Here is a 53,778-nt window from a genome sequence, read left to right on the forward strand (position 1 = left end):
ACGTTCTGCACGAATACCGAGCGTTTCCCGGGCACGGGCGGCACGCTGTATCTCTTTTGCCGCCTTTTTCGTGCTGTTAACGCTTTCCTGCTCGGTACGCTTCTGCTCTGCGCCTGCCTTCCGTGTCGCCTTTGTTACACCTTCGGTGGCTTTGATAACCTGTTTTTGTCCCTTTTCCAGAACCTGCGAGGCTTCGTCCTTCGCAGTCAGGGTCATGCCAACTTTGAAATTACCGGCCATTTTTCTGCTTACCTTTTCTGCGTTTCTTTCTGAGGGATTTAAATGACTGGCGGGTGGTCTGTGAGGTGTCCTTCCTTCCTGAGCCGCCGTTCAGCCTGTCAACGGCGGCAAGCCAGCCGTCCAGCTCGGGACGGCTCATGGTCATGATTTGCTCTTCGGTTATTCCGTAGCGCCCGAGGATGAGGACTGCGAGCCGGAGTCCGGCGAGCCGGGATTCCCGCCGTTCCGCTTTACCTTCAGGACGTTGCGTGATGCCAGCAGAATATTAAAATCGTCCGGCGTCATGTTGTCGTGTAACAGCTCCGCCGTCAGTTCTTCCTGCGGAATATCCCCCAGACGGACCAGCGTTGCCGCCATCACCGCACAGCGGAAGTAATAATCCGCCGCGAAGCCATCCACCGTCTGAAAGCGTTCTTCAGTTTCTTCCAGTGCCTGCCCGTTATCACGCATGACCGGCAGACGCAGCTCAAAGTTTTTATGAACGGTGCCGTTAAACACCACGCCATCAGACAGTTCGCCAGTCTGTGTATTAATCAAAGTCATCCTGTCACCTTCCTGAGTGCAGCCAGTTTGATATCAATTTTCGCTTCATTATCGACGGTGTATTTCTCACCCACTTCGGTTGTGAAGCAGTCCAGATAGGAGGTGCGTTTGCCGCTTTTACTGAGCGGATACAACGAGATTTTCACACCTTCAAGGTTTTCCCAGTCCGGCTCGTTGGTATCAGGGATCACCGCCGAAACGGACAGTTCGTAGGTGCCAATGCCCCGGGCAAAGCCTTTGGCCCTGCCGGTTTTGTTCATGGTCTTGACCAGTTTTCGCCCGGTGTTGATCTGAACATCAAGGTCGGTGATCTCGATTTCCTGGCTGTCCACCTCCAGCACAATCGAGCCAATGTATTCATGCAGAGACATTTACCGCGCTCCTTACAAAATCATGTCGATGCGACCGGCAAACACATGCAGGCCGTTAACCACATCCGCCGGAACCACGCAGTCGAGACGGTTTGCATCTTTCCCGTTTCGCTGAACGCGCAGCTTTGCCTTGTTCGCTTCCACGTTCTCCAGAATCTCCGCTTCCTCCAGCTTGATCAGCACGTCATACAGTTCGCTTTCCACTTTGGCGATAGTGCGGGTGCTGAGTTTTTCGCGCGGGAAGCGAAGGCTGATGCGTTCGCGGCACGCCTTGCGGGTGTAGTCCAGCGTTCTGATGGACGTGATATCCAGTAACGAGACGTCAGTCACGCCCTGTGCGTTAACCGTGTACGTACTGACCGCACGCACAATCTGCACCGTGTTACCCGGGCCAACCTCAACCGGCGTCAGGCCGTTATGCAGGGCGTTTTCCTGCTCGTTACGGCTTTCACGCTGTGACATGGCGACCACATCCAGCCCGGGCAGCGCCAGCGAGTTCAGCGGACGCGCCGGGTCTTCCTCGCCCGCCATCACAGCGCCGTAGATAGCGGCCAGCACCGCTGGCAGCTTCACGGAGCCGCGATACCAGGGGACGGACACGCGCCCGCTGTTCACACCGGCTGCCAGGGTGATCCCGTTTCCGAGACTGCCCGTCCAGCCCGCACAGCCAATCGCGCCGCGCTGTTCCATCGCGTTCCCGGTTTTCTCCAGATGCTGCTTCAGGGCCGCAAGGGCTGGCGCGGTACTGAACGGACAAATCAGAATGTTGTGACCGGCAGCAAAGACCGCATCCAGTGCAGGCTGAATATCCGGGTCCATTTCGCCGTTCGCCATCGGCGTGGTGCTCACGGTCAGACCGCCTGCCGTGGTGGACGCTGACAGGGTGATATCATTCCCCCAGGCCCCTTTGGTCCGGGTGGTCACCGTCAGCTGAGAGGCTTCCGATTTGTATTCCCCCGTGACCAGAAGCGATGGCGTCTGCGTCATTGCTTCCACCAGTGCCGGAATGATTTTCGACGGTTCATCACCGGTTTCCACATCCACCGTGACCTGCTCACCGGCAACCCATACCGACAGCGTGCCGCTGCTGGTTGCCGTGCCACTGACGGTAACTGCGCCGGTTGCCGCCTTTCCTGCGCCACTGTCTGCAATACCGATAACATCCAGTTGCAGATAGCTGTTGGCATTAATGGCCGCGCGCGCCATTGCAGCGGCCAGCGAACCGGCCCCGAAATACAAATCCGCTTCGTCTTCGGAATACACGGAGACGGCATTCAGGGGCGTGGCGGTGCCGCCTGACAGCATCGGACCAATCACCAGAACACGCTGTTCATTACCCGGCAGCGTGTTAACGGCCAGTCGGGTATTAAACTCAAAATGCACACCGGGCTTACGGATGCCGCCCGAAATGGTGTCAAACTGAATTTCACTCATCGGAATCCACCTGTTTCTCTCTCTTCGCCTTCGCTTTTACCTGCACGGCGTCCTGTTCAGCCGTCACGGTGGTTTCAGGCTCATCCTTCACCAGAATCAGGTCACCGTCCTGAACGGCGCGCCGGTAATAAGCGGTGTTCTCAACGGTCACCGCTTCCGTGGTGATGTATTTCCGGGCGTTATCCTCCATCGGGAACTTCATCCCGGGAGCCGCCTTAACCTTCATTTTGTTCATGCTGTTGCTCTCTTAATTCATCCAGACCACAGATATCTGCGCCGTATTGCGTACCAATTCGCAGTAAATCCGGGTCAGGGTCTGACAGCCTGCCGTGGTAGCGGTTGAAGAGACGGTCCGCTTCTGCGCCGCGCTCCGGCCATTTGCCGTTCTCCAGCGCGTGCTCCACCCAGCGGGTATCGAACTCACAGGCAAACACGGACATTGCCCGCTCTGCCACGCCGGTGTTAAACAGCGTCCTGACCCGCCCGGGTTCGAAATAATCAATCTCCAGCCCCAAATCCTGACCGGTCAGCAGGCGACGGACGGATTCAACCAGCAGGTTTGTACCGACCTCATCCCGGACGGTGCCTCCCTGTCTGGCGCTCTGTTCGCTGCGGGTGTTGTAATCACCCACCACAACCACAAAGCGTCCGGTGGCAATGTATTTCCGGCGTGACGTGGAATAACGTTCGGTTTTCACGATGCCGCCGAACGTCACCCAGGCTGCCGGAAGGCTGCGAACAATCCGGCCCGGATCTTCATCCAGTTCACCGGCATAGGTGCGGACTTCCCGCACCATTTCACCCAGACCACAACGCAGACGCTCAACCAGCGCCCGTTCAATTTCAGTAATCAGAATGCACCTCCCCGCGTGGACTCACGCCCGAACTGACGGGACCCGGAGCGGATACGCACCTGTGACGATGACTGGATCACACTGCCGGACGTATCCCGTCCAAGGTTGATTAGTCCTGCTGCGACTTTCTCCAGAAAGCGGATGGCGTCCCGGTAGCGCATCTGAATTTCTTCTGAGCTGATACGGTAATCGGTCGCCAGGTGATAGCGGGAGATATCGCAGCAGTAACCCACCAGAATCCCCGGGCTGTCAGGCCACGGGGTCCGGTAACGCCCCACCAGATAGCCATCAATCTGGGCACTGGCGCGCGCAAGCGCGGAGACCAGCTTTTCTTCGTCGATGAATCCCGTCATGTCTTCATCCGTCAGTGTGCGCGCCTCGCGTTCACTGAACGCCCTGATGAACTGTTCCGGTGTGGCGTAAGACATGGGTTACTTCTCCTTTTTGTCCGCTTTTTGTGTTTTCTGTGCGGCGTTCAGCTGTGCAGTCAGCTCACTGACTTTCTGGCGTTCTTCTTCCAGTTGCGCCGTCAGTTCGCTGACTTTCTGACGCTCGGCATCCAGCTGTGCGGCCAGTTCATCCCCCCGGGCCGCGTCGTTCTGGCCGGATGCTTTATCGCGCTCCACCACAATCAGCATGGGGTCAGCCTTCAGCACCGCCAGCTGTTCCGGGGTGAACGCATCCGCAGGCCATTCCTTCGTGGTTGCGCTGTGTGCCACACCGCAGCGGCGAAAACCCTCACGGCGGGCGGTAATTTCAATCACCTTTTCCATGCATTACTCCGTCGTACCATCAGAACCAAATGCCATCTGCCAGAAGCCGTAACCGCCGTTACAGCGCGCTTCGGCACCAAACCGAAACTTCTTACGCATGAATACGTTGTCGCTGTTGTAGTCCGTCTGCTCCACAAAAACCGGTTTCTTACGCTGCTGGAAGATCAGCGGCTTGACCGAGCGGGAGGTGTCGAACAGGAACCACGCAGAATCCGATGTCAGCTCCGGCATCACCAGTACTTCGGCGGTATTGCGGTACGGGTTCGGTGTGCCGTCCGGGAACTTCTCGGCGGTCATCAGGTAGTTCGCGTCATCCTCCAGCGCCGGTGGCACAACCAGCAGATTCGGGCGGATTCTGAGAGACGCGCCTTCGTCATCTTTCAGACTGCGCATGGCCGTACGGGCAGCACCGTAGGAGGCTTTCGCTTCAGCAAGCGACCCCACTTTGAGTTTTTTAGTGCCTTTGTTGGACACCGATTTACCGGCGACCAGGTGGTCGGTATCAAAGAACATCTGGCCGTCGTAACAGGGACTGGTAAAACCGTTATTGATAAGGGACGCCACAATATCTGCCGGGAGTTCTGCCGCTGACTGGCCCGCGTCTCTGGCCTGAAGGGCATAGCCCATAATCTGGTCGTCCTCGATGTCGTTACGATCGACTTCAACCGTGGCTTCCCAGTCCTTGTTGCGGATGGTGTAGTTGAAGGCTTCCAGAGATTTAACGTTTTTATCACCGACCCACTCGCGCATTTTCGGGAAACGACTCAACCAGCTGTAGTCGTTCTCCTTGCTGCCTGATGGCACTTCCATTGCCACTTTTTGCCAGTCAGTGGGGGTCTGGTCGAAGGCTTTCTGATAGGTGGTCTTCAGATTGATAAAAATCTGGTTGAGGTTTTTAGCGTTAACTAACACGTTTCGCTCCTTAACTGAAATGAACCCAGACGCCATCGTCACCGATGCCGATTACTTTCCCGGCGACAGGGCGGGCGCTGCTGTTGTCGGTTTTTGCCACGGTCACGCTGTCTTCCACGTAGCACAGCTTGCCGACCTGCGATTGCGTGACCGGATCTGAGGTGCTGTTCGCCATCAGAAAGGCTTTGCCGCAACGCACCAGAACGGTGGCGTCGCCATCGCTGCCCTTGCTGTTATCCACCCAGCCATCAGACACGCCCAGCGTAATCTGTGAGGCCGTGGCACTGGCCGGAACGGCATAACCGGAGGCGTTAACGGCCACCATATGACCGCCAAAAATTTCGGTCGCAGCGGCAACCGGCACCGGGTTCAGTTCGCCGTCACGGTAGGGGGTATTGCGATCCATTTACTTGTCTCCTGCGTAACGGGCGACATCCTCTGGATCAACGCCCATCATTGAACAAATGGCGATATCGACATCGACGTCATCGCCGGTTTTAATCTGCGCCGGGGCCGGTGACGGCGTTTTGGGTGGTTTGCCGCCGGTCTGGGTGCTGCTGAGTGCGGCAAGCGGGGTGGTTTTATCCAGCCAGGTTTTAAAACCGTTGATATCGCGACGGGCGTAATCTTTCGCCCAGTCTTCCAGCGTCGGAAGCAGTCGCCCGTCAGACAGCGCCGCCTGAATCAGTGCCCCGGCTTCGGCTTCACCGGACTGTTGCGCCAGTACGGCATAACGTCCCTGAAGTTCTTCATATGCCGTCAGAGGGATATGCTTCGTCGGGTCATAGGCATTTGCTGACAGGCTGGCGATTTGCTCGTCTTTCTGATTCAGCAGGGCCAGCAGGCTGACGGATGCCGCCGCCGTTCCCTGACCGTTCGAAATCATGTCAACGACCTTTTGCAGCTCGTTTTTGATATCTTCCGCCGTTGAGGTAACCGGGAGGTTAAGCATCCAGCGCAGGTCGGAAAGCAAATTGTTTAACAGTTCTTCATCCACCGTTGTGGTCTCCGTTTCAGTTGACAGACTCGCCAGACGACTGGCCGCAGCCAGCATGACCGCGTCCATACCGTCCAGCGCCGGGGTATTGGTCAGCGCAGCATGTAACAGCTCCAGCACTTCGCCGCGCTTGTTGTAGGCAAAAACAGGGGAAATAAATTTGTACTCACCGGCGGCAATCATGGCCGCCGCGTTCTCCGTCCACTCCACACCGGTGGCATACAGGCCCACACCTTCACGCCATTCCACCTGGCTGAACCAGCCCGCCGCCGGGGCGGGCTTGCCGTTGTTTACGGCGCGCAGCGTCTGATGTTCGTAATCAATGACAAAAGGCGTGGTACGGGCTGCCACCTGTGCGACAAGCTGCGCGGCCAGTTCGGCAGTCAGCACCCATTTACCGCTTTCGACTTCATCGGTATGTGGGCGACCATCCACCGCACTGAACTCGCCTGCCGGAAACAGCTGGATTTCGCTGTGGGTTGCTTTGGTGATTTCGAGGCTTAATGCCGCAATGTTCATCTTCATACGCGGCATGATGACGGAAGGGGAGCACGGGGTACTGTGGAGGGTGTTCAGCACCCTGCCATAACGCGAAAGGATAAAAGGGGAAATAAAACCGTTTTTAAAACCCTTTTAAAAACGATTCTGACAGCATTTACGGGGTGCAGTGCTGTAATGCCTCATCCGTGAGGCGTTTATGTTGTCACAGGCGATTACAGCGCGTTTGTGGCCATTCAGTCAATCACCCGCGCAAAATAGCGGTTTGCGGTGTTCTCCAGCTCGTCGATGTCGTCCTGCACAAGCTGAAGGAAGGGACGCGCGGGCATGTTGACTGTATACGCTCCGACCGTTGCGCTCTGCACAAAATTACTGTTGCGCTTTTTCACAAAACGGCTGCTGACGCTGCCGTTTTTGTACTGTTTAAAATACAGGTTCTGCGTCCGTGCCTGATGGCGTATTTCGCCGCCTTCGTTGTGGATACGGGCATAACGAACGTTTGTCCCGACCGTGGCCTCGTTATTGTTAACCGCAGAGCGGATACTGGCAGCCAGTCGCCCGGACTTCTGAAGGATTTGCCCGGGGCCGCGTCGCTTCGCATAAGCCGGACTCCAGCCCATCCATTTCGGGCGCCCCTGTTGTTCAAAGTTAGTTTCAACCGCATCCAGCATGGAACCCGCAAGCGCCGTCATCAGGTCGCGCCGGTCCTTCACGGAACGAATCAGGTTACCCAGCGTGGTGTTATACGCGCTTAAATCAATCTTAATATCCAGTTTACCGTTGCTCATGATGCCTCCGGGGTGTCCTGCATAACCCAGTCTGTCAGCGCGTCATCCTCAACCGTCGCCACTGACCAGCGGTCGCCCGACTGTAACGCATACCGCCACGCGTTGCCGTCCTGCGTGACATGCTCCGCCCGTTCGATGGTCTGCTGCATCAGCACATAGTCGGCGGCGGTCGGGGGCGTGTCTGCTGCACTGAGGCGCTTCATGACGTCAGCCGTAAGGTTTACCGTCTGCCGTGCAGCGCCCGTGGCAGCGACCTGTTCCGGTGACCGGATGGCCAGCGGATATCGCTGGCGTGCATCCAGTTCGCTGACGTTTGCCAGTCCCCGGGCAAAATCCGGCCCGGTCAGAGTGCCGGTGACATACTGGCGGGCACTGCGGTAATCATATTTTTCCAGTTCCGGCTGCCATGCCACCCGACCGGGATTAAATCCGAAGCCCGGGTCGGCGGTATACACGGAACCGTCCGGCATCTTCAGCCCCATTGTTCTGATGGTCTGGCCCGGCTGGCCATATTCCTGCTCAACCTCAGCCAGTCGCCCCTCGCTGCTCTGTACCGTCAGGCCATATTTCTCCACATCCGACGCCGAACGCGCCCGGATACGGCAGCGGCATCCGTATCCGTCCGGCGCGTAGAAATACTCCCAGACCGGATCATCCGCCCGGGCGGTAAAACCGTTCAGGGCGGCGTGTTTCGGGCGTGTGTGAAGGTCCATCACCGCCACGCGCTCAAAATAAGGCCGGTCAGCCACGTTCGCCATCTGCTGCTGATAACGTCCGGCGTTGTATGACGACTGAATATTGGTATCAAATATCGTGCGCAACCGGCGCGGCGTCAGCTGTCTGCCGTGCAGTTCGCCGGTATCCTCGTCCACAATCAGTTTTTTACCCAGCCAGCCTTTTGATTCCAGCAGTGGTTCCAGTTGTGCAGCAAACTCCCGGAACGTCCCGCCGTCAGCCAGTGCAGCCGTCAGGCCATCACGGACATCCTTCAGAACATCCAGTTTCAGCACGCCCGCCACCGTGAACGCCCGGGCGTTGGCGATGTCCTTCACATCGTGCCAGCGGAAGCCAATAACGTACCCCTTGCTTTCGAAATACTTAATCGCTTCTTCCGGTTTCAGGGTGTACGCATAACCCAGGTCAACATCGTCAGTTGTCGGCATTCAGTCGCCCCCAGATATCCGCCACAAAGAATGCCTGTGTCAGCAACTGCCGCAGCGTGTCATCCGGCAGCTCCGGCCATGCTTCCGCCAGTACGTTCATGGCCTCGTCTGCATCCCGGCCTTCCTGTATGGCCTGCACCAGTGGGGCCACCAGTTCGTTCATCCCCTGCGCGATGGCCTCTGCCGGAAGTTCTGCACGGTCGATGGCGCGCTGTGCCGGGTCGTCCTCCCCGTTGTCTTGCTGACTGAGCGCGGCAACATTCAGCCGCTCACGCAGCTGGCTGAGGCCCGCCTGCACAGGGAGACGCTGTGCCACCGGCACCAGTACCTCTTCGCCGTCTTTCGGGGTGGGGATGCCGGTTTTTTTGCGCACCCACGACGCCGGGATATCCTTCATTCCCACACTGTTGAGCAACACGTTGACGGCTTCTGCCACACCCTTAATGTCGGCTTCCTGCTGCACATCAAACACCAGTCGCGGAAGACGGCGTGGCGGGACATCCTGCCAGCCGTTCAGGCTGGCCATCATCTGTATCAGGCTGCTGAACATGCCGGACAGCTGGCGCGCATCGGCAGCCAGAATGTCGTGCCGGACCTCGTTATGCACATTGCCCAGCGCGTTGGTGGAGGTTTTACCGTCGGCCTGGCTGGTCAGCGTACTGCCCAGAATCACTTTTGAGGTGGTACGCTCTGCCCATTCCACCATCGACATGAACGCCTCCGGCCCGCCGGACGCGGCCTCCTTGAATTCAATCTCGTTACCCTGCGGCAGGGCTGCCACCGCTTCATGGCCCAGATTGACCAGGGCGTCAAGAATCCTGTCACGGTCCGCGTCACTGGTGCCCTGTGCATAGTAGGCAATGCGCGCCGGAAGGCCGTAAATCTCCAGAAACTCCGCCATATCACGCAGCGCAAAGTTTTTGAACAGATACGGCCAGACCAGTACGCGGAACAGACCGGATGACCCCAGGAACCCCGACCGGGCGTTGTAACGGTGAACCAGCCAGCCGAACGGCCACAGCGCGGAACCGTCTTTACCATCTTCCCCACGATTGCCGTCATCCAGCCGGAGTTCGTCATTGTGTTCCGGCAGGGTAATGAACCAGTTATGCGGACGCAGCGTCACCGCATCCGGTAGCCACGTTTTATCCACGAACGCCCAGCTGATTTCCTGACAGCTGAAGCCGTAACCGACACTGCTCATCCCGTTGAGGATGATGTCCTCCATGTCCGGGATACCGTGCAGCCATTCATCCACGGCGGCGGCCAGCTCCTTTTCTGCCTTCGAGGCATTGCGGGGCGGCTCCACCGACCAGTCCAGCGTCAGCAACGCTTTTTTGCGCTTTTCCATCTCGGCGAACAGATGGCCATCACGTTCTTCCATATCCGCAAACAGCATCGCCTGCGCCGGAAGATAACCGCGTTCGGCAGCTTCCAGAATGCGCGGCAGTTTTCTGATGTTCAGACCACGGGACGGGTGGTCGGGATAAATGCGCAGCCGTTCCGCCACTCTGACCGACTGCGTGGTTTTGAGTGCCTCACGTTTCAGCGGGCGTCCGTAAATATCAACAAGCTGTGCCATTAATTACCATCCTCCTGAACCAAAACGCCCGCCACGGTCACGCCCGCTGCTGCGTGGGGTGTGAATCTGAAATTTTGCGCTGCGCGATACCGCCAGCGTCCACAGCATGTGCAGACAGTCCGGGCCATCATCGTGGTCGGCTTTGGGGTAGTGGCGCAGCTGGTCAATCAGCGTCTGATGTGCCGGACTGATGCGGATCAGGCCGTTGGCCATATGCGGCTGAAGGGACTCAATACGCAGCGCCTTATCCTCCAGCGGGATGACCGGCAGCGCCGGAACCGGCACGCCCAGCGCCGCCGAACGCTCAACCAGCACGGTACGCAGAAACTCCTGAAACTGGACGGACTCAAACGACCAGCACAGGCAGTGGTATTCCCGCTGATACTTAATCACGTCTTCGATAAGTTTATTTGGCAGACGTCGGCGGATATCGGCTTCAACCACATCCAGAATGCCGGTAAAACGGTTAAAGCCCCCCACGAGAATGGCCGACGGGTCGCGGTTTTTATTCTTCTTCCCGAGGCTGGGGTCAACAGCGCCGTAGAACACCCATTCATCAAGACGGTTAACCCAGAACTTAATGCAGCCCGCAAACAGCGCGTCTTCACCGCTGACCGGGTCGTTCTGGTATTCAGAATCAAAGGTGTCGTGACCGTCACGGACACGGATTTTCATCAGCGCCAGCAGGGGACGCGCCGCCCATGACACCACCGACCCGGCGAGCATGTCGGCTTCGTTCTGTCGGTAAAGTGCCTCCGCCGCTTCCGGCTGTTTGTTGCGGATGAGTTCTTCCCACTCGTCCCACAGTTTCATATTGGCAGGCCACTGAATGACGGCCTTAAAGCGGGCCGTTTTCCACATCGGGTTATTGAGCGTGCGCGAGAGTACGGAGTCGTAATGCAGGATGGTCCCGATATAAATAATATCGGTTTTACCGCCAGCCTCGCCCAGCGGCATCACGGTTTTGGTGAGCCAGTCGTGCAGCTTGTCGCGCTGCTCCGGGTTACGCACCATCTCGTCGTTCTCGATGTCGTCGAGGATGACCAGGTCAGGACGGTACGGACCGTGGCGCAGACCACGCAGTTTTTTACCACTACCGGCAACGGTCACCTTGATATTGTTGGCCGTGACGATGGTCCCCATACGCCAGACGCGCCCCTGTCCGCACACCTCCGGGAAATCGTTTTTTAAACGGGGGTTAAATTCCAGTTCAGCCTTGATGGCTTCCAGCATCGGATAAGCCTGGTCGATACTGTCCATAATGATGACCGGATAATGCTTAATACCCCGGATAATGGTCCACAGGGTAAACAGCTGAGTCACCAGCGTGGATTTTGCTTCACCACGGGGCGCGGCGATGGCGTCGTTCTCCGGGTCCGGGCTTGCCACAACCTGTGGCAGACGGCTGAACAGGTATTTATGCAGCTCACTTTTTGCCGGGTTGCGGACGTAGTGCGGGAAATAGTTTTCGACAAAATAATCGTAGCCCGTCACCGGGTCGCAGACTGCCGCCCGGCGGGCCTGTGTGGCCTGCGGGTTAACATCGAACCCCAGACATTCAGCCTCAATGGTCTGGCGGAGGTTGGCGATGTACTCCTGTAAGCTTTTCTGAAACTCTTTAATGGAAAGTTTACGTTTTGCCACGTCACACCTGGTATACAAATATCAGACGGCCCGGAAAACCGGGCCGCTGTGGTTAACTGAAATTATCCTCAAGCTCTTTAGCGAAGCCTTCGAGCACCTCAAGAAACGGGGCATACTGTGCCGGGTGACGCTCCTTGATGAACGCGCCGAGCCGCTGCACCACTTCCAGTGCCGTGGCGAGCCGGTCGGTTTCCGGCAGGATTTTTTTACTGCTGGCCACCGCCTTACTGAGACTGTCAGACAGACTCGCCAGCAGTTCGACGGACTCCTGCGGCGGGATGTCCGGGTTCTGGTTCAGCCGTTCAAGCGTCGTCTGACACTTCACCACCAGACTGATAAGCACGGTGCGGGCGACACTTTCCAGCCCGTCACCGGCGAGCGCGTGCGCGGCCCGCAGCTTGTCCCAGTCGTCGCCGTTCTTCATCGCCTGCGTTTTCCAGCGCCGCGCTGTGTCGTGCGGCACGGCGTACTTCATGGCGACGATATCCAGCGGAAGCTGGTCAAAGATGTACCCGTTACGGACTTTGTCCCTGATATCCTGTGACCACGCCATTAAGTGTCCTTCTGAGCCTGTTCAATCAGGCATTTAACTTCGTCGGGATTTTCAAGAACATACACGTTTTTCCCGGTATCCAGCTCAATGATCGTGCCACCATATGCACCACACTGACGGTAAAAATGGGTGATGCGTTCAGCGACTACCATGACAGCGCTGGTGCTCCCTGAGCCTGCGCATTCTGTAAATCTGATAATGCTCACTGTGTCAGACCTTCAAAAAATCAGTTCTGTGATGAACACTGCCGGATGCCGTCAATAATCCGGCAGACCTGTGCCGCCGCGTCAAACAGCTGGCCCGCTCTGTTAATGTCCGTGCATCCCACCGGAAGCAACATCACCAGAAACAGGGCCAGAACACAGCGCGCGGCTTTACGTGGCGTTCTGTGTGTCCAGTGCTGACGCGTCATACCGCCACGCGCTCCTTCAGCCAGCCATAAACAAACGATTCGTTAGCCTCGCGTTTCTCTGCCAGTTCCAGATAGCGGTCACCCTGCGTGCAGTTCAGGGCTGTCAGCATCACCCGTTCACCGTCCTGACCGCGATTATTCAGGAAGGCACGCAATGCACTGATGGTACGAGGCCCGATGCGTCCGTCTGCGTCCATATCCGGGTACAGCCTGCCGCGCAGATTGAACACATTCAGCCAGCGCTGAAGCATTCTGGACGCCACGGTTGGCCCCATATTCACACCGGTATCACACAACTCTGCGGCAATATCAGGGGATAATGCGGCGACCTGGTCAAATCGCGGGCCATACCAGTAATCGGCTTCAAGGATGTCCAGCGCCTGTTCGCGGGTTAAATCGCGCATATCGCCACGGTATCCGTGGGCACGGGCGACTTTTTCCGTAATGCCCCATTTGGTCGGACCACCCTTATCATCCGGGTGATTGACGTAACCGCCTTCTTTGCCCAGGACTTCATCAAAAATTTTATCTTTTGATTTCATGTGGATGCCTCAGTAACGAAAGGATTTTTGACAAATTCCCGTGCGCCCACACGATAAGCGCACAGAAAACCAGATTCAGCGCCACAACCAGCCAGCTGGAGTGCGTGTATGTACCGGACAGCCAGCGGAACGGGATGATGATGTAACCGAGCATCAGCCAGTACGCCAGCCAGGTAATCATCGGTTTATGCGCCGCACCGTGGCGGCGATACACAAACAACCCCAGCACAATGGCGAGGCACAGCCAGACGTTCACGATACCGGCAAGGCTACTTTCCATTTCCACCCCCTCCGCCGCGCAGTCTGGAAAACAGGCCGAACAGCGATGAAATTTCCTGTTGATAAAGAAAGGTCAGTATCTTGATGGATAACGCCGAGACACCGACCGCACACAATGCATCGAGCGGCTTGTCGTTGTAGTGGGTCAACCACTGCATCAGTGACGCAGCCACGCCAGCCCCCAGAACGCCAACCACAAACGCGACGAGCAGGTGAATAGCCATTCGCCATACCGGGATTTCTTTCTGCTGCGTGACAACAAAAAGCGCCCCGGCAAACGCGCCCACCACGACCCCGAAATCGGTATTGGTGAGAAGGCCAAACACACTGGCACCACCGATGGTGACTGCCACAGCTCCGCCGCCTGATAAGGGTTCAGACATGAGTTTCTCCTGTAAATCTGAGCCACTGACGGCCCGTAAATAACACCCTGTCAAAGGCACAAAAGCCTTTTGCAGGGCGCTATCCCTTAAGGTGCCTTGTGGTCTGAGTGGACAGGGTAAACGGTCTGGTGTGGTGGGTACTGCTGGGGGTGTTCAGCACCCCCAGCAGGTTGATTAGCTGGATGGGTTAAAGGGAAGCGAGTTTTAATGGTGGCTTATAACACGCCTGCGCAAGCAGGTTAGCTCTTTCCACGGCTTTACGCATTTCCCGTTCTGCGTCCAGCATCCTGTTTACGGCTGACAGCACTTCATTATGATTCGTTTCTGACTCCGGGCTTTGGGCCTGTCTCGCCAGATAACTGGATAAATTACACATCTCAGCATGTCGGCGACGGGCTGCATCCCGGGCCTTGTCTGAAAATGCGGTATATTCACCGAGTGCTGCGTAGTCGATATTGGTGTCAGAACTCATCATTTCGTGTCTCCTTTTTTCTGAGTCTCATTAATCAAAAAGCCCCACCTGGGTGGGGCTTTTCAGCGAAGTCTGTTTTTGTCGTCGGTGTATCAGCTGCCATGCGTACCGGTCTGAAATGCCGTAACGGGGACAGAGCAGTGCCAGCGCCTGCCGGTGTGAGCATCCGTCTTTTACATGCTGCTGTAAATCAGCCATAAAACGGGTGTTACGCAGGGCACGTAACGCATGATCGCAACGGGGAATGTAAAACGGCGCACCGCCAAGAAAGCGGATCAGTTTGTTGATTTCGTCTTCGGTCAGCACATCATGTAACAGGGCATGGACACCGCCGGTTCGTTCGGCGTGTGCGCCGGTTTTACCGCTTAACGTCACGCCACCAAAAGAACGGATTAACCGGGTCAGGGCGGGGAAGCCAATCACGCTAATCAGTTGCTGCACGGAATCAGGCAACAGTGCCTGCGCATCGCGAAGATCTGTTTCACTGAAGGTCTGCATGATGGCGTCTCCGGTAGTAACTTACTGTTATTATAGCCATACATGATCGCCTGTACAGACCACAAAAAAAGCCCCTGCAAGGCAGAGGCTGATTCTTTATTGTTTACGTGCTGCTCTGGCTCGTTTTCTGGCGTCTTTTGTCAGCGCCACCATCACCCCGAACAGTTGATCATCTGTCAGCCATTCGATCACATGTTGCTTATACATGTGAGATGCCAGTCCTTCCGCATACGCCCAGGAACGACCGGCATCAGCCAGCAACGCTTCAATTTTGGATAATACTGATTTTCTGCTCATTGCAACACGGGGGCGGCGACCTTTACCGGCGGGTGCCTTGCGCGGAAATCCCTGTTCGTGCATGTATTCCCGGATGATGCGCAGTTCATCAAGATTGCAACGTGTGGTGCTGGTTTTACCTGTCAGGCGGGCCAGTGTCTGGCGATAAAGGGCATCATCCCACCCCAGATACGCCTGACCGGCTTTAATGGCCCCGATCATCTTTTTCAGCATGTTTGTTATCCTCAAAACGCACGGTAAAACGTGAAACGCCAATTCCTGACAGGAACGTGGCGGCACGATCAAGAGACAGCCACGTCTTGTAATCGCCACGGCGTTCCTGTAGAAAATAGGACACCCCGGCGCGACGATTCACAGCAAAGAGGTGATACACACCACCGAACCGCTGCACGACGAACTCATCCACGCCACCGCTTTCAGCCTGCTGCCTGAAGGCAGCTATTCCGATTTGTTCAATCTTCATAATGACCAAAACACTACTTTTGGCAGACCAAAACATATGTTTTGGTCTGCGCTTAATTGTTATTTGCTCAATGCGGTGAATTATTTATCACCATCACCGAGCGTCACTTCATGACAGGATGGCGTGCCATTTTTCCCCGCAGAGCAATAAATAAACTTATCTCCGTCGGTCATGGTGGCACTTCCATCATCACAATGCGTAATGGTTTTGATGAAATTTCTCTTTACCACGCAATGCCCATTTTTCGCATCATCAGAAGCCTTGTTAGTTGTCACACAAAGCGCAATACCCGTAGCAATCAGAGCGATAATAAAAATGTCAACCCATCTCATCTTTTCACCCCGCGTAATCAGGTCCATGTTCCCATCTGGCATCGAGTATTTCCGTTCCCTCCGTCCGGCATGGGTTATCAAGTGCCATTTTTCCGCACTCCCCATACTCGACATCGACAAAATCAGCAATATCATTGTCCGTTGCGTTATCAGGAACGTCGATTTCAAGCGTTACAGTGATAGTTTTCATCAGGTTGTTACTCCGAGATTCAGAAAATTTCATGCCGGGACTCAGTATGTGAAATAGACAGTTGCCACACCGTTATAGTGGTCAAACGACACGGCGTTTACCTCATAACTGGCCGGGAGCTTCGAGCCAAGAACGTATCCGGGCCACGTTTTCCATGGAATTTCTCTGCTCTCACTATCGCCATATACCGTACATCCCAGTGAGCCTACAGCTTCATAAGAACGCTTACCGCACGTTATGAACCCCAGATTTTGCTTACTGCCCTTAACAGAAATCGGGAGAGCACTGGCTGATGCGTTAGCAGCGCCCCGCTCCTGTTGGCTTGCGATATTCGCAGAGTTCGCAGCAGCTACAGCAGCCGTTGTCGCGGCGGTAGATGCCACAATAACTGCTGAAGCCTGTGCCTGTTGGGTAACGGTCAGCAATGCCGCCACAAAAATCATCTTCTTCACCTGGTATCTCCTTTACATGCTGTGATTTTTCCAGCGGTTTTGCGCCGCACTTCTGCTCCGCCAGACACCGTAAAAACGAATAGAGGAGCACCCCCTAAAACCCAGATATCTATAGTAAATAACAAGCCTGTTTGAGATACGGATACGCTGCCCTGGCTTTGCTATCAGCAGTCTTGCCTTACGGTTTTTCATCTCATCCTTCCTCGCTTTTTGCAGTTTCAAACCACGCATCCTGCCCCACAACATCATCACCACATGGTGGTTCAGATTCTGAATAGCGACCGGCCCACCAGTATTTACCATTACGATGCTTTGCTGTGCCGCAACGCTGGCATATGAAAATTGACCCATCACGCTGATAATGATGGATGTGCTCGTTACTCATTGTGCAGCCTCCTGTTTTGCCACTTTAAACGCCCGTAACATCGGGACCGTTTTACCGGTGATGACGGTTCTCATTAAAAGACCGCCACCGCTCTCATGGCGCACTTCAGGAGCAACAAACAGCGCCGCATCCACAACCCGGCAATAGCGACGGAACTCCCAGAACCAGCAGGTAACAATGATTTTTGCGGTGACTCCGTAGTCATAAAATTCAATATTCATTTGCAGTTAAACCTTCTTTTGTGACGTTCTACAGCGGCTTTCATGGCGTTGTGCACGGTTCTTTTAATAATCCGGCGTCCCGCACTGTCATAGAACCGCCACCGGGAAGCCTCCGGATATTTAGGGAACTCAACCGCCGCGCTGTCGTCATTCATCCTGTATTCGTGGCGTTCTCCGGGCGGCTGGTATATTGCTTCGGTAACACTGAGAAGTTTAAAAGCCATCGTTATCCCCTCCCCAGTGCCAGCGGCCTGTTGTTCTGACCATTAACTCCCTGATGCAGTCTGGCGTTTTTCCCGGCGATAAAACCGGCTGTAGCAGCAAACTCTGCACCCCTGCACGCTTTAGCTGTGCGCATATCCCCGTCGCGCAGCCCTTTAGTGCTGTGCAGGTTCTTTCTGTAAAGCTCAAGGCGGCTTTTTTCTTCCGGGGAGACGTCATACACCGCAATGACATCACGGGCACCAAAGACCCAGCCTTCGCAGAACTGGTCGCCACGGGCCACCCGCGTGGACGGACCGCAACGTTTGCAGTGTTTATCCTGATATTTCTTGCGCTCTGCCATCATCTGACGGGAAAGCACATCAAACGCGTAGGCCGCAATTTCCGGGCGGCTGTCAGGGCCATAAAAACGAACGTAACGTTTGAGTGAACCAGAAGCCCGGTACTCACCGGAGATGTAACACTCGACACCGAAGGCTTTACATACCAGGTCACACAGGATGTGCATATAACGCGGCGGCGTACTGGCATCGCTCGGCGCACCCGCGCTGGCAGCTTCCTGAATGTCGAACAATTCCGCGTCGTTTTCGCTGATACCATGCTGGCGCATATAAGCCTGGGCTTTTGCAATAGCGTTAGCGGCTTCTTCCGGGCTTGATGTTCCTCTGGCAAGGCGTAACAGTTTTTTGATTTTGGCAATGTATTTATCTTTCATGGTCGCCTGAACCTCAGCGCCCTGGATTCTGAATTACGCAACTTCCAGCACGGCCTTCAGGAACGTGGGGAGTTCGTTCTGGCTGCGGCGCTGGATGAACATCTGCTGTCGATTGAAAACTGGTCGCAAGACGATTAAAACAAACGATTGTCAGATTAATTTCGCGGGCGAATTTTTTTTGCTTGGCGATATTCATAAATAAACTTCCTCAGATTCAGGCGTAAGCCAGCCCTGGCGGGTTTACGCCATATACAAATAAAATTAAAAACAGACTTATTAACTACGACGTTCAGCTTTCCGGTAATGACGGTCAACAGACTTTACGAACGCCTTCACATCACGGGCAATCGAATCCAGCGGATAATATTCATCCAGCAGTTCCATCCCGCTGAATCGAATCTGAAAAAAATCAGGCTTATCTTTATATGACTCCATCAGGTCAATAAACCGCAGCTGACGCGGGAGGGATTCCTGCACGCCTGAAATAGTGAGCAAATCATCTTCAAGGATGTATGCAAGGTCTACCATATCCTTACAGTCAGACATCATGGATATTCTTGTCAGTATGTTCCGTGTGGCGATATACAGCGCGGCTGTGTCATTCGCCATCATGGCGAACAAATCCCCCTGAATATAAGCCCCCTTACTGGCCATAGCATTCCCGGCAATCTGCGCATCAAGTACCACATACATAAAATCGCCAGGTGCACCCAGATGGCCCAGCAATGATGACGCCCATAACGTTACATTGGTTAACTTCCCAGATGAACGGACAGCAAAACCTTCAGGAGTAACAATAAATTCCCAGACTTTATCTTTCATATACAAATCCCCTTAATTCAGGCGCAGACCTGTTTACCTGCGCCATAAAAAAACGAAGTCAGAGTTAAAAATCGAAGACGTCAGTTAATTCCCGCTTCAGTGAAACGCACTCAGAATAAAAGCCCTCGCTCTCACCGCACCATCTGACGACTACACAGCCTTTTGATGTGCCGAACTTAAAGAAACTCCATGTCTGATGACCTTCCCCGACATCACATTCTTCGGTAACCACTTCAGCCTCTGTCAGCGGTTCATCTTTCAGGTCGTCAAGGTCTCCGACGATGTCCTCAATCCAGACTTTTTCGCAGCCTTCCTGAAAGTGGAAAAATGTAAACACGGTTCCCCATACTCCCCGGGAATAATCACCACGAAAAACAAGTTCATCGTTTTCATTCTTAACTACTTCTTTAAATGTACGCCCAAGCATTTCATTGATAACGGTAACACTCATTTTCATTTCTCCAGATTCAGGCGTAAGCCAGCCCCGGCGGGTTTACGCCTGTTTTAAATAACAATTAAAAACAAATTAAATTAATGCGGTGCTTTCAGTGTTTCGACTTTTACGAAATAAGGCTCGACATTAATTTCAACCACACAACCACATTTAAAATCTCTGGCAGGTGAAACGGTTTTCACCACACGACCGCCACGCAACGCCGGATGTGCAGTGTGCATGAAGCTAGTCCCTACCGGATACTGCTTATTAAAGTTCTTCGCATTCATGGCGTGGCCTCCAGCCCTTCAGGTGAGCGTTAGCGCAGAACTCCGCACGATGTTCAGCCCAGATGCGGCGCAGGGTGCTACACGGGCTTTGCGCTGCCTTACGCCACAGCTTTTCAGCCTCGGCATAATCGCCGCGTTGTTCTGCTCTGGACGCGCCCAGCGAATACGCCGCGCAACTATTTCCGGCTCTGTACTCTTTGATATCCTGATGCATGTTAAACCCCTGCAATATCAAGCGGGATTGCGCGGTATTCAGCAGAATCACCGACGCGCTCATACACGCGGATATAGCTTCTGCTGCCAACCACCTGGACGGCTTCACCAATCAGTTTCATGGCGTTATCCCAGCGTTCCTCCGTAATATCGAGACGACGCAGAGCCAGAACGCGCCCGGTGTTAATGTTGCCTTCCTTGTCCGTGCTGAATGCCTCACTGATGATGGCTTTAATTTCAGGGCGCGCTCCTTCCGTCCAGTCAGCCAGGCAGTCATCAATCAGTGCCTTCGCGGTCTGAATGCGTTCATCAAGCGCGATACGGTCCTGCATGGCGCGCTGAATCTTGTAACGCCCGTCAAAGCTGTAAAGCGTGATATTGCCTTTTTTGCCGCCTTTCACAGCGCCGTATTTCTCCGCTGACAGGTCAATAAATGCCTGAATATCACCAAACGCACGCAGTTTCAGTTCACGCAGTGAGGCGGAGGCAGCAATCACCATCTCCACAAGCTCACCGACCAACTGCTCACGGTCTCGGTCAATATCTTTGATAAGACTTTCAGGCGTCATCACACCACGGGCATCAACCCAGTAGCCTTCCTGCACTTTATTTTTTGTATATTGCTTAACTTTATTTTCAGTCGTCATAATTAAATTACCTCAGTGATATTTACAGATTAATTTGTGTTATGTGCGCGAGGCGCAACGTTTTCAGAAAAAAGATTCACGCCGTTATAGTCATTTCTGAGCGTTTCCTTGATAACATCATGTAATCTTGTTGCCACCTGAAACTCCTTTTCGGAAGCTCCGTCCTCCGAATAACTCCCCGTGGTCTGGGTTAAAACACAGCCTTTTTCATCGGTATAGATAATTACTTCTAACTTAACCGCCATTCTGATTTCCTCTCATTGCCATACGACGGTGCAGCCGTCGATACAGGACGTTTTCACCACGCGGCGCAGGCCGCTGAATGTCTGGATGATTTCCGTTACCGGCCATACAGGACCACCCACGGGCGGGCAGGCATAAACCACAGGTAAACGGTGATGCTGTCCCGTTACACGACCGCCAGTGGTGTGGATGGCCACACGGGCACGGGAACGGACGGCGTTAATGGTCTGCTTGTCCATCGTCTTGTTCTCCATCAGTGAATTAACATTTCTGCGAATTTATCAATGGCCTGCACACTGACCGGTGCATCGCTGATATCACAAATCCGGTACACACCGCGCGCCAGTTTGAAGAGGCGGCGGGCATTACCCAGCGAGCGTGCGTAAAGCGCCTCGCTGATTTCCGGTTCTGCTGCTTCCGGCATCAACCCGGTAGCTATCTGGTTAAAATCTTCCTGCGACAACGTATCGCCCAGGTTAAGCGCCAGCGCCACACGGCTGTATAACTGGGCGAACTCACCACGACGCCCCTTAAGGTTAATCAGAAGACGAGGCATACCCGCCAGGACAACCCCGATACCCGCTTTGTCATGCAGACGACGCAGAACCTCCAGTGCGCGATAGGGGAGCAGTTCAGCCTCGTCCACCATCAGCAGGCGACCGGAATCACGCAGTTCGCGCACACAGGCATCTATCAGTTCGTGAATGTTGCCGCGAACCTTTACCCCCAGCTGGCGGCACAACTCCTCAAGCAGTGTTCTGGCTGTATAGCCCGGGTCAGCCTCAATCAGGACCGCATCCCGGTTTCTGGCGGCGTATTCACGCAGAATCATTGTTTTGCCAAGACCTGCCGCGCCATACAGTACGCAGATTTCACATTCCAGGTGAGCATAGGCCAACACCTCCAGTCCTTTGGCAGCCATACCGGTGGCAACAAATTTCGCTTTAATACGGCGGCTGTTTTCCTTTTCCCGCTCACGGGTCACAAAGGCAGAAATGCGTTCTTCAATATCAGCCATATCGCCCTGATATTTACCCTGTAAATACTGGTTGATAACGGCGCTGCTACGACCAATAGCACGGGCGACGTGGGTTTGCGTATAGCCGCGACGGGCCATTACGTCATTTAATTGCGTAATTAAACTCATAATTAAATACCTTTTAAATTAACGGTTGTTTGTGCCGTTTTTCTTTAAATTGCGCTCGCGTTCAGATGCGAATAAATAAAGTTCTTCTTTTTCCTTTTTCTCCTGGCGTTCCAGTCCATATCCCAGATTAAACTCAGGCTTCTGCGTAATAGCCGGGGTAAGCTCGCGTTTAGCCTCTTCGATTTTCTGCGCGGCCCGTGCAATGCGGCCTCTGACGCGTTTCTCCAGTTTTTGCTCGATAACTGGTTTAGCGAAGGCATCAACCTTGTTACCGTTCCAGATGGCATCGCAGATATAAGAGCCATCAGCCCGCCGGACAATGACACTGTTTGCATCATGAATATCGTAACTGACCCTGACTTCATTCCCGTGCTCTGCGGCCAGCTCATACGAGTAATAAATATTGTTGAATAACTGAATTTCCCCGCGAAATGTTTTGCGCGTCACTTCCGGTCTGAACATTTCATGCAGTTCTTCCGGCGACAGGAAATCAATTTCAACATTCTGCTCTTTTATCAGTTTCCGGCGATACGCTGCCGGGCTGTAATATTCGCCATCCTCTTTGCGGGGAAGGCTGCTGTGTGGCCGGTTGTTATAGCGTCTGACCTCCAGTTCTATGGCTGCCATCAGTTGCTCAAAGGTGGGGATTTCATCCCTCGCCTTAACCTGCCGTTTTGTCAGTTCTTTCCCTTTGTGGGTGGCCTTAATGGCTGACTGCATAATCCGTTGCTGCATCATTACGGTTTCCTTGTCTGCTCCCTTTGAGCAGTACGTCTGGAAACTCAGGGCCACATCCCGGGGAATTTCCTTGTTAAGCCTTTCAATCACCCCGCGCCCCTGCGGGTTACCTGGTATCCCCGTGTGATGTTCCACACCCAGCCGGGGGAGAATCCCGGTAATATCGGCATCAAGAACCCGGTTTTTTTCGCCGCCCCCGTTATCGGAGTAATAAATCAGCGGTATCCCGTGCTGTGCCATGCCGTAACGCAACGCATCAGCAACGGCTATCACGTTCTCCGACAGGGACAGCGACCAGCCCACAACAAAGCGTTGCCCCGCATCCATAACCAGCGTCACTTCTGGCCGGAAAATATTGCCGGTCAGTGGGTTAAACGCGGTCATCTTCATACAGTGACCATCCCCGACCCATACCGCATTAACCGGTAGCGATGTCCAGTCGCGCCGCACAAAGGGATTGAGCGAACGCCAGGCTGAACCGGTGGAGCGGAAACGCTCCTTAACAATCACCGGGACGTTGCTTAACACCCGTCTTACTGCGTGAACGGAAGGCAGTGCTGCCAGCATTCCCGCATCATTCGCGTGTTTTTCATGCCACCAGGCTGAAAACTCGCGATAAGCGTATTCAACGGTCGGGCGCTTCCATGAGCGATAGAACATAAAGAAATCGCTCAACCACCAGACCTGCTCCCACGGTGTTCCCTTATGATGACCGGGAGCCAGTAACGCCAGTAACTGATTGGCATCACCGCGCGCCATCAGCCAGGCGGAATACCATTCCTGTAAACATCCCCAGCTGACGCCAGTTCGCTTACCCTGTCTGGCGTTGGCAGTACCTGCGGCCTCAATAATGCGGTCAGGCAATGCCCTCTGACGAATACCATCAACGATGTGTTTTACTGCTGCCGTCCTGGACATTCCTGCGTATTCACGCAGTTTATGCACTTCGGTAGCCAGCAATATCCGCGCATCAGCGATGGCCTTTTGCTTGTCGGTCAGTGCCTGGACTTCGCGTAATGCCAGTTCCGGGCATTTGACCATCACTTCCAGTTCATCGCGAACGGTAACGTTTTTAACTGCCTTCTGCTCAACCACGGCAGGCAGTTGTGCATCTTCCAGAACCTGATGGGTCAGGCGTTTACGTAAAACTTTCTGCGCTTCAGCAGGCAGGCAGTCGATGTGATACTCGAATGCTTTGGTGCCTTCACGCTTGCGCTTCCATTCCGGGTTATTTTCAGCAAGACGATCCAGACGTGCCCGGATGTTTTTTTCTGCTGATGGAAAACCGGATAATCCCAGGCAATCCCGCACTACAAACCACACGATTCCACCTTACACCGCTATTTGCGATGTCTCATGCAAATAGCGACTTGGCCAAATCACATCAGGCGTTACGCCAACAGCCTGGGCAATTACCTGTTCGTATTTGGAGCACGGTCGATAAAACACATTCCGCATGGAACCGGGTTTCAATCCCTGTGCTTTTTCCAGCGAGGGTAAATCAATCCCTTTATTTTTTAACGCCGTTTGAATCGCCATTGCTGACCAGTCATGACCGCGACGAACAAACAGGTCGGTTAGATCTTGTCTCAACAACTGCATTGTGTGATCCTCTCACGTTTATCGAATTCGATAATCAAATTCGATTATCGAATGTGATAAAAGATATGCGATCAAAAGTACGCAGTCAATAACTTTTTGCGTATTTTTAGTCGCAAAAGCACAAAAGTACGCGCGTGCTTGTAACCTATTAATTTATATGGTGAATTATGGAAAAGAACGGAAATGCGCCAATTAACGATAAACGTACTTTTTCTTATGATGGAATAGTACGCTTTAGCGAACGTCTGAGAATCGCCATGGGAGATATGAGTAATCACGCTCTTGCACGGCAAAGCGGCTTATCCGAGGCATCTATAAGAAAGTATGTAAAAGGTGATAGCTATCCAACTATTGATAATGCAGCAAAAGTTGCTGATGCGTGTGGAGTATCTCTTGCGTGGCTGTTAACTGGTGAGGATTGCGGTACTGATGATAATCATAAACGACCAGGCGCGAACAAAAAGACGCAAAAGAAAGCATTAACCAACGCGTACAATGATGCGCAGAACGGATTGCAACTTATATTGGCTAATCTTCTACCTGAAGATGCTGAAATGTTATTCTCGACGCTATGCAAAGTAGGTATTAACGGTGTGTTGGAACGATTACACGCAACTGGTGACCATGTTTTAAGTGCTGACCCAGAAACGGTCATCCGAAGCCTAAACATCAGAGAATCGCTCAAAGATGCCATTAGTGTGGCATTGGCTGGCAACGAAGAAACTGACAAAGAGATTTTGCAACGCGCCAAATCCTGTATCCGAGCAGGAACACCAGGTGATCGCGTTCCCGTCACACCGGAGCAAGAAACTAAGCCTGTAAACAAGAAATCAGCATGAGCGCCTACTGCCTGGTGGGCGCATGCTGCTAACTAATTAGCGACATCCACAACAAAACCAATACAGAAGACGGATAAGAAAGGGACAAATCAAGCAAGGTTAAAACGGGTTTTAAAATCTTTTAAAAGGCGATCGCTTTCCTGCACCACCAGATCAAAGTAGTCCAGAATAAAGCGCAAAAAAAGGCACTTTTGGTCATTTCTTTCAAAACGATCCAGAATCGGTGAAATCTCTCACATCCCGCACCACTCAAGGCTTGCAGGTTCGTCCAGGCTGCTCGGACTCAGTCCAGAATTGATCACCACCCCACACATTGGTATAGTTAGCACCCATAATGCAGGTTGAGATCAACAAGCCGCAGATTATTGGTGTTTTACGCGCAAAGCCCAGCGAAAAGCCCTTCCGCACCAGCAGATCCGCTACCCATCCTGAGAGCAGTACACCGACAAACGCAGCGAGAAATGGCACCGTGGTCATAAAACCCGCTTTCAACGCCGTTATCCCTTTTTCCTGGGTTAAATAGTTCGGGAACCAGGTTAAGAAGAACCACAGCGTAGACGCCACCGCAAATTGCCCGAGATAGACGCCGATCAGTTTACGATGGAACACCAGTTTCCAGTCTTTTGCCGTTAACGGCTGACGCGCCTCTTTTTTCACCGGCGCATCGCCATCCACCAGACCGCCACCATCACGAATGTAATCCAGCTCAGCTTTGCTGATGCCTTTGGTCAGGCGCGGCGGCTGGTAAACTTTAAACCAAATCAGCGACCAGATAATGCCGATACCGCCGGTGACAATGAACACCCAGTGCCAGCTCAACATCTCCTGAATCCAGATCAGCAGCGGAGTCAGAAACGCCAGACCGACAAACTGACCAGAGGTATAAAAACCAACGGCAGAAGCACGTTCATGTTCCGGGAACCAACTGGTCACCATACGGTTATTGGTCGGGAAAGCGGGCGCTTCGAAAATACCGGTTATCGCCCGCAGACCAATTAATGACATTAAGCCCGTGGCAAATCCCTGGAATAATGTCGCCACCGACCAGCCAAATATCGCAATAAAATAAGTCACACGTGAACCCACGCGATCTAAAAACCAACCGCCGGGGATCTGACATAAGGTATAAAGCCAGGCGAAGGCCGAAAATACATAGCCCATTTCAGCTTTAGTAATACCGAACTCTTCCTGAATATGGGCGGAAGCCACGGCCAGGTTGGCGCGATCGACATAACAAATCACTACCGTAATAAAAATCATCACCAACGTCAGATAACGCCGACGCCCCGGCTTTGCTGCATTTACGGGAATATCCATAGCGAGCTATCTCCTGATTTTGGGCATAGCGAGGCCGCTCACCATGCCCTGTAAGTTACAGAGGGTTATATTTTTGTATTGCTGTTTTAGTGCCCGATGAGGGGCTTACGTGGCAGGAATTACCACTCTGCTACGCTGTTATCTTCATGACGCCAGAGCGGATTACGCCAGTCCGGGGCATTTTTACTGAACTCAATGACTTTGGCTTCGTCGATTTCCACGCCTAAGCCCGGTTTCGTTAGCGGTTTAAAGAAGCCGCCGACCATGCTGAAGTCCTCTTTGTTTTTCACAAAGTCGAGTAACTCCGCGCCTTTGTTGTAATGAATGCCCATACTTTGTTCCTGAAGTACGGCGTTATAGGAGACAAAGTCGATATGCAGGCAAGCAGCCAGTGCAATGGGGCCGAGCGGACAGTGCGGCGCAAGAGTCACGTCATAGGCTTCCGCCATTCCGGCAATTTTGTAGCATTCGGTAATACCGCCCGCGTGGGAGAGATCCGGTTGCAGGATCGAAATTCCCCCCGCCTCCAGCACGCGTTTAAAATCGAAGCGCGAGAACATGCGCTCCCCCGCTGCCAGCGGAATGTGAGTTTGCGCCGCCAGTTTCGGGTAGTATTCGGCTTGTTCCGCCAGCACCGGCTCTTCAATAAATAGCGGGCGATACGGTTCCAGTTCTTTAATCAGCACTTTCGCCATCGGCGCGCTGACGCGACCGTGAAAATCAAGGCCAAACTCAATCTGATTACCAAAGGCTTCACGAATTTGTGCCACGGTGTTGACCGCCGCATCTACCGCGCGGGAGTTATCAATCAGACCCAGTTCTTCACAACCGTTCAGTTTGAAAGTATCGAAGCCGATTTCACGCAGGGTTTTAATGCCGTCGATAACATCCGCCGGACGATCGCCGCCGACCCAACTGTAGGCTTTGATTTTGTCGCGGACCAGGCCACCCATTAGTTGCCAGACGGGCGCATTCAGCACTTTGCCTTTGATATCCCATAACGCCTGGTCGATCCCGGCGATGGCGCTCATCAGAATGGGGCCGCCACGATAAAAACCGGCGCGATACATCACTTGCCATAAGTCGTTGATGCGCGATGGATCCTGACCAATCAGATAGTCACCCAGCTCGTGAACTGCCGCTTCCACCGTGCGGGCGCGGCCCTCGATCACCGGTTCGCCCCAACCGACCACGCCTTCATCGGTTTCAATTTTCAGGAACATCCAGCGGGGAGGTAAACGATACGTGGTAATTTTGGTAATTTTCATTGCACTGCCTCTCGATACGCCTTAACAAATGCTGCTGCCTGCTGCGCGGTACGTTCCACGGACTGTCCGGCGCGATAGAGATCGCTACCTAAGCCCGCTCCAGCACAACCAGCGTCTATCCACTGCGCCAGGTTTTCTGGCGTCACGCCGCCAACGGCAAAGACCGCGATGTCCTGCGGTAATACCGCTTTTAATGCTTTGATGTATTGCGGGCCAAAAGCCGATGACGGAAATATTTTCAGTGCCTGCGCGCCTGCTTCGAGCGCGCTAAAGGCTTCGGTCGCCGTCGCACAACCGGGGCAAACGGTCATGCCGTAACCCACCGCACGACGAATGACCTCACTATGGATATTGGGCGTAACGATGAGCTGGCAGCCCATCCTGGCGAGCGTATCAACCTGCTCAGGTTTCAGTACCGTACCTGCGCCAATCAACGCTTTGTCGCCGTATGCTTCAACGACTGCGGGAATGCTTTGCTCCCATTGGGGAGAATTCAGCGGGATTTCAACCGCGTCGAACCCGGCGTCAATCACCGCGCCAACATGCGCCAGCGCCTCGTCAGGCGTAATGCCGCGCAAAATGGCGATCAGCGGGAGTTTAGTTTGCCACTGCATGAGCAATGCTCCTTATACCAGCCAGAAATGCCGTGTCGCCCGCCACCGCCGTTACGTCGCAACCCATAGCCTGAAAGGCTTGTTGGTAACGCACGGTCAGCGATGTTCCGGCGACAAGGGTGATAGCCTGTTGATGAGCCACGTCGTCGCGCATACTGCCGACCTCAGCACCAATCAACAAACCAGAGAGAAATTCGCTGACCTGTTCGCGGGGAAGCGTTCCCAGCACATGCGAGGCGCGAACTTCAAAAAGTTGCGGCAATACGGCGGGAGCATTAAGGCCGCGTTCAAGACCGGCCGCGAAGGCATCGGCAGAGTTTTCCTGCGGCGGCAAACCAGCCCCAATCAATGACTGATTTAGCAGTAAATGGTGCAATTCACCGGTCATCACGGTGCGAAAATCGTTGATTTGCTGGCTATCGGCTTGCACCCATTTGCAATGCGTACCGGGCATAACATAAAGAGAGGAAGGAGCAAGAGCACGCGCGCCAAGCAATTGTGTTTCTTCGCCGCGCATCACATTGTGGTTATCATCATGAGAGACGCATAATCCGGGAATAATCCAGATATTGTCGCCAACAGACGTTAACTGTTCACCAATAGATGAGAAACAGGCAGGAACGGATAAATAAGGAGCGACTTTCCAGCCAACATTGCTGCCGACCATTCCTGCCATCACCACTGGCGTATTCTCTTCACGCCAGCCTGCTATCACTTCTGCTAACACCGCAGCCGGAGATTTTCCGTTCAGGCGCGTGACGCCTGCTTCTGATTGCCTGCTGTCCAGGCAGTTGTCGCTCTGATAAAGCCAGGCGCGCAGATTGGTCGATCCCCAGTCAATTGCGATGTAGCGAGCTGTCATGTGATTTCCTTTAATCTTCGTGTCGAGCTGGCGATCATGGTAAGCGCCGCCTGCTCTGCCGCATCGCCGTCCTGATGCCGTATCGCATCGAACAGCGCCTTATGTTCCTGAAGCGTTTGCGGCATGTTGGCCTCATCGCCCATCCAGGTTCGTTCAAAAACTGCCCGCTGCAGCGAACTAATCGCGATGCTAAGTTGCTGTAACACCGGGTTATGTACCGACTGAAGTACCGCCTCGTGGTAGCGAATATCAGCTTCGTTAAACGCCTCGCGATCCTGATTGTTAGCAATCATCTCGTTCAGCGCCGATTCAATCTGAGCCAGATCGCTGGAGGTCGCGCGCTCTGCCGCCCAACGGGCAATCGCCGGTTCCACCAGATTTCGCACTTCGCTCATTGCACTGATAAGCCGTGGGTCGTAGTCGTTTTCCAACACCCATTGCAGTACGTCAGTGTCGAGGTAATTCCACTGATTACGCGGTGCCACAAATGCGCCGCGATAACGCTTCATTTCAATCAGCCGCTTCGCCATCAGCGAGCGGAACACTTCACGAATGATGTTGCGCGAGGTTTCAAACTCCTCACAGAGTTCCGCCTCGGCCGGAAGCGGCGAGCCAGGTACATATTTACCGTGAACGATCTGTTTACCCAGTGTAATGACAATGCGATCGGTTTTATTGAGAGTCATGAAGAGTCCTTGTGCTCTGTATGTTCTGCTCTACTTTACCCCGATCGATGCATAACGCGGCAACTTTGTAGTACCAGCATGATGATATTCGCGTTTACTGTACGTGTAATGTAGTACAAATATGTATTGTTGTACTACAATTTAGATCACAAAAAGAACAATACATAAGAAAATGGCATCCATCAGGCACAAATCTGAAAAGGGTTGTCAGGGAGTAAACAGGCGGGGAAATAAAGGTATGCTTCCAACGGCTTAGCATTCTTGTTTAAAGGATTAATCATGCAATTGAATTTTCAAGGATTTATTAAAGCAGCCTGTTTATGTTCTTTAGCATTCGCGTTGACCGGATGTCTAACCGCTGGACTGGTTTTCAATACCGCAAGCTCTCCACATGCCCAGCAATGGCGCTCAGACACGATTAAGGGTCTATCGCTGGCAGAGGATAGTAACGGTACGAAAGGCTATGTTTTTGTTGGAGAGTCGCTGGACTACCTGTTGACCAACGGCGGCGATGAGGTGGTTAAAATGCTGAACGACCCGGCAATTCATGGCGAAAGAATCACCGTTTCCGATAACGCGAAATTTATTTTGAGCAGCGGTCATAAGAATTTTTCTGGTGCTATTACGCTCTATTACGACTGGAACGGTGAGGAAGATAAAACACTGGCGACACAATATGGCTTTGTGTGTGATACCCAGCGTTGTACATGGATGCTGGACGGCCTGAAAGGCTCTATCCACCAGAAAAATAAAAAAGCGGATTACTCAAACGTGATGGTTTTCCATCAACCCTTTACAGTGGGATTTTATAAGTACAAAACAACAGATGGCGTCCCGCGCGGCCTCGCTAACGCGTTGCTGCCAGTCACTCTTACGCTGGATATAGTAACATCACCACTCCAGTTCCTGATTTTATGCACGACCAGAAATTGTTAATCGCTGCGGGCAAACGCGTTTATGCAGTTTGCCCGCCCACTGATTAATTAAGCACATACTTTTCAATAGCAAACGCCACGCCATCTTCAAGGTTGGATTTGGTGACAAAGTTCGCCACTTCTTTCACCGAAGGAATAGCGTTATCCATCGCCACACCGACGCCTGCATATTCAATCATTGCGATGTCGTTTTCCTGATCGCCAATCGCCATAATTTCTTCCGGTTTAATGCCCAGCACATCCGCCAGCGATTTCACACCGGTACCTTTATTGACGCGTTTGTCGAGGATTTCGAGGAAGTACGGCGCGCTTTTCAGTACGGTATATTTCTCTTTCACTTCCTGTGGAATACGCGCGATGGCCTGGTCGAGGATGGCGGGTTCATCAATCATCATCACTTTCAGGAACTGGGTGTCAGGGTCCATTTTCTCCGCTTCGCAGAACACCAACGGAATGGTCGCCACAAATGATTCATGTACCGTGTAATAGCTGATGTCACGGTTGGCGGTGTATAGCGTGGTGCGATCCAGTGCATGGAAATGAGAACCGACTTCGCGAGAGAGTTTTTCCAGGAAACGGTAGTCGTCATAACTCAGGGCTGTTTGCGCCACGGTGCTGCCATCAGCGGCCTTCTGCACCAGTGCACCGTTATAAGTAATACAGTAGTCGCCCGGCTGTTCCATATGCAGCTCTTTCAGGTAGCTGTGAACACCTGCATAAGGACGACCTGTCGTCAGCACGACATTCACCCCGCGGGCGCGAGCTGCGGCAATCGCATTTTTAACGGCGGGTGAAATGGTGTGATCGGGCAGCAGAAGGGTGCCATCCATATCGATAGCAATGAGTTTGATAGCCATGAGTTCCCCAGGTAGATTGATTCCTGACCCATGCTAACGCGATTCCGCTCAAAAATCAGTACAACACCCGAGGGAAAAGGGGGATGCAACGCGCCTTGCGTGCTCCCCTTTTGCTTAGCGGAAGAGTTTCCCTTTCAGCAACTCCATGCCTGCGGAAAGCAGATCGTTATTGGCTTGCGGTGAAACTTCGCCCTGCGGAGATAGCGCATCAATAATCTTCGGCAATTGTTCCGCCAGCATGTTGGAAGCAGCACTGGTATCTACGCCGAGTTTTTGCCCGAGATCGGCTACTGCATTCGTACCCAGTGCCGATTCCAGTTGTTCGCCGCTAACCGGTTGATTGCCCTGTTGATTACTCAACCAGGTTGAGAGAATGGCACCTAAGCCGCCACTTTGCAGTTTCTCCAGCAGCACCTGGATGCCGCCCTGCTCTTCAACCCAGCTCAGAATGGCCTGATATTTCCCCGCATCGCCTTTCAGAAAGGCACCGACAACTTCATCGAAAAGTCCCATGATAATCACCTGTAAAGCGTTACGTGTTGACTCAGAAAGTATAGTTCTGCGGGATGATAGTTGCGGATTACAGGAGTAAAAAGGGCGGAGATCATCTCCGCCCTTTTCTTATAGCTTCTTGCCGGATGCGGCGTAACCGCCTTATCCGGCCTACAAAATCATGAAAATTCAATATATTGCATGAGTATTGTAGGCCTGATAAGCGTAGCGCATCAGGCACGCTCGCATTGCTAATGCCATTAAATATCGATATTCGCCGCTTTCAGAGCGTTCTCTTCGATAAACGCACGACGCGGTTCAACAGCATCACCCATCAGAGTTGTGAACAACTGGTCGGCAGCAATCGCATCTTTAACGGTAACGCGCAGCATACGACGGCTTTCCGGATCCATAGTGGTTTCCCACAACTGCTCCGGGTTCATTTCGCCCAGACCTTTATAACGCTGGATGGAGAGGCCACGACGGGACTCTTTCACCAGCCAGTCCAGCGCCTGCTCGAAGCTGGCTACCGGCTGACGACGCTCACCACGTTCGATAAACGCATCTTCTTCCAGCAAGCCACGCAGTTTCTCGCCCAGCGTGCAGATACGACGATATTCGCCACCGGTGATGAACTCGTGATCCAGCGGGTAGTCAGTATCCACGCCGTGGGTACGCACGCGAACAATCGGCTCGAACAGGTTTTTCTCGGCATTGGTGTGGACATCAAACTTCCACTGGCTGCCATGCTGCTCTTTATCGTTCAGTTCTGTCACCAGCGCATTCACCCAACGGGTAACAACCTGCTCGTCAGAGAGATCCGCTTCCGTCAGCGTCGGCTGATAGATAAGCTCTTTCAGCATCGCCTTCGGATAACGACGTTCCATACGAACGATCATTTTCTGCGCCGCATTGTACTCAGACACCAGCTTTTCTAACGCTTCGCCAGCTAAAGCTGGTGCACTGGCGTTGGTATGCAAAGAAGCACCATCCAGCGCGATGGAGATTTGGTACTGATCCATCGCCTCATCGTCTTTAATGTACTGTTCCTGCTTGCCTTTCTTCACTTTGTACAGCGGCGGCTGGGCAATGTAGACGTGACCGCGTTCAATGATTTCCGGCATCTGACGATAGAAGAAGGTCAACAGCAACGTACGAATGTGCGAGCCGTCGACGTCCGCATCGGTCATGATGATAATGCTGTGATAACGCAGTTTGTCCGGGTTGTACTCGTCACGACCGATACCGCAGCCAAGCGCGGTGATGAGCGTTGCCACTTCCTGGGAAGCCAGCATCTTATCGAAACGGGCTTTCTCGACGTTGAGGATTTTACCCTTCAACGGCAGAATCGCCTGGTTTTTGCGGTTACGCCCCTGCTTCGCAGAGCCGCCCGCGGAGTCCCCTTCCACAAGGTACAGTTCAGAAAGCGCCGGATCGCGTTCCTGGCAGTCCGCCAGTTTGCCCGGCAGGCCGGCTAAGTCCAGTGCACCTTTACGACGCGTCATTTCACGCGCACGACGTGCCGCTTCACGGGCGCGGGCAGCATCGATAATTTTACCAACCACGATTTTCGCATCGGTTGGGTTTTCCAGCAGGTATTCTGCCAGCAGTTCGTTCATCTGCTGTTCTACCGCCGATTTCACCTCAGAAGAAACCAGTTTGTCTTTAGTCTGGGAGGAGAATTTCGGATCTGGTACTTTCACGGACACAACCGCAATCAGGCCTTCACGCGCATCGTCGCCGGTGGCGCTGACTTTGGCTTTTTTGCTGTAACCTTCTTTGTCCATGTAGGCGTTCAGAGTACGGGTCATCGCCGCACGGAAGCCCGCCAGGTGAGTACCGCCATCACGCTGCGGAATGTTGTTGGTAAAGCAGTAGATGTTTTCCTGGAAGCCATCGTTCCACTGCAATGCCACTTCAACGCCGATACCGTCTTTTTCGGTGGAGAAGTAGAAGATGTTCGGGTGGATCGGCGTTTTGTTCTTGTTCAGATACTCAACGAACGCCTTGATACCGCCTTCATAGTGGAAGTGGTCTTCTTTGCCGTCACGTTTGTCTTTCAGGCGAATGGAAACGCCGGAGTTAAGGAAGGATAACTCTCGCAGGCGTTTCGCCAGAATTTCATATTCAAACTCGGTTACATTGGTGAAGGTTTCGAGGCTCGGCCAGAAACGTACCATAGTGCCGGTTTTATCGGTATCGCCGGTAACCGCCAGCGGTGCCTGCGGTACACCGTGCACGTAGATCTGACGGTGAATTTTACCTTCACGCTGGATAACCAGCTCCAGTTTTTGCGACAGGGCGTTTACTACCGAAACACCAACGCCGTGCAGACCGCCGGACACTTTATAGGAGTTATCGTCAAATTTACCGCCTGCGTGCAGCACGGTCATGATCACTTCTGCCGCCGATACACCCTCTTCCGGGTGAATACCGGTCGGAATGCCACGCCCGTCATCCTGTACAGAGACGGAATTATCAGCATGAATAGTGACGATAATTTCTTTACAGTGACCCGCGAGCGCTTCGTCGATAGCGTTATCTACCACCTCGAATACCATGTGGTGCAGACCGGTGCCGTCATCCGTGTCGCCGATATACATACCAGGGCGCTTACGCACCGCATCCAGCCCTTTCAGGACTTTGATACTGGAGGAGTCATAAGAATTCGACATCAACGTTTCTCGCTCATTTATACTTGGGTTAATCCGTTATTTTACCCTTTTCCACGGTAAACATCTTCGAATTTTCGTCCGACATGTCTATAACGTGTTCAGCACTGATCGCGCTGACAAAGACCTGTGATTGCGTCGCTTTTAAGCGGCTGGCAAGCAGCCCGCGACGCTCATCATCAAGCTCAGAGGCAAAATCATCTATCAGGTAGAGACACCGCCGCCCGCTTTCACGGGTGAGGAACTCTCCTTGCGCCAGACGTAAGGCGCACATCAGCAGCTTAAGCTGCCCACGCGATAAGGTATCTTCCACCGGCGCACCGTCGGCGCGAATGCGTAAGTCCGCTTTATGCGGGCCGTGCGCAGTGTAGGTTAGCTGGCGATCGCGTTCAAAATTACGTTCCAGCACCTCAGCGTACTCTGTCTCTTTCTCCCAGCCGCGCTGGAAAGAGAAAGTCAGAGAAAACTCAGGGAGAAATTGCTTACAGGTATCGGCCATATCGGCGGCGATACCGGCGCTGTACTGGGCGCGCCAGGCGCTGATTTGCTCCGCCAGCGGGATCAGTTCTTTATCCCACGGGCGGAGCTGTTCGTAACGTGACACCTGCCTCAGCGCCGCATTACGCTGCTTGAGCAATCGCTTGAGATTGCTCCAGGCGGTGAAAAATCCGGGTTCGTTGTGAAAGCATCCCCAGTCGAGGAATGCTCTTCTGTATTTGGGGCCACCGTTGAGTAAAGTAAACCCCTCAGGCGTTATCAACTGCATCGGCATCAGGTGCGCCAGTTCCGCAACTTTATGCCCGTCAGTACCGTCAATACGGACTTTACTGTCGCCCTGTTTGTCTTTGGTTAAGCCAATCGCCGTCTCGCGCTCTGCGCCCTGTAAACGCCCGTGAAGAACAAACGCCTCCTGCTCGTGGCGAATGACGCGACCAATCTGCAAACTGCGAAACGCCCGGCCGTGGCCGAGCGTATAGATAGCTTCCAGCACGCTGGTTTTGCCACTGCCGTTGGCACCCACCAGAAAGTTAAAGCCGGGAGATAAAGCGAGATCCGCGGTTTCGATATTGCGGAAATCGCGGATCAACAAGCGGGTGAGGGACATTACAGTCTCATTGGCATGACAACATAAGCCGCACTCTGGCTGGCCGCATCTTCAATCTGCACGCTGGAAACTGAATCGGTCAGCATCATGCGCACGTTTTCACATTTCAGCGCGTTCAGAACATCCAGCACATAGCTGACGTTAAAGCCGATTTCCATCTCCGCGCCGCTGTAGGTGACGTCGAGGATCTCTTCCGCTTCTTCCTGTTCCGGGTTGTTGGCGGTGATCTTCAGTTGATTTTCACTGACATACAGACGCACGCCACGGAATTTCTCGTTAGAGAGAATTGCCGCACGAGCAAACGCCTGCTTGAGCAGATCGCAGCCTGCTTCCAGATGTTTGTCCGGGTTCTTCGGCAGAACGCGACGGTAATCCGGGAATCGACCATCCACCAGTTTGGAGGTAAAAATAAAGTCACCTACGTGGGCGCGAATGTTGTTGCTGCCAATCTGCACGCGCAGCGGATTGTCGCCGCCGTCGAGCATACGCATCAGTTCAATCACGCCTTTACGCGGCACGATCACCGAATGGCTCGGCAAAGACTGACCAATTGGCATTGAACAGACCGCCAGGCGGTGGCCGTCAGTCGCCACGGTGCGCAGTTCTTCACCTTCGGTTTCGAACAGCATACCATTTAAGTAATAGCGAACGTCCTGATGCGCCATCGAAAACTGGGTCGCTTCAATCAGACGTTTCATCGTTGCCTGCGGCAGGGTAAATTCAACTTCGCTCTGCCAGTCATCAAGGTTCGGGAAATCCGCCGCTGGCAGAGTAGAAAGCGAAAAACGGCTGCGCCCGGAGCGCACCAGCATCCGCTCACCTTCCAGTTGCACAGCAATTTCCGCGCCTTCAGGCAGACCACGGCAGATATCAAAGAATTTGCGCGCCGGAACGGTCGTCGCCCCTGGTTCGTGCGGCTGAATCAGCGCAACACGAGCCACCATTTCCATCTCGAGATCAGTACCGGTCAGCGACAACGTACCGTCAGCAACCTGTAACAGCAGATTACCGAGAATCGGTAGCGTAGGACGACCACCTAACGGACCGCTTACCTGTTGTAGCGGTTTTAATAAATGCTCACGTTCTACGGTAAATTTCATAGGTTTACGATGACAATGTTCTGATTAAATTTGAAAAATCTTCTTTGATATCATGGCTCTCTTCACGCAACTGCTCGATCTTACGGCAGGCATGAAGCACCGTTGTATGGTCACGACCGCCAAACGCATCACCGATCTCCGGCAGACTGTGGTTAGTCAGCTCTTTCGCCAACGCCATCGCCATCTGGCGCGGACGTGCCACCGAGCGAGATCGACGCTTGGAAAGGAGATCTGCGACTTTGATCTTGTAGTACTCCGCCACCGTCTTCTGAATATTGTCGATGGTGACCAGTTTTTCCTGCAATGCCAGCAAATCGCGCAACGCTTCGCGCACGAAGTCAATGGTGATCGCCCGTCCGGTAAAGTTGGCGTTAGCAATAACACGGTTCAGCGCCCCTTCCAGCTCACGCACATTAGAGCGTAGACGCTTGGCGATAAAGAATGCCACTTCACCCGGCAGACGAATGTCATTTTCGTCTGCCTTTTTCATCAGGATCGCCACACGGGTTTCCAGCTCTGGCGGTTCGATCGCCACAGTCAACCCCCAGCCGAAGCGGGATTTCAAACGATCCTCAACGCCGTTGATCTCTTTCGGATAACGATCCGAAGTAAGAATGATCTGTTGATTACCTTCCAGCAAGGCGTTAAAGGTGTGGAAAAACTCTTCCTGGGATCGTTCTTTATTAGCAAAAAACTGAATATCGTCGATCAGCAGCGCGTCAACAGAACGGTAGTAGCGTTTAAACTCTTCGATCGCGTTGTTTTGCAGGGCTTTTACCATGTCCTGAACAAAGCGTTCGGAGTGCATATAAACCACTTTGGCATTCGGCTTGCGCGCCATAATGCCATTGCCCACCGCATGTAGCAGGTGAGTTTTACCCAGCCCCGTGCCGCCATAAAGGAACAGCGGGTTATAGGCACCGCCAGGGTTGTCTGCCACCTGACGAGCCGCCGCGCGCGCCAGTTGGTTAGATTTACCTTCGACGAAGTTATCAAATGTATGTTTAACGTTAACGTTGGAACGATAGGTCGGTTCTGCCGGAGCCGGAACGTTATCCCAACCTGAGCGCGTAGAAGGCGCCGCACGTTGCGGTTGCACCTGAGCAGCCTGAGCCGGTGCAACTGTATTGCTGGCAGGGACTTTCAGCGTTTGTGTCACGGGCTTTGTGCCCACTTCAAAACGCAACTGTGGGGCATCCGCTCCGCAGAAACTGGTTAGCAGTCCATTGATATTATTGAGGTACTTGTCCCGTACCCAATCGAGGACAAAACGGTTTGGCGCGTACAAGGCCAGCGTGTTATCGCTCAGTTCCGCCTGCAATGGGCGTATCCACATACTGAATTCTGTGGCTGGTAACTCATCCTGCAATCGGGCAAGACATTGCTGCCAAAGCGAAAGTGACACGGCGGACTCCACTCGAACAAAAGTCGATTATGACTAAGGCTGAAACATTCATGATTGTTGACGCACGTCGAAAAGACCCTGCATAAGGGTGACGCACGAACCGCTGTCTGCGGTTATATGCCCGATCAAGATCCTGCAAAACGATCGGGACCGCGGATCATAGCCTAAACTGCGCAAGAGATCTTCTGTTTCTCACAGATTTTCCCGATTTATCCACAGGATGATCCAGAACCCGCTAAGTGTAAACGATCCAGACACCAGGCGGGCACGATTTAAGCCGCATATTGGAAAATTTAATGACCATAGACAAAATTAGGCTTAATCGATCTAATAAAGATCCTGGACGATCCTTGCGCTTTATCCGGTAGCCCGTATAATCCTCCACCCGGCGCGTAATGCTGGTTTTCACCGGTATATAGTTGTACTTTTTCCCTGTGAAAAGGTGCGGAAAAGCGCGGTAAATAAGGAAAGAGAATTGACTCCGGAGTGTACAATTATTACAATCCGGCCTCTTTAATCACCCATGGCTTCGGTGTCCATCGTTCGGTTTTCGGGCGGATATCCAATAAAGCCATTGAATTTATTCAAGTTTAGGTAGAAATCGCCATGAAACGCACTTTTCAACCGTCTGTACTGAAGCGCAACCGTTCTCACGGCTTCCGTGCTCGTATGGCTACTAAAAATGGTCGTCAGGTACTGGCACGTCGTCGTGCTAAAGGCCGTGCTCGTCTGACCGTTTCTAAGTAATAAAGCTAACCCCTGAGTGGTTAAGCTCGCATTTCCCAGGGAGTTACGCTTGTTAACTCCCAGTCAATTCACATTCGTCTTCCAGCAGCCACAACGGGCTGGCACGCCGCAAATCACCATCCTCGGCCGCCTGAATTCGCTGGGGCATCCCCGTATCGGTCTTACAGTCGCCAAGAAAAACGTTCGACGAGCGCATGAACGCAATCGGATTAAACGTCTGACGCGTGAAAGCTTCCGTCTACGCCAACATGAACTCCCGGCTATGGATTTCGTGGTGGTGGCGAAAAAAGGGGTTGCCGACCTCGATAACCGTGCTCTCTCGGAAGCGTTGGAAAAATTATGGCGCCGCCACTGTCGCCTGGCTCGCGGGTCCTGATAGCCCTCATTCGGGTCTACCAACGCCTGATTAGTCCGCTACTCGGGCCGCATTGTCGTTTCACTCCAACTTGTTCAAGCTACGGAATTGAGGCATTGCGCAGGTTTGGAGTGATAAAAGGCAGTTGGTTGACGGTGAAACGCGTATTAAAATGCCACCCTTTACACCCTGGTGGTGACGATCCCGTCCCGCCCGGACCATTTGATACCAGAGAACACTAACGATGGATTCGCAACGCAATCTTTTAGTCATCGCTTTGCTGTTCGTGTCTTTCATGATCTGGCAAGCCTGGGAGCAGGATAAAAACCCGCAACCTCAGGCTCAACAGACCACGCAGACAACGACCACCGCAGCGGGTAGCGCCGCCGACCAGGGCGTACCGGCCAGTGGCCAGGGGAAACTGATTTCGGTAAAAACCGACGTGCTTGATCTGACCATCAACACCCGTGGTGGTGATGTTGAGCAGGCTCTGCTGCCGGCTTACCCGAAAGAGCTGAACTCTACCCAGCCGTTCCAGTTGCTGGAAACCTCACCGCAGTTTATTTATCAGGCACAGAGCGGTCTGACCGGTCGTGATGGCCCGGATAATCCGGCTAACGGCCCGCGTCCACTGTATAACGTCGAAAAAGACGCTTATGTGCTGGCCGAAGGTCAAAACGAACTGCAGGTGCCGATGACGTATACCGATGCAGCAGGCAACACGTTTACTAAAACGTTTGTCCTGAAACGTGGTGATTACGCTGTCAACGTCAACTACAACGTGCAGAACGCTGGCGAAAAACCGCTGGAGATCTCCACCTTTGGTCAGTTGAAGCAATCCATCACTCTGCCACCGCATCTCGACACCGGAAGCAGCAACTTCGCACTGCACACTTTCCGTGGCGCGGCGTACTCCACGCCTGACGAAAAATACGAAAAATACAAGTTCGATACTATTGCCGACAACGAAAACCTGAACATCTCTTCGAAAGGTGGTTGGGTCGCGATGCTGCAACAGTATTTCGCGACGGCATGGATCCCGCATAACGACGGCACCAACAACTTCTATACCGCTAATCTGGGTAACGGCATCGCCGCTATCGGCTATAAGTCTCAGCCGGTACTGGTTCAGCCTGGTCAGACTGGCGCGATGAACAGCACCCTGTGGGTTGGCCCGGAAATCCAGGACAAAATGGCGGCAGTTGCTCCGCATCTGGATCTGACCGTTGATTACGGTTGGTTGTGGTTCATATCTCAGCCGCTGTTCAAATTGCTGAAATGGATCCATAGCTTTGTGGGTAACTGGGGCTTCTCCATTATCATCATCACCTTTATCGTTCGTGGCATCATGTACCCGCTGACCAAAGCGCAGTACACCTCCATGGCGAAGATGCGTATGCTGCAGCCTAAGATTCAGGCCATGCGTGAGCGTCTGGGCGATGACAAACAGCGTATCAGCCAGGAAATGATGGCGCTGTACAAAGCTGAGAAGGTTAACCCGCTGGGCGGCTGCTTCCCGCTGCTGATCCAGATGCCAATCTTCCTGGCGTTGTACTACATGCTGATGGGTTCCGTTGAACTGCGTCAGGCACCGTTTGCACTGTGGATCCATGACCTGTCTGCACAGGATCCATACTACATCCTGCCGATCCTGATGGGCGTAACGATGTTCTTCATTCAGAAGATGTCACCGACCACCGTGACCGACCCGATGCAGCAGAAGATCATGACCTTTATGCCGGTCATCTTCACCGTGTTCTTCCTGTGGTTCCCGTCAGGTCTGGTGCTGTACTATATCGTCAGCAACCTGGTAACCATTATCCAGCAGCAGTTGATTTACCGTGGTCTGGAAAAACGTGGCCTGCATAGCCGCGAGAAGAAAAAATCCTGATTCGGTGAGTTTTCGCTAAAATAAGGGCGGTCAGTTGACCGCCTTTTTTCTTTTCGTAGGGCGGATAAGCACAGCGCATCCGCCAAACAAAGCAACAGGAACATCATGAGCGATAATGACACTATCGTAGCCCAGGCCACGCCTCCAGGACGTGGCGGTGTGGGTATCCTGCGCATCTCCGGCCTCAAAGCGCGCGAGGTTGCCGAAACCGTGCTGGGTAAGTTACCCAAACCGCGCTACGCCGATTATCTTCCGTTTAAAGACGCCGACGGCAGCGTGCTGGATCAGGGCATCGCGCTATGGTTCCCCGGCCCGAACTCGTTCACCGGCGAAGATGTGCTGGAGCTGCAAGGTCATGGCGGTCCGGTGATCCTCGACCTGCTGTTAAAACGTATCCTGACCATTCCAGGCCTGCGGATTGCCCGCCCAGGTGAGTTTTCAGAGCGCGCATTTCTCAACGATAAACTTGATTTAGCCCAGGCCGAAGCGATTGCGGATCTTATCGACGCCAGCTCCGAACAGGCGGCTCGCTCGGCGCTTAACTCACTGCAAGGCGCATTCTCTGCACGAGTTAATCATCTGGTAGAAGCCCTCACCCACTTGCGCATTTACGTCGAAGCGGCGATTGATTTCCCCGATGAAGAGATCGATTTCCTCTCCGACGGCAAAATTGAAGCCCAGCTTAATGACGTGATTGCCGATCTCGACGCGGTACGCGCCGAAGCACGTCAGGGCAGCCTGCTGCGTGAAGGCATGAAAGTGGTGATTGCCGGGCGTCCTAACGCCGGTAAATCGAGCCTGCTAAACGCGCTGGCGGGCCGTGAAGCCGCTATCGTTACCGATATCGCCGGAACCACGCGTGACGTACTGCGTGAGCATATCCACATTGATGGGATGCCGCTGCATATCATCGATACCGCCGGGTTACGCGAAGCCAGCGACGAAGTCGAACGCATTGGTATCGAGCGCGCATGGCAGGAAATTGAACAGGCCGACCGCGTGCTGTTTATGGTCGATGGCACCACGACAGACGCTGTAGATCCGGCAGAAATCTGGCCGGAATTTATTGCCCGTCTGCCTGCTAAACTGCCGATCACCGTGGTGCGCAATAAAGCCGATATTACTGGCGAAACGCTGGGGATGAGTGAAGTTAACGGCCATGCATTGATTCGCCTCTCAGCACGCACTGGCGAAGGTGTGGACGTTCTGCGTAACCATCTCAAACAGAGCATGGGCTTTGATACCAATATGGAAGGTGGTTTCCTGGCGCGTCGCCGTCACTTACAGGCGCTGGAGCAAGCGGCGGAGCATCTGCAGCAGGGTAAAGCGCAACTGCTGGGCGCATGGGCGGGTGAATTACTGGCGGAAGAACTGCGTCTGGCGCAGCAGAACTTAAGCGAGATCACAGGAGAGTTTACTTCTGACGATCTGCTGGGACGGATTTTCTCCAGCTTCTGTATTGGTAAGTAACCCGCAATTACGAAGCCGCATTCTGATTGTCAGATGCGGTTTCGCTTTCTTGTTGGCACTCTTATTATTAATCAACCCTTTTTATAAAAATTAAACTTCTCACATAATTTATTCTCTTAAAAAGAGCATTTAATATTGCTTCACGACCGTTTGTGATTCGATTCACATTTAAACAATTTCAGAATAGACAAAAATCTTGAGTATTATACTGTAGCGTCGTGTCTTTCGAGGATAAGTGCATTATGAATACCTTACATATATGTGTGACCTCAAAGTGGTTTAATATTGACAACAAGATTGTCGATCACCGCCCTTAATTTTCCCTTCTGTCGCCATCACCAGAGTCAAACCGATTAGATTCAATGTGATCTATGAGTTTGCTATATCTTTATTTTCCTTTTTATCTACGTTATTTCCGTCTTAATTGCTTTATTAAGCTAATAATTGTAGATGTATATATTTTGGAAATTAATAGATATTGCAAATGTAATATTCACAGGGATCATTGCAATTAAAATAAATGAAGGATTATGTAATGGAAAACTTTAAACATCTCCCTGAACCGTTCCGCATTCGTGTTATTGAACCCGTAAAACGTACTACCCGCGCTTATCGTGAAGAAGCGATTATTAAATCCGGTATGAACCCGTTTCTGCTGGATAGCGAAGATGTGTTTATCGATTTACTGACCGACAGCGGCACCGGAGCGGTGACGCAGAGTATGCAGGCAGCGATGATGCGCGGCGACGAAGCCTACAGCGGCAGTCGTAGCTACTATGCATTAGCTGAGTCAGTAAAAAATATCTTTGGTTATCAATACACCATTCCAACGCACCAGGGCCGAGGTGCAGAGCAAATCTATATTCCGGTACTGATTAAAAAGCGTGAGCAGGAAAAAGGCCTGGATCGCAGCAAAATGGTGGCGTTCTCTAACTATTTCTTCGACACCACTCAGGGCCATAGCCAGATTAACGGCTGTACCGTACGCAACGTCTATATCAAAGAAGCCTTCGATACTGGCGTGCGTTATGACTTTAAAGGTAACTTTGACCTTGAAGGATTAGAACGCGGTATTGAAGAAGTTGGCCCGAATAATGTGCCATATATCGTCGCGACCATCACCAGTAACTCCGCAGGCGGCCAGCCGGTTTCACTGGCGAACATGAAAGCGATGTACAGCATTGCGAAGAAATATGACATTCCAGTGGTAATGGACTCCGCACGCTTTGCCGAAAACGCCTATTTCATCAAACAGCGCGAAGCGGAATATAAAGACTGGACTATCGAGCAGATCACCCGTGAAACCTACAAATATGCCGATATGCTGGCGATGTCCGCCAAGAAAGATGCGATGGTGCCAATGGGTGGCCTGCTGTGCGTGAAAGATGACAGCTTCTTCGATGTCTACACCGAGTGCAGAACTCTTTGCGTGGTGCAGGAAGGCTTCCCGACATATGGCGGTCTGGAAGGCGGCGCAATGGAACGTCTGGCGGTAGGTCTGTATGACGGCATGAATCTGGACTGGCTGGCCTATCGTATTGCGCAGGTGCAGTATCTGGTCGATGGCCTGGAAGAGATTGGCGTAGTGTGTCAGCAGGCGGGCGGTCACGCGGCATTCGTGGATGCCGGTAAACTGTTGCCGCATATCCCTGCAGACCAGTTTCCGGCACAAGCGCTGGCCTGCGAGCTGTATAAAGTCGCGGGGATTCGTGCGGTAGAAATTGGGTCTTTCCTGTTAGGTCGCGATCCGAAAACCGGTAAACAATTACCATGTCCGGCTGAGCTGCTGCGTTTAACCATTCCACGCGCAACTTATACGCAAACACATATGGACTTCATTATTGAAGCCTTCAAACATGTGAAAGAGAACGCGGCAAATATTAAAGGGTTAACCTTTACATACGAACCCAAAGTATTACGTCACTTCACTGCAAAACTGAAAGAAGTTTAATTAATATACTCAGAGTGGCTATAAGGATGTTAGCCACTCTTATTCTCTACATCCTCAATAACAAAAATAGCCTTCCTCTAAAGGTGGCATCATGACTGAACAATCAGAAAAAAAACACTCTGCATTTTGGGGTGTCATGGTTATAGCGGGTACAGTAATTGGTGGAGGTATGTTTGCTTTACCTGTTGATCTAGCTGGTGCCTGGTTTTTTTGGGGCGCATTTATCCTCATCATTGCCTGGTTTTCAATGCTACATTCTGGGTTATTGTTATTAGAAGCAAATTTAAATTATCCCGTCGGCTCCAGTTTTAATACCATCACCAAAGATTTAATCGGTAACACCTGGAACATTATTAGTGGTATTACGGTTGCTTTCGTTCTCTATATTCTCACCTACGCCTATATCTCCGCTAACGGCGCAATCATTAGCGAAACGATATCGATGAATTTCGGCTATCACGCTAATCCTCGCATTGTTGGGATCTGCACGGCCATTTTCGTCGCCAGCGTACTGTGGATAAGTTCGTTAGCCGCCAGTCGTATTACCTCGTTGTTTCTCGGCCTGAAAATTATCTCCTTTGTGATTGTGTTTGGTTCTTTCTTCTTCCAGGTCGATTATTCCATTCTGCGCGATGCCACCAGCACGACTTCGGGGACGTCTTACTTCCCATATATCTTTATGGCTTTGCCGGTATGCCTGGCGTCATTTGGTTTCCACGGCAATATTCCCAGCCTGATTATTTGCTATGGCAAACGCAAAGATAAGCTAATCAAAAGCGTGATCTTCGGTTCGCTGCTGGCGTTGGTGATTTATCTCTTCTGGCTGTATTGCACAATGGGGAATATTCCGCGAGAAAGCTTTAAGGCGATTATCTCTTCGGGCGGCAATGTTGATTCGCTGGTAAAATCGTTCCTCGGCACCAAACAGCATGGCATTATCGAGTTTTGCCTGCTGGTGTTCTCAAACTTAGCTGTTGCCAGTTCATTTTTTGGCGTCACGCTGGGGCTGTTCGATTATCTGGCGGATCTGTTTAAGATTGATAACTCCCACGCCGGACGTTGCAAAACCGTGCTGTTAACCTTCCTGCCACCCGCTTTGTTGTATCTGGTCTTCCCTAATGGCTTTATTTACGGGATCGGCGGTGCCGGGTTGTGCGCCACCATCTGGGCGGTGATTATCCCCGCGGTACTGGCTATCAAAGCCCGCAAGAAATTTCCCAACCAGATATTCACAGTTTGGGGCGGTAATCTTATTCCGGCGATTGTTATTCTCTTTGGCATAACCGTGATTTTGTGCTGGTTTGGTAACGTCTTTAATGTGTTACCCAAATTTGGTTAAGCACTTCAAAAAGCCAGCGGTCATTCGCTGGCTTTTTGCCTGTCAGGAAATCACTCATGTCCAAATGGCAACTCGCCTGATTCTCTTTCACCACGTATGCTTTGCGTCACCTTACCGTCAGGACGCTAGCCCATGTCCCGCTTTTTGATTTGTAGTTTTGCTCTGGTTTTACTTTATCCCGCAGGTATTGATATGTATCTGGTCGGCTTGCCACGCATTGCCGCCGATCTCAATGCCAGCGAAGCGCAGTTGCATATAGCTTTCTCGGTTTATCTGGCGGGGATGGCGGCAGCAATGCTGTTTGCCGGTAAAGTGGCCGATCGTTCAGGAAGAAAACCTGTCGCCATTCCCGGCGCGGCGCTATTTATTATCGCCTCTGTGCTCTGTTCACTGTCTGAAACCAGCACGCTATTTCTTGTCGGACGCTTTATGCAAGGGCTGGGCGCTGGCTGCTGTTATGTCGTCGCATTCGCGATTTTACGCGACACGCTGGATGATCGACGCAGAGCAAAAGTGCTGTCATTGCTCAATGGTATTACCTGCATCATTCCGGTGTTAGCTCCGGTACTCGGGCACCTGATTATGCTCAAATTTCCGTGGCAGAGCCTGTTCTGGACAATGGCGATGATGGGCATCACTGTACTCATGTTGTCTTTGTTTATTTTAAAAGAAACACGCCCTGCTGCACCTGCTGCTTCGGACAGACCACGAGAGAATACCGAGTCGCTGCTTAATCGTTTTTTCCTTAGCCGTGTGCTTATCACCACTCTCAGCGTTTCCGTGATTCTTACCTTCGTGAATACGTCGCCTGTATTGATGATGGAAATTATGGGCTTCGAACGTGGTGAATACGCCACCATTATGGCGTTAACCGCAGGCGTCAGCATGACCGTTTCGTTTTCCACGCCGTTTGCATTGGGAATTTTTAAGCCGCGCACACTGATGATCACCTCGCAAATGTTATTCCTGGCGGCGGGTATCATCCTTGCAGTTTCGCCTTCCCATGCGGTTTCGCTGTTTGGCATCACGCTGATTTGCGCCGGTTTCTCAGTGGGCTTCGGCGTGGCAATGAGCCAGGCATTAGGCCCGTTTTCATTACGCGCAGGCGTGGCCAGCTCGACGTTAGGCATTGCACAGGTTTGTGGCTCGTCACTGTGGATTTGGCTGGCGGCAGTGATTGGCATCAGCGCCTGGAATATGCTGATCGGGATTCTGATTGCCTGTAGCATAGTAAGCCTGTTGCTGATTATGCTCGTCGCACCTGGACGCCCTGTTGCCGCTCATGAAGAAATCCATCACCACGCTTGATCTCAATTTACTGCTCTGCCTGCAATTACTGATGCAGGAGCGCAGCGTGACCAAAGCGGCGAAGCGGATGAACGTAACACCTTCGGCAGTGAGTAAATCGCTGGCAAAGCTTCGGACATGGTTTGATGATCCGCTCTTTGTGAACTCCCCGTTGGGTCTGACGCCCACACCGCTGATGGTCAGCATGGAGCAAAATCTGGCGGAGTGGATGCAAATGAGCAATCAACTGCTGGACAAACCGCATCATGAAACGCCGCGCGGCCTGAAATTTGAGCTGGCGGCGGAGTCGCCGCTGATGATGATCATGTTTAATGCGCTATCGAAACAGATCTACCAGCGTTACCCCCAGGCGACTATTAAATTACGTAACTGGGATTACGATTCACTGGATGCCATTACTCGTGGTGAAGTGGATATCGGTTTTTCCGGGCGTGAAAGTCATCCACGCTCCCGGGAACTGCTAAGTTCACTGCCGTTATCCATTGATTATGAAGTGCTATTTAGCGATTTACCCTGCGTCTGGCTGCGTAAAGATCATCCGGTGCTGAATGAAGCGTGGAACCTGGACTCGTTTCTGCGTTATCCGCATATCAGCATTTGCTGGGAACAGAGCGATACCTGGGCGCTGGACAATGTATTGCAAGAATCAGGACGCGAACGCACGATTGCTATGAGTCTACCGGAATTTGAGCAGGCGCTATTTATGGCGGCGCAGCCTGACAATCTGCTACTGGCGACCGCGCCACGCTACTGTCAGTACTACAACCAGCTCCACCAGCTTCCGCTGGTTGCTCTCCCTCTCCCGTTTGATGAAATCCAGCAAAAAAAGCTGGAAGTACCGTTTACTCTGCTGTGGCACAAACGGAATAGCCATAACCCGAAGATTGTCTGGTTACGAGAAACCATTAAAAATCTTTACGCCTCGATGGCATAATCAAGTTGTATGAAATACGACCATATCTCGCGTTTAAATGTAAAATATATGTAATAAGTTTATCCGAATCGAACTTTTCGCCGCTTTAGTCTGTCCATAGTTCCAGTAAATGATTACTCTTGTATTCATAATGGACCATTAAGCATGGAGCGAAAAATGGCGACTCACTTTGCCCGAGGAACGTTAACGGAAGGACATCTGATATCTGTTCGCCTACCCTCGCAGTGTCATCAAGAAACCCAAAATATTCCCCCTCATCGTCAAAGCCGTTTCCTGGCGTCCAGAGGTTTACTCGCAGAACTGATGTTCATGCTGTATGGCATTAGTGAATTGCCGGAAATCGTCACCCAGGCTAAAGGAAAACCAGTTTTCCGCGATAAAAGTTTGCCATCATTTTCAATATCCTATGCCGGAAATATCGTCGGTGTGGCGTTAACAACCGAAGGCGAATGCGGCCTCGATATGGAACTCCAGCGCGCGACACGCGGGTTTCATAGCCCCCATGCACCCGATAACCCTATTTTTTCCAGCAATGAATCGTTATGGATCAGCAAACAGAACGATCCTAACGAAGCACGAGCGCAACTCATTACTTTGCGTCGAAGCGTGCTAAAACTTACCGGCGATGTACTGAATGACGACCCGCGCGATCTGCAATTGATGCCCATTGCGGGACGCCTGAAATGTGCCCATCTCAATCATGTAGAAGTATTATGCGACGCAGAGGACGTGCTGGTGTGGTCCGTGGCAGTCACTCCGGCAATTGAAAAGCTCAATGTCTGGGAGTTTGATGGCAAACAAGGCTGGAAAAGCCTGCCTGATATTCACAACCGTGCCAACAACCCCACCAGCCGGATGATGCGTTTTGCCCAGCTTTCTACCGTGAAGTCTTTTTCGCCAAATTAATAAACAACCACAGGAGTCATCATGTCTGAAAAATTGAAGGTGGTTACGTTATTGGGGAGCCTGCGTAAAGGTTCATTTAATGGCATGGTTGCACGTACGCTGCCGAAAATTGCCCCGGCGGATATGGAAGTCAACGCGTTGCCTTCCATTGCCGATATTCCCCTGTATGACGCAGATGTTCAGCAGGAAGAAGGCTTTCCCGCGACAGTTGAAGCTCTGGCGGAACAGATCCGTCAGGCTGACGGTGTGGTGATTGTCACGCCGGAATATAACTACTCGGTGCCGGGTGGGCTGAAAAATGCCATCGACTGGCTATCCCGCCTGCCGGATCAACCGTTGGCCGGTAAACCGGTGCTGATTCAGACCAGTTCAATGGGTGTGATTGGCGGCGCACGTTGTCAGTATCACCTGCGCCAGATTCTGGTCTTCCTCGATGCGATGGTAATGAACAAACCTGAGTTTATGGGCGGCGTGATTCAGAACAAAGTCGATCCGCAAACCAGAGAGGTGATTGATCAGGGAACGCTGGATCACCTGGCCGGGCAGTTAACTGCGTTTGGCGAGTTTATTCAGCGGGTGAAAATCTAAATAAAAAACCCGCCAGCAATAACGCATGGCGGGTTTTTTAGCGTGCTATCGATTTTAATGAGCGTCAATAAACACAATTTTCAGGATAAACAGCAGTGCAACGATGACTACGCACGGGCTTAGATCACGCAGACGTCCTGTGCCGATCTTCATCACGCAGTAGGAGATAAAGCCCAGCGCGATACCTTCGGTAATCGAGAAACTGAACGGCATCATCACAGCGGTAATAAACGCCGGAACGGATTCAGTCAGATCCTGCCATTTCACGCGTGCTAAACTGGAAGTCATCAGTACGCCAACGTAAATCAGCGCACCAGCAGCAGCATAGCCAGGCACCATTCCCGCCAGCGGCGACAAGAAGATAACCAGCAGGAACAGCAAACCAACAACCACTGCCGTCAGACCGGTACGACCGCCAACGGAAACACCAGAAGAAGATTCAATATACGCCGTGACAGAAGATGTACCGATAAACGAACCGGTAACAGAAGAGATACTGTCGACATACAGCGCCTGCTTCATGCGCGGGAATTTACCCTTTTCATCAGCCAGACCCGCCTTATCGGTCACGCCAATCAGGGTGCCGGAGGAGTCAAACAGGTTGACCAGCATGAAAGAGAAAATTACGCCTGCCAGGCCGAGGTTAAACGACCCGGCCAAATCCACGTGCCCCACCACCGTCATTACGCTCGGTGGCGCAGAGACGATGCCGTTGTAGTGCACATCACCCAGCATCCAGCCCAGAAGCGTCGTCACCACGATGGAAACCAGCACCGCCGCGTGAATGTTGCGCGAGGCCAGAATAGCAATGATGAAGAAGCCGAGGATACCCAGCAGTACGCTGTGAGATGTCAGGTTACCGATACTCACCAGCGTTTCCGGGTTAGCAACAATCACCCCCGCGTTTTTCAGCCCCATCATACCAATGAACAGACCGATACCGCTGGTAATGCCCACACGCAGACTTACTGGAATGTTGGCAATAATCCAGTAGCGAACGCGGAAAATAGTCAGCAGCAGCAGACCAATCGCGCCCCAGAAAATTGCGCCCATCCCGACTTGCCACGGCAAGCCCATCGCCTGCACCACTACAAAAGCGAAGAACGCGTTCAGGCCCATAGCGGGAGCCAGCGCGACTGGCAGGTTAGCAAACAGCCCCATCAGAATACTGCCGAACGCAGCAATCAGACAGGTGGTGACGAAGACGGCGCTGGTGTCCATGCCAGCTACGCCAAGAATTTGCGGGTTAACAAAAACGATGTAAACCATCGTCAGGAAAGTGGTAAAACCGGCGATCACTTCGGTCCGTGCCGTCGTGCCATGTTCGCGCAGTTTAAACACGCGTTCCAGCATCCCCTGGCCAGAAGCCTGGGTTGTGTGTTGTTGACTCATTATCTATTTCCGAACAAGGAGGGAAAATCCGTCGCTATCCTATACCAAAATGAGACAATATGGACGGCTGAAGATAACTTTTTTTAATTGTATTTGCTTATACGGCAACGATTGCGTCACTCAAATCTGCATGACGAAAACGTTAAACTAACGATAAAGGAAAGACATGTCCCAGATAGAAGCGGTATTTTTCGACTGCGACGGTACGCTGGTCGACAGCGAGGTTATTTGCTCTCGTGCCTATGTCACGATGTTCAAAGAGTTTGGCATTAACGTTGACCTTGAAGAGATTTTTACCCGCTTTAAAGGCGTAAAACTCTACGAAATCATCGACATCATTAGCAAAGAACAGGGCGTAGAAATAGTCCGTGCCGATGCCGAACACGTTTATCGTGCAGAGGTGGCGCGTCTGTTTGATAGCGAACTGGAGGTGATTGCGGGAGCAAACGCCTTACTGGAAAGCGTGAAAGTGCCGATGTGCGTCGTCTCTAACGGTCCGGTCAACAAAATGCAGCATTCACTCGGCAAGCTCAACATGCTGCACTATTTCCCGGAAAAACTGTTCAGCGGTTACGACATTCAGCGTTGGAAACCCGATCCGGCATTAATGTTCCACGCCGCAAAAGCAATGAATGTGAACGTTGAAAACTGCATTCTGGTCGATGACTCCAGCGCAGGAGCACAGTCAGGAATCGATGCCGGTATGGAAGTGTTTTACTTCTGCGCTGACCCGCACAATAAGCCGATTGTTCATCCGAAAGTCACTACCTTTACCCATCTTTCGCAGTTGCCGGAACTGTGGAAGGCGCGTGGCTGGGATATTACACGGTAAATAAAGAAACCCGGTGATATGTTCACCGGGCAGATTACATATTCACATTTTGCCGGATGCGGCGTAAACGCCTTATCCGTCCTACAGTTAGCGTTACTTTTTCGGTTCTTTTTCTGCCAGCAGTTTATCCAGCTCATCACCGCCTACGTGGCGGAAATCTTGCCCCTTCACGTAGTAGAAGATGTATTCGCAGATATTCTGGCAGCGGTCACCAATACGCTCGATGGAGCGTGCACAGAACAGCGCGGTAAGTACGCTCGGAATGGTGCGCGAATCTTCCATCATGTAGGTCATCAGTTGACGAACAATACCTTCGTACTCCTGATCAACTTTTTTATCTTCACGATAAATTCGTACCGCTTCGTCAATGTCCATGCGCGCGAACGCGTCCAGCACGTCGTGCAGCATTTGGATGGTGTGACGCCCCAGCGACTCCAGACTGACTAACAATGGCTGATGCTGCTGGGAGAATTTCTCCAGCGCAGTACGGCAGATTTTGTCCGCCACATCACCAATACGCTCCAGCTCAGCGATAGTTTTACTGATCACCATCACCAGACGCAGGTCGCTCGCCGTCGGCTGACGTTTGGCAATAATGCGCACGCAGGCTTCATCGATCGCCACTTCCATCATGTTGACGTTTTTGTCGCCTTCGATCACGCGCTTCGCCAGATCGCTGTCCTGGTTGTGCATCGCAGTGATGGCATCGGTAAGCTGTTGCTCCACCATCCCGCCCATGGTCATCACCTGCGTGCGGATGCTTTCCAGTTCGGCGTTGAACTGGCCGGAAATATGTTTATTAAGATTGAGACTGTCCATAACGCACTCCTGAATCAACCGTAACGACCGGTGATGTAGTCTTCTGTTTGTTTCTTCGCTGGCTTGGTGAACAGATCGTCCGTGTTGCTGAACTCAATCAATTCGCCCAGGTACATAAACGCCGTGTGGTCAGAACAACGCGCAGCCTGCTGCATGTTGTGAGTTACGATCACTACGGTGTAATCCTGCTTCAATTCGGTGATCAGCTCTTCAATACGCCCGGTGGAGATAGGGTCGAGTGCCGAACACGGTTCATCGAGCAACAACACTTCCGGGCGAATAGCGATACCACGCGCAATGCACAGACGTTGTTGCTGACCACCAGAGAGAGAGTAACCACTCTGGTGTAATTTATCTTTGGTTTCGTTCCACAATGCGGCCTTGGTCAATGCCCACTGTACACGCTCGTCCATGTCGGCACGGGAGAGTTTCTCAAACAGACGGACACCAAAGGCAATGTTGTCGTAAATGGACATCGGGAACGGCGTCGGTTTCTGGAACACCATGCCCACTTTCGCACGCAGCAGGGCGATATCCTGAGTGTTGGTCAGGATGTTGTCGCCATCAAGCAGAATTTCACCTTCCGCACGCTGCTCCGGATACAGTTCAAACATTTTGTTGAAGGTACGCAGCAGCGTCGATTTACCGCAGCCAGACGGCCCGATAAACGCCGTAACCTGGTTTTTAGCGATATCCAGGTTGATGTTTTTCAGGGCATGGAATTTGCCGTAGTAGAAGTTCAAA

73 protein-coding genes and 1 pseudogene (2 of these 74 running past the window's edge) are annotated in these 53,778 nt (G+C 52.5%); 16 read left to right on the top strand and 58 right to left on the bottom strand.

What is annotated here, in order from left to right:
- The 44 genes from C0K55_RS17605 to C0K55_RS17810 all read right to left on the bottom strand — a co-directional run.
- Positions 1-240, bottom strand: the beginning of a protein-coding gene (locus C0K55_RS17605; protein ID WP_105266287.1) for a phage tail tape measure protein. It extends 2,043 nt beyond the left edge of the window; the window shows 240 of its 2,283 coding nt (coding positions 1-240); the start codon lies at positions 238-240; its stop codon lies off the left edge, out of view.
- On the bottom strand, positions 230-385 hold the full coding sequence (locus C0K55_RS26230) for a hypothetical protein (protein WP_165697714.1): 156 nt from the start codon (positions 383-385) through the stop codon (positions 230-232). Before C0K55_RS26230 ends, C0K55_RS17605 begins: the two co-directional genes overlap by 11 nt.
- Before the next feature lie 14 nt (positions 386-399).
- Positions 400-783 (bottom strand): hypothetical protein, encoded by a 384-nt coding sequence (locus tag C0K55_RS17610; RefSeq protein ID WP_105266286.1) that lies wholly within the window; start codon positions 781-783, stop codon positions 400-402.
- Complete coding sequence (locus tag C0K55_RS17615; RefSeq protein ID WP_032300894.1) at positions 780-1,154, bottom strand: hypothetical protein; 375 nt, start codon at positions 1,152-1,154, stop codon at positions 780-782. The genes C0K55_RS17610 and C0K55_RS17615 overlap by 4 nt, the downstream gene beginning before the upstream one ends.
- A gap of 12 nt (positions 1,155-1,166) precedes the next feature.
- Positions 1,167-2,588, bottom strand: a complete 1,422-nt coding sequence (locus C0K55_RS17620) for a phage tail sheath C-terminal domain-containing protein (protein WP_105266285.1) — start codon at positions 2,586-2,588, stop codon at positions 1,167-1,169.
- Positions 2,581-2,790, bottom strand: a complete 210-nt coding sequence (locus C0K55_RS17625; RefSeq protein ID WP_001371970.1) for a DUF2635 domain-containing protein — start codon at positions 2,788-2,790, stop codon at positions 2,581-2,583. Before C0K55_RS17625 ends, C0K55_RS17620 begins: the two co-directional genes overlap by 8 nt.
- Positions 2,791-2,803: 13 nt before the next feature.
- A complete protein-coding gene (locus tag C0K55_RS17630) occupies positions 2,804-3,442 on the bottom strand; it encodes a DUF1834 family protein (protein ID WP_105266284.1) in 639 nt (212 codons plus the stop codon).
- Positions 3,439-3,870, bottom strand: a complete 432-nt coding sequence (locus C0K55_RS17635; protein ID WP_105266283.1) for a gp436 family protein — start codon at positions 3,868-3,870, stop codon at positions 3,439-3,441. Before C0K55_RS17635 ends, C0K55_RS17630 begins: the two co-directional genes overlap by 4 nt.
- 3 nt (positions 3,871-3,873) lie before the next feature.
- Entirely contained in the window at positions 3,874-4,215 is a 342-nt protein-coding gene (locus C0K55_RS17640) for an HI1506-related protein (protein ID WP_001402713.1), read from the bottom strand.
- A gap of 3 nt (positions 4,216-4,218) precedes the next feature.
- Positions 4,219-5,127, bottom strand: a complete 909-nt coding sequence (locus tag C0K55_RS17645; protein ID WP_033807277.1) for a Mu-like prophage major head subunit gpT family protein — start codon at positions 5,125-5,127, stop codon at positions 4,219-4,221.
- A gap of 10 nt (positions 5,128-5,137) precedes the next feature.
- Positions 5,138-5,533, bottom strand: coding sequence for a hypothetical protein (locus tag C0K55_RS17650; RefSeq protein ID WP_032300900.1), 396 nt, complete (start codon positions 5,531-5,533; stop codon positions 5,138-5,140).
- The gene (locus tag C0K55_RS17655; RefSeq protein WP_105266305.1) at positions 5,534-6,649 is read right to left on the bottom strand and encodes a phage protease; all 1,116 of its coding nucleotides are present in this window, start codon (positions 6,647-6,649) and stop codon (positions 5,534-5,536) included.
- Positions 6,650-6,858: 209 nt separating this feature from the next.
- The gene (locus tag C0K55_RS17660) at positions 6,859-7,410 is read right to left on the bottom strand and encodes a phage virion morphogenesis protein (protein WP_105266282.1); all 552 of its coding nucleotides are present in this window, start codon (positions 7,408-7,410) and stop codon (positions 6,859-6,861) included.
- The gene (locus C0K55_RS17665; protein ID WP_105266281.1) at positions 7,407-8,573 is read right to left on the bottom strand and encodes a phage head morphogenesis protein; all 1,167 of its coding nucleotides are present in this window, start codon (positions 8,571-8,573) and stop codon (positions 7,407-7,409) included. Before C0K55_RS17665 ends, C0K55_RS17660 begins: the two co-directional genes overlap by 4 nt.
- A complete protein-coding gene (locus C0K55_RS17670) occupies positions 8,560-10,155 on the bottom strand; it encodes a DUF935 domain-containing protein (RefSeq protein WP_105266280.1) in 1,596 nt (531 codons plus the stop codon). The genes C0K55_RS17665 and C0K55_RS17670 overlap by 14 nt, the downstream gene beginning before the upstream one ends.
- A 3-nt stretch (positions 10,156-10,158) precedes the next feature.
- Positions 10,159-11,799 carry a phage terminase large subunit gene (gene terL / locus C0K55_RS17675; protein WP_105266279.1) on the bottom strand — a complete coding sequence of 547 codons (1,641 nt, stop codon included), beginning with the start codon at positions 11,797-11,799 and terminating at the stop codon, positions 10,159-10,161.
- Between the two features lie 52 nt (positions 11,800-11,851).
- Positions 11,852-12,352 (bottom strand): DUF1804 family protein, encoded by a 501-nt coding sequence (locus C0K55_RS17680; protein WP_000312575.1) that lies wholly within the window; start codon positions 12,350-12,352, stop codon positions 11,852-11,854.
- Positions 12,352-12,504 carry a hypothetical protein gene (locus tag C0K55_RS26235; protein WP_021564526.1) on the bottom strand — a complete coding sequence of 51 codons (153 nt, stop codon included), beginning with the start codon at positions 12,502-12,504 and terminating at the stop codon, positions 12,352-12,354. Before C0K55_RS26235 ends, C0K55_RS17680 begins: the two co-directional genes overlap by 1 nt.
- Positions 12,505-12,578: 74 nt before the next feature.
- Positions 12,579-12,764 (bottom strand): hypothetical protein, encoded by a 186-nt coding sequence (locus C0K55_RS26125; protein WP_059239173.1) that lies wholly within the window; start codon positions 12,762-12,764, stop codon positions 12,579-12,581.
- Positions 12,761-13,306, bottom strand: coding sequence for a glycoside hydrolase family 108 protein (locus C0K55_RS17690; RefSeq protein WP_105266278.1), 546 nt, complete (start codon positions 13,304-13,306; stop codon positions 12,761-12,763). Before C0K55_RS17690 ends, C0K55_RS26125 begins: the two co-directional genes overlap by 4 nt.
- Positions 13,290-13,586, bottom strand: a complete 297-nt coding sequence (locus tag C0K55_RS17695; RefSeq protein WP_000445983.1) for a phage holin family protein — start codon at positions 13,584-13,586, stop codon at positions 13,290-13,292. The genes C0K55_RS17690 and C0K55_RS17695 overlap by 17 nt, the downstream gene beginning before the upstream one ends.
- Complete coding sequence (locus C0K55_RS17700) at positions 13,576-13,968, bottom strand: phage holin family protein (protein WP_001372993.1); 393 nt, start codon at positions 13,966-13,968, stop codon at positions 13,576-13,578. Before C0K55_RS17700 ends, C0K55_RS17695 begins: the two co-directional genes overlap by 11 nt.
- Positions 13,969-14,155: 187 nt before the next feature.
- Complete coding sequence (locus C0K55_RS17705; protein ID WP_086589633.1) at positions 14,156-14,443, bottom strand: hypothetical protein; 288 nt, start codon at positions 14,441-14,443, stop codon at positions 14,156-14,158.
- A 27-nt stretch (positions 14,444-14,470) separates the two neighbouring features.
- On the bottom strand, positions 14,471-14,938 hold the full coding sequence (locus C0K55_RS17710; RefSeq protein ID WP_001192995.1) for a Mor transcription activator family protein: 468 nt from the start codon (positions 14,936-14,938) through the stop codon (positions 14,471-14,473).
- 96 nt (positions 14,939-15,034) lie between these two features.
- Positions 15,035-15,448, bottom strand: a complete 414-nt coding sequence (locus tag C0K55_RS17715) for a regulatory protein GemA (RefSeq protein ID WP_012904642.1) — start codon at positions 15,446-15,448, stop codon at positions 15,035-15,037.
- Positions 15,420-15,698: a hypothetical protein gene (locus C0K55_RS17720; protein WP_172955676.1), complete on the bottom strand. Its 279-nt coding sequence runs from the start codon at positions 15,696-15,698 to the stop codon at positions 15,420-15,422. The genes C0K55_RS17715 and C0K55_RS17720 overlap by 29 nt, the downstream gene beginning before the upstream one ends.
- A gap of 80 nt (positions 15,699-15,778) precedes the next feature.
- Positions 15,779-16,030 carry a hypothetical protein gene (locus C0K55_RS17725; protein ID WP_063101261.1) on the bottom strand — a complete coding sequence of 84 codons (252 nt, stop codon included), beginning with the start codon at positions 16,028-16,030 and terminating at the stop codon, positions 15,779-15,781.
- A 4-nt stretch (positions 16,031-16,034) separates the two neighbouring features.
- A complete protein-coding gene (locus C0K55_RS17730; RefSeq protein WP_105266304.1) occupies positions 16,035-16,220 on the bottom strand; it encodes a hypothetical protein in 186 nt (61 codons plus the stop codon).
- A 41-nt stretch (positions 16,221-16,261) separates the two neighbouring features.
- Complete coding sequence (locus C0K55_RS17735; RefSeq protein WP_105266276.1) at positions 16,262-16,672, bottom strand: hypothetical protein; 411 nt, start codon at positions 16,670-16,672, stop codon at positions 16,262-16,264.
- Positions 16,673-16,865: 193 nt separating this feature from the next.
- Positions 16,866-17,057, bottom strand: a complete 192-nt coding sequence (locus C0K55_RS17745) for a hypothetical protein (protein WP_053896998.1) — start codon at positions 17,055-17,057, stop codon at positions 16,866-16,868.
- Positions 17,054-17,278 (bottom strand): hypothetical protein, encoded by a 225-nt coding sequence (locus C0K55_RS17750; protein WP_105266274.1) that lies wholly within the window; start codon positions 17,276-17,278, stop codon positions 17,054-17,056. The genes C0K55_RS17745 and C0K55_RS17750 overlap by 4 nt, the downstream gene beginning before the upstream one ends.
- Positions 17,275-17,502, bottom strand: a complete 228-nt coding sequence (locus tag C0K55_RS17755; RefSeq protein WP_053896999.1) for a hypothetical protein — start codon at positions 17,500-17,502, stop codon at positions 17,275-17,277. The genes C0K55_RS17750 and C0K55_RS17755 overlap by 4 nt, the downstream gene beginning before the upstream one ends.
- Positions 17,503-17,504: 2 nt before the next feature.
- Positions 17,505-18,215, bottom strand: coding sequence for a DUF2786 domain-containing protein (locus C0K55_RS17760; protein ID WP_105266273.1), 711 nt, complete (start codon positions 18,213-18,215; stop codon positions 17,505-17,507).
- 13 nt (positions 18,216-18,228) lie between these two features.
- The gene (locus tag C0K55_RS26130) at positions 18,229-18,411 is read right to left on the bottom strand and encodes a hypothetical protein (RefSeq protein WP_157942646.1); all 183 of its coding nucleotides are present in this window, start codon (positions 18,409-18,411) and stop codon (positions 18,229-18,231) included.
- 80 nt (positions 18,412-18,491) lie between these two features.
- Positions 18,492-19,037, bottom strand: a complete 546-nt coding sequence (locus tag C0K55_RS17765) for a hypothetical protein (RefSeq protein ID WP_105266272.1) — start codon at positions 19,035-19,037, stop codon at positions 18,492-18,494.
- 64 nt (positions 19,038-19,101) lie between these two features.
- Positions 19,102-19,488, bottom strand: coding sequence for a DUF7448 domain-containing protein (locus tag C0K55_RS17770; protein ID WP_000117574.1), 387 nt, complete (start codon positions 19,486-19,488; stop codon positions 19,102-19,104).
- An 80-nt stretch (positions 19,489-19,568) separates the two neighbouring features.
- Positions 19,569-19,760 (bottom strand): hypothetical protein, encoded by a 192-nt coding sequence (locus tag C0K55_RS17775; protein ID WP_105266271.1) that lies wholly within the window; start codon positions 19,758-19,760, stop codon positions 19,569-19,571.
- Positions 19,741-19,974 (bottom strand): ANR family transcriptional regulator, encoded by a 234-nt coding sequence (locus tag C0K55_RS17780; protein WP_012904653.1) that lies wholly within the window; start codon positions 19,972-19,974, stop codon positions 19,741-19,743. The genes C0K55_RS17775 and C0K55_RS17780 overlap by 20 nt, the downstream gene beginning before the upstream one ends.
- A gap of 1 nt (position 19,975) precedes the next feature.
- Positions 19,976-20,620, bottom strand: a complete 645-nt coding sequence (locus tag C0K55_RS17785) for a DUF3164 family protein (protein WP_105266270.1) — start codon at positions 20,618-20,620, stop codon at positions 19,976-19,978.
- 29 nt (positions 20,621-20,649) lie between these two features.
- The gene (locus tag C0K55_RS17790; protein ID WP_105266269.1) at positions 20,650-20,865 is read right to left on the bottom strand and encodes a hypothetical protein; all 216 of its coding nucleotides are present in this window, start codon (positions 20,863-20,865) and stop codon (positions 20,650-20,652) included.
- A gap of 12 nt (positions 20,866-20,877) precedes the next feature.
- Positions 20,878-21,102, bottom strand: coding sequence for a hypothetical protein (locus tag C0K55_RS17795; protein ID WP_000361028.1), 225 nt, complete (start codon positions 21,100-21,102; stop codon positions 20,878-20,880).
- A 14-nt stretch (positions 21,103-21,116) separates the two neighbouring features.
- Positions 21,117-22,010, bottom strand: a complete 894-nt coding sequence (locus tag C0K55_RS17800) for an AAA family ATPase (RefSeq protein ID WP_105266268.1) — start codon at positions 22,008-22,010, stop codon at positions 21,117-21,119.
- A gap of 18 nt (positions 22,011-22,028) precedes the next feature.
- Positions 22,029-24,071, bottom strand: coding sequence for a Mu transposase C-terminal domain-containing protein (locus C0K55_RS17805; RefSeq protein WP_105266267.1), 2,043 nt, complete (start codon positions 24,069-24,071; stop codon positions 22,029-22,031).
- A 9-nt stretch (positions 24,072-24,080) separates the two neighbouring features.
- Entirely contained in the window at positions 24,081-24,350 is a 270-nt protein-coding gene (locus C0K55_RS17810; RefSeq protein ID WP_077781711.1) for a helix-turn-helix domain-containing protein, read from the bottom strand.
- Positions 24,351-24,517: 167 nt separating this feature from the next.
- Here C0K55_RS17810 and C0K55_RS17815 point away from each other — a divergent pair, with 167 nt between their 5' ends.
- A complete protein-coding gene (locus C0K55_RS17815) occupies positions 24,518-25,189 on the top strand; it encodes a helix-turn-helix domain-containing protein (RefSeq protein ID WP_105266266.1) in 672 nt (223 codons plus the stop codon).
- Positions 25,190-25,477: 288 nt separating this feature from the next.
- Here the strand turns inward: C0K55_RS17815 and C0K55_RS17820 are convergent.
- From C0K55_RS17820 to dgoR, 5 genes and pseudogenes are all read right to left on the bottom strand, one after another.
- Positions 25,478-26,506 (bottom strand): annotated as a pseudogene (locus C0K55_RS17820) (MFS transporter); the annotation flags it as partial.
- Positions 26,507-26,625: 119 nt separating this feature from the next.
- Positions 26,626-27,774, bottom strand: coding sequence for a galactonate dehydratase (dgoD, locus tag C0K55_RS17825; protein ID WP_000705001.1), 1,149 nt, complete (start codon positions 27,772-27,774; stop codon positions 26,626-26,628).
- Positions 27,771-28,388, bottom strand: coding sequence for a 2-dehydro-3-deoxy-6-phosphogalactonate aldolase (gene dgoA / locus C0K55_RS17830; RefSeq protein ID WP_001198729.1), 618 nt, complete (start codon positions 28,386-28,388; stop codon positions 27,771-27,773). The genes dgoD and dgoA overlap by 4 nt, the downstream gene beginning before the upstream one ends.
- Complete coding sequence (gene dgoK, locus C0K55_RS17835) at positions 28,372-29,250, bottom strand: 2-dehydro-3-deoxygalactonokinase (RefSeq protein WP_016249429.1); 879 nt, start codon at positions 29,248-29,250, stop codon at positions 28,372-28,374. The genes dgoA and dgoK overlap by 17 nt, the downstream gene beginning before the upstream one ends.
- Positions 29,247-29,936, bottom strand: coding sequence for a D-galactonate utilization transcriptional regulator DgoR (dgoR, locus tag C0K55_RS17840; RefSeq protein WP_001517430.1), 690 nt, complete (start codon positions 29,934-29,936; stop codon positions 29,247-29,249). Before dgoR ends, dgoK begins: the two co-directional genes overlap by 4 nt.
- Before the next feature lie 279 nt (positions 29,937-30,215).
- On the opposite strand from dgoR, the gene C0K55_RS17845 reads away from it, so the two are divergent.
- Positions 30,216-30,872: a hypothetical protein gene (locus tag C0K55_RS17845; RefSeq protein ID WP_105266265.1), complete on the top strand. Its 657-nt coding sequence runs from the start codon at positions 30,216-30,218 to the stop codon at positions 30,870-30,872.
- A gap of 43 nt (positions 30,873-30,915) precedes the next feature.
- On the opposite strand, the gene yidA is transcribed toward C0K55_RS17845, so the two are convergent.
- From yidA to dnaA, 6 genes are all read right to left on the bottom strand, one after another.
- Positions 30,916-31,728 (bottom strand): sugar-phosphatase, encoded by an 813-nt coding sequence (yidA, locus tag C0K55_RS17850; RefSeq protein ID WP_061090992.1) that lies wholly within the window; start codon positions 31,726-31,728, stop codon positions 30,916-30,918.
- A 114-nt stretch (positions 31,729-31,842) separates the two neighbouring features.
- Complete coding sequence (locus C0K55_RS17855) at positions 31,843-32,241, bottom strand: YidB family protein (RefSeq protein WP_000522197.1); 399 nt, start codon at positions 32,239-32,241, stop codon at positions 31,843-31,845.
- Positions 32,242-32,480: 239 nt separating this feature from the next.
- Positions 32,481-34,895 carry a DNA topoisomerase (ATP-hydrolyzing) subunit B gene (gyrB, locus tag C0K55_RS17860; RefSeq protein WP_000072079.1) on the bottom strand — a complete coding sequence of 805 codons (2,415 nt, stop codon included), beginning with the start codon at positions 34,893-34,895 and terminating at the stop codon, positions 32,481-32,483.
- Positions 34,896-34,923: 28 nt separating this feature from the next.
- Positions 34,924-35,997: a DNA replication/repair protein RecF gene (recF, locus tag C0K55_RS17865; RefSeq protein WP_000060099.1), complete on the bottom strand. Its 1,074-nt coding sequence runs from the start codon at positions 35,995-35,997 to the stop codon at positions 34,924-34,926.
- On the bottom strand, positions 35,997-37,097 hold the full coding sequence (gene dnaN / locus C0K55_RS17870; RefSeq protein ID WP_000673456.1) for a DNA polymerase III subunit beta: 1,101 nt from the start codon (positions 37,095-37,097) through the stop codon (positions 35,997-35,999). The genes recF and dnaN overlap by 1 nt, the downstream gene beginning before the upstream one ends.
- Positions 37,098-37,101: 4 nt before the next feature.
- Positions 37,102-38,502 (bottom strand): chromosomal replication initiator protein DnaA, encoded by a 1,401-nt coding sequence (gene dnaA / locus C0K55_RS17875; protein ID WP_000059100.1) that lies wholly within the window; start codon positions 38,500-38,502, stop codon positions 37,102-37,104.
- Between the two features lie 296 nt (positions 38,503-38,798).
- On the opposite strand from dnaA, the gene C0K55_RS27185 reads away from it, so the two are divergent.
- From C0K55_RS27185 to yieF, 13 genes are all read left to right on the top strand, one after another.
- Entirely contained in the window at positions 38,799-38,870 is a 72-nt protein-coding gene (locus C0K55_RS27185; protein WP_122983130.1) for a hypothetical protein, read from the top strand.
- A gap of 238 nt (positions 38,871-39,108) precedes the next feature.
- On the top strand, positions 39,109-39,249 hold the full coding sequence (gene rpmH, locus C0K55_RS17885) for a 50S ribosomal protein L34 (protein WP_000831330.1): 141 nt from the start codon (positions 39,109-39,111) through the stop codon (positions 39,247-39,249).
- Positions 39,250-39,265: 16 nt separating this feature from the next.
- Positions 39,266-39,625, top strand: coding sequence for a ribonuclease P protein component (gene rnpA / locus C0K55_RS17890; RefSeq protein WP_000239730.1), 360 nt, complete (start codon positions 39,266-39,268; stop codon positions 39,623-39,625).
- Positions 39,589-39,846 carry a membrane protein insertion efficiency factor YidD gene (gene yidD / locus C0K55_RS17895; protein WP_001307474.1) on the top strand — a complete coding sequence of 86 codons (258 nt, stop codon included), beginning with the start codon at positions 39,589-39,591 and terminating at the stop codon, positions 39,844-39,846. Before rnpA ends, yidD begins: the two co-directional genes overlap by 37 nt.
- 2 nt (positions 39,847-39,848) lie before the next feature.
- Positions 39,849-41,495 (top strand): membrane protein insertase YidC, encoded by a 1,647-nt coding sequence (gene yidC / locus C0K55_RS17900; RefSeq protein WP_000378258.1) that lies wholly within the window; start codon positions 39,849-39,851, stop codon positions 41,493-41,495.
- A 105-nt stretch (positions 41,496-41,600) separates the two neighbouring features.
- Positions 41,601-42,965, top strand: coding sequence for a tRNA uridine-5-carboxymethylaminomethyl(34) synthesis GTPase MnmE (mnmE, locus tag C0K55_RS17905; RefSeq protein ID WP_001282361.1), 1,365 nt, complete (start codon positions 41,601-41,603; stop codon positions 42,963-42,965).
- 242 nt (positions 42,966-43,207) lie between these two features.
- Positions 43,208-43,282, top strand: coding sequence for a tryptophanase leader peptide (gene tnaC / locus C0K55_RS17910; protein WP_010377944.1), 75 nt, complete (start codon positions 43,208-43,210; stop codon positions 43,280-43,282).
- A 218-nt stretch (positions 43,283-43,500) separates the two neighbouring features.
- Positions 43,501-44,916 carry a tryptophanase gene (gene tnaA, locus C0K55_RS17915; RefSeq protein WP_001517426.1) on the top strand — a complete coding sequence of 472 codons (1,416 nt, stop codon included), beginning with the start codon at positions 43,501-43,503 and terminating at the stop codon, positions 44,914-44,916.
- Positions 44,917-45,007: 91 nt separating this feature from the next.
- Positions 45,008-46,255 carry a low affinity tryptophan permease TnaB gene (gene tnaB / locus C0K55_RS17920; protein ID WP_001517425.1) on the top strand — a complete coding sequence of 416 codons (1,248 nt, stop codon included), beginning with the start codon at positions 45,008-45,010 and terminating at the stop codon, positions 46,253-46,255.
- Positions 46,256-46,387: 132 nt separating this feature from the next.
- A complete protein-coding gene (gene mdtL, locus C0K55_RS17925; protein WP_000086015.1) occupies positions 46,388-47,563 on the top strand; it encodes a multidrug efflux MFS transporter MdtL in 1,176 nt (391 codons plus the stop codon).
- Positions 47,538-48,497 carry an HTH-type transcriptional regulator YidZ gene (gene yidZ / locus C0K55_RS17930; RefSeq protein ID WP_001517424.1) on the top strand — a complete coding sequence of 320 codons (960 nt, stop codon included), beginning with the start codon at positions 47,538-47,540 and terminating at the stop codon, positions 48,495-48,497. The genes mdtL and yidZ overlap by 26 nt, the downstream gene beginning before the upstream one ends.
- A 156-nt stretch (positions 48,498-48,653) precedes the next feature.
- Positions 48,654-49,403, top strand: coding sequence for a 4'-phosphopantetheinyl transferase family protein (locus tag C0K55_RS17935; protein ID WP_001517423.1), 750 nt, complete (start codon positions 48,654-48,656; stop codon positions 49,401-49,403).
- 21 nt (positions 49,404-49,424) lie between these two features.
- Positions 49,425-49,991, top strand: a complete 567-nt coding sequence (gene yieF / locus C0K55_RS17940; RefSeq protein ID WP_016262704.1) for a class I chromate reductase YieF — start codon at positions 49,425-49,427, stop codon at positions 49,989-49,991.
- A 54-nt stretch (positions 49,992-50,045) separates the two neighbouring features.
- Here yieF and adeP read toward each other — a convergent pair whose 3' ends face one another.
- Positions 50,046-51,383, bottom strand: a complete 1,338-nt coding sequence (gene adeP / locus C0K55_RS17945) for an adenine permease AdeP (RefSeq protein WP_001517421.1) — start codon at positions 51,381-51,383, stop codon at positions 50,046-50,048.
- Between the two features lie 166 nt (positions 51,384-51,549).
- On the opposite strand from adeP, the gene yieH reads away from it, so the two are divergent.
- The gene (gene yieH, locus C0K55_RS17950; RefSeq protein WP_000078042.1) at positions 51,550-52,215 is read left to right on the top strand and encodes a 6-phosphogluconate phosphatase; all 666 of its coding nucleotides are present in this window, start codon (positions 51,550-51,552) and stop codon (positions 52,213-52,215) included.
- A 93-nt stretch (positions 52,216-52,308) separates the two neighbouring features.
- Here the strand turns inward: yieH and phoU are convergent, their stop codons facing one another.
- Positions 52,309-53,034, bottom strand: a complete 726-nt coding sequence (gene phoU / locus C0K55_RS17955) for a phosphate signaling complex protein PhoU (protein ID WP_000377803.1) — start codon at positions 53,032-53,034, stop codon at positions 52,309-52,311.
- A gap of 14 nt (positions 53,035-53,048) precedes the next feature.
- A protein-coding gene (gene pstB, locus C0K55_RS17960; protein ID WP_000063126.1) for a phosphate ABC transporter ATP-binding protein PstB crosses the window boundary here: on the bottom strand, positions 53,049-53,778 show its 3' portion. Its footprint extends 44 nt past the window's final position; the window shows 730 of its 774 coding nt (coding positions 45-774); its start codon lies beyond the right edge, outside the window; it ends in the stop codon at positions 53,049-53,051.

The sequence above is a fragment of the Escherichia sp. MOD1-EC6098 genome, assembly GCF_002965865.1.
GTDB lineage: Bacteria > Pseudomonadota > Gammaproteobacteria > Enterobacterales > Enterobacteriaceae > Escherichia > Escherichia marmotae.

Excerpts from the sequence above, each read along its gene's own strand:
- C0K55_RS26230 (WP_165697714.1), bottom strand. The coding sequence starts at position 385 with ATGACCATGAGCCGTCCCGAGCTGGACGGCTGGCTTGCCGCCGTTGAC.
- C0K55_RS17610 (WP_105266286.1), bottom strand. The coding sequence starts at position 783 with ATGACTTTGATTAATACACAGACTGGCGAACTGTCTGATGGCGTGGTG.
- C0K55_RS17615 (WP_032300894.1), bottom strand. The coding sequence starts at position 1,154 with ATGTCTCTGCATGAATACATTGGCTCGATTGTGCTGGAGGTGGACAGC.
- C0K55_RS17620 (WP_105266285.1), bottom strand. The coding sequence starts at position 2,588 with ATGAGTGAAATTCAGTTTGACACCATTTCGGGCGGCATCCGTAAGCCC.
- C0K55_RS17625 (WP_001371970.1), bottom strand. The coding sequence starts at position 2,790 with ATGAAGTTCCCGATGGAGGATAACGCCCGGAAATACATCACCACGGAA.
- C0K55_RS17635 (WP_105266283.1), bottom strand. The coding sequence starts at position 3,870 with ATGTCTTACGCCACACCGGAACAGTTCATCAGGGCGTTCAGTGAACGC.
- C0K55_RS17640 (WP_001402713.1), bottom strand. The coding sequence starts at position 4,215 with ATGGAAAAGGTGATTGAAATTACCGCCCGCCGTGAGGGTTTTCGCCGC.
- C0K55_RS17650 (WP_032300900.1), bottom strand. The coding sequence starts at position 5,533 with ATGGATCGCAATACCCCCTACCGTGACGGCGAACTGAACCCGGTGCCG.
- C0K55_RS17655 (WP_105266305.1), bottom strand. The coding sequence starts at position 6,649 with ATGAAGATGAACATTGCGGCATTAAGCCTCGAAATCACCAAAGCAACC.
- C0K55_RS17660 (WP_105266282.1), bottom strand. The coding sequence starts at position 7,410 with ATGAGCAACGGTAAACTGGATATTAAGATTGATTTAAGCGCGTATAAC.
- C0K55_RS17665 (WP_105266281.1), bottom strand. The coding sequence starts at position 8,573 with ATGCCGACAACTGACGATGTTGACCTGGGTTATGCGTACACCCTGAAA.
- C0K55_RS17670 (WP_105266280.1), bottom strand. The coding sequence starts at position 10,155 with ATGGCACAGCTTGTTGATATTTACGGACGCCCGCTGAAACGTGAGGCA.
- C0K55_RS17680 (WP_000312575.1), bottom strand. The coding sequence starts at position 12,352 with ATGGCGTGGTCACAGGATATCAGGGACAAAGTCCGTAACGGGTACATC.
- C0K55_RS26235 (WP_021564526.1), bottom strand. The coding sequence starts at position 12,504 with ATGGTAGTCGCTGAACGCATCACCCATTTTTACCGTCAGTGTGGTGCA.
- C0K55_RS26125 (WP_059239173.1), bottom strand. The coding sequence starts at position 12,764 with ATGACGCGTCAGCACTGGACACACAGAACGCCACGTAAAGCCGCGCGC.
- C0K55_RS17690 (WP_105266278.1), bottom strand. The coding sequence starts at position 13,306 with ATGAAATCAAAAGATAAAATTTTTGATGAAGTCCTGGGCAAAGAAGGC.
- C0K55_RS17695 (WP_000445983.1), bottom strand. The coding sequence starts at position 13,586 with ATGGAAAGTAGCCTTGCCGGTATCGTGAACGTCTGGCTGTGCCTCGCC.
- C0K55_RS17700 (WP_001372993.1), bottom strand. The coding sequence starts at position 13,968 with ATGTCTGAACCCTTATCAGGCGGCGGAGCTGTGGCAGTCACCATCGGT.
- C0K55_RS17705 (WP_086589633.1), bottom strand. The coding sequence starts at position 14,443 with ATGATGAGTTCTGACACCAATATCGACTACGCAGCACTCGGTGAATAT.
- C0K55_RS17710 (WP_001192995.1), bottom strand. The coding sequence starts at position 14,938 with ATGCAGACCTTCAGTGAAACAGATCTTCGCGATGCGCAGGCACTGTTG.
- C0K55_RS17715 (WP_012904642.1), bottom strand. The coding sequence starts at position 15,448 with ATGCTGAAAAAGATGATCGGGGCCATTAAAGCCGGTCAGGCGTATCTG.
- C0K55_RS17720 (WP_172955676.1), bottom strand. The coding sequence starts at position 15,698 with ATGAAGATTGAACAAATCGGAATAGCTGCCTTCAGGCAGCAGGCTGAA.
- C0K55_RS17725 (WP_063101261.1), bottom strand. The coding sequence starts at position 16,030 with ATGAGATGGGTTGACATTTTTATTATCGCTCTGATTGCTACGGGTATT.
- C0K55_RS17730 (WP_105266304.1), bottom strand. The coding sequence starts at position 16,220 with ATGAAAACTATCACTGTAACGCTTGAAATCGACGTTCCTGATAACGCA.
- C0K55_RS17745 (WP_053896998.1), bottom strand. The coding sequence starts at position 17,057 with ATGAGTAACGAGCACATCCATCATTATCAGCGTGATGGGTCAATTTTC.
- C0K55_RS17750 (WP_105266274.1), bottom strand. The coding sequence starts at position 17,278 with ATGAATATTGAATTTTATGACTACGGAGTCACCGCAAAAATCATTGTT.
- C0K55_RS17755 (WP_053896999.1), bottom strand. The coding sequence starts at position 17,502 with ATGGCTTTTAAACTTCTCAGTGTTACCGAAGCAATATACCAGCCGCCC.
- C0K55_RS17760 (WP_105266273.1), bottom strand. The coding sequence starts at position 18,215 with ATGAAAGATAAATACATTGCCAAAATCAAAAAACTGTTACGCCTTGCC.
- C0K55_RS26130 (WP_157942646.1), bottom strand. The coding sequence starts at position 18,411 with ATGAATATCGCCAAGCAAAAAAAATTCGCCCGCGAAATTAATCTGACA.
- C0K55_RS17765 (WP_105266272.1), bottom strand. The coding sequence starts at position 19,037 with ATGAAAGATAAAGTCTGGGAATTTATTGTTACTCCTGAAGGTTTTGCT.
- C0K55_RS17770 (WP_000117574.1), bottom strand. The coding sequence starts at position 19,488 with ATGAGTGTTACCGTTATCAATGAAATGCTTGGGCGTACATTTAAAGAA.
- C0K55_RS17775 (WP_105266271.1), bottom strand. The coding sequence starts at position 19,760 with ATGAATGCGAAGAACTTTAATAAGCAGTATCCGGTAGGGACTAGCTTC.
- C0K55_RS17780 (WP_012904653.1), bottom strand. The coding sequence starts at position 19,974 with ATGCATCAGGATATCAAAGAGTACAGAGCCGGAAATAGTTGCGCGGCG.
- C0K55_RS17785 (WP_105266270.1), bottom strand. The coding sequence starts at position 20,620 with ATGACGACTGAAAATAAAGTTAAGCAATATACAAAAAATAAAGTGCAG.
- C0K55_RS17790 (WP_105266269.1), bottom strand. The coding sequence starts at position 20,865 with ATGGCGGTTAAGTTAGAAGTAATTATCTATACCGATGAAAAAGGCTGT.
- C0K55_RS17795 (WP_000361028.1), bottom strand. The coding sequence starts at position 21,102 with ATGGACAAGCAGACCATTAACGCCGTCCGTTCCCGTGCCCGTGTGGCC.
- C0K55_RS17800 (WP_105266268.1), bottom strand. The coding sequence starts at position 22,010 with ATGAGTTTAATTACGCAATTAAATGACGTAATGGCCCGTCGCGGCTAT.
- C0K55_RS17810 (WP_077781711.1), bottom strand. The coding sequence starts at position 24,350 with ATGCAGTTGTTGAGACAAGATCTAACCGACCTGTTTGTTCGTCGCGGT.
- C0K55_RS17815 (WP_105266266.1), top strand. The coding sequence starts at position 24,518 with ATGGAAAAGAACGGAAATGCGCCAATTAACGATAAACGTACTTTTTCT.
- dgoD (WP_000705001.1), bottom strand. The coding sequence starts at position 27,774 with ATGAAAATTACCAAAATTACCACGTATCGTTTACCTCCCCGCTGGATG.
- dgoA (WP_001198729.1), bottom strand. The coding sequence starts at position 28,388 with ATGCAGTGGCAAACTAAACTCCCGCTGATCGCCATTTTGCGCGGCATT.
- dgoK (WP_016249429.1), bottom strand. The coding sequence starts at position 29,250 with ATGACAGCTCGCTACATCGCAATTGACTGGGGATCGACCAATCTGCGC.
- dgoR (WP_001517430.1), bottom strand. The coding sequence starts at position 29,936 with ATGACTCTCAATAAAACCGATCGCATTGTCATTACACTGGGTAAACAG.
- C0K55_RS17845 (WP_105266265.1), top strand. The coding sequence starts at position 30,216 with ATGCAATTGAATTTTCAAGGATTTATTAAAGCAGCCTGTTTATGTTCT.
- yidA (WP_061090992.1), bottom strand. The coding sequence starts at position 31,728 with ATGGCTATCAAACTCATTGCTATCGATATGGATGGCACCCTTCTGCTG.
- C0K55_RS17855 (WP_000522197.1), bottom strand. The coding sequence starts at position 32,241 with ATGGGACTTTTCGATGAAGTTGTCGGTGCCTTTCTGAAAGGCGATGCG.
- gyrB (WP_000072079.1), bottom strand. The coding sequence starts at position 34,895 with ATGTCGAATTCTTATGACTCCTCCAGTATCAAAGTCCTGAAAGGGCTG.
- recF (WP_000060099.1), bottom strand. The coding sequence starts at position 35,997 with ATGTCCCTCACCCGCTTGTTGATCCGCGATTTCCGCAATATCGAAACC.
- dnaN (WP_000673456.1), bottom strand. The coding sequence starts at position 37,097 with ATGAAATTTACCGTAGAACGTGAGCATTTATTAAAACCGCTACAACAG.
- rpmH (WP_000831330.1), top strand. The coding sequence starts at position 39,109 with ATGAAACGCACTTTTCAACCGTCTGTACTGAAGCGCAACCGTTCTCAC.
- yidD (WP_001307474.1), top strand. The coding sequence starts at position 39,589 with ATGGCGCCGCCACTGTCGCCTGGCTCGCGGGTCCTGATAGCCCTCATT.
- yidC (WP_000378258.1), top strand. The coding sequence starts at position 39,849 with ATGGATTCGCAACGCAATCTTTTAGTCATCGCTTTGCTGTTCGTGTCT.
- mnmE (WP_001282361.1), top strand. The coding sequence starts at position 41,601 with ATGAGCGATAATGACACTATCGTAGCCCAGGCCACGCCTCCAGGACGT.
- tnaA (WP_001517426.1), top strand. The coding sequence starts at position 43,501 with ATGGAAAACTTTAAACATCTCCCTGAACCGTTCCGCATTCGTGTTATT.
- tnaB (WP_001517425.1), top strand. The coding sequence starts at position 45,008 with ATGACTGAACAATCAGAAAAAAAACACTCTGCATTTTGGGGTGTCATG.
- mdtL (WP_000086015.1), top strand. The coding sequence starts at position 46,388 with ATGTCCCGCTTTTTGATTTGTAGTTTTGCTCTGGTTTTACTTTATCCC.
- yidZ (WP_001517424.1), top strand. The coding sequence starts at position 47,538 with ATGAAGAAATCCATCACCACGCTTGATCTCAATTTACTGCTCTGCCTG.
- C0K55_RS17935 (WP_001517423.1), top strand. The coding sequence starts at position 48,654 with ATGGCGACTCACTTTGCCCGAGGAACGTTAACGGAAGGACATCTGATA.
- yieF (WP_016262704.1), top strand. The coding sequence starts at position 49,425 with ATGTCTGAAAAATTGAAGGTGGTTACGTTATTGGGGAGCCTGCGTAAA.
- adeP (WP_001517421.1), bottom strand. The coding sequence starts at position 51,383 with ATGAGTCAACAACACACAACCCAGGCTTCTGGCCAGGGGATGCTGGAA.
- yieH (WP_000078042.1), top strand. The coding sequence starts at position 51,550 with ATGTCCCAGATAGAAGCGGTATTTTTCGACTGCGACGGTACGCTGGTC.
- phoU (WP_000377803.1), bottom strand. The coding sequence starts at position 53,034 with ATGGACAGTCTCAATCTTAATAAACATATTTCCGGCCAGTTCAACGCC.